The following is a 56266-nucleotide window of genomic DNA, read 5'->3' on the forward strand; positions in this document are numbered from 1 at the left end:
TCCAGAACTACCGTCTCGAACCGGTTCTGTGACCCCGGCTGTTCCGGATTCGCATCCGTCGTTGAACTGGTAATCGCGACGCGACCGTCCCTGGCCCACGCTTGCGGTCCTCTTTCGTGAGAGTGCCGATAGGTCCATCTTATGCCTCCGGCCACATCTACTGCAGTCACCACATTTTCGCGATTCACCTGAGACGTTCCGGCGGCGTATGCGATTCCGTCATTCACCGTCAAGTGACGATAGCGGTCCACGGGAAGCGACCACGAACTCGCTTCGGATTCCGACTCAGGATCGACTGCGACCAATCGCGACCCGTCTAGGCAATAGAGTTGATTATCGACGGGAACGATGTCCGAGACTGACTCAAAGTTCAGTCTCCACTGTTCGGATAGCGCGGGTCTTATTGTCGTGGTCACCTCGGTCGTGGAAGACGTCAACGAGTCAGTCGTCTCTGATTGTGCGGGAGCGTCGGTGGTAGTCCCGCTATTTTGGTTAGTTTGTAGCCTGAGGCAGCCACTGAGGCCTGCAATGCCGAGAAAGCTCGATTTTCTCAGAAGACGTCTTCGATTCATATCCACATTCCGGGCGGTTCGGCACAAATTTCTTACTGTATGATTACAGGTAGGTTTGATACTTCGGACTCGATGTATTAGAGTAGCGTCTCGCGGTCTCTGTGGCTTGGTTTCCGTTCTCCGAATCTATTACCCGATGAATTGTCATACCGTGCTGTAGTCTCCTCCGAACCGACCGGTCGGCGACGAACTTTATCCGTCAGCACGTCGTATCGCCGTCCATGAGTGGGAAAGGCGAGACGCCCGCCGAAGAGGGGGACCAGCAGGCCGAGGACGCGATAACGAAACTCAAGCTCGGCGAGTCGGTGTACGACGAGGACGGCGACCGACTCGGCAAGATTCGGGGGTTCGAGGAGGGCGGCTTCTTCGTGACGACCCGCGACGGCGTCGAGGGCATGAGCGTCGAGCACGCCCGGTCGGGCCACGACTTCGGCGAGGCCGAACTGATGTGGCGCTGCACCAACTGCGGGGAGATGGGCGAAATCGACGACGGCATCCCCGACGAGTGCCCGAACTGCGGCGAACCCAAGGAGGCGCTGATGTACTGGACCGAGGATTAGCTCCCGAGGCGGTCCCGGACTGGCCGGAGCGGGAACCCCTGACCAGCGTCGGCCTCGCTACTCGACGGTTCCGAGTTCGATGCCGAGGTCGTCGGGTTCGTAGCGGCCGGCGTCGGCCTCGCTGGCGAACTGGTTGCGGGCCGCCCGATCGCTCGTGGCGGGAATGAACGTCCAGATGACGGTATCGCCGCCGGCGTCGTCGGGGATCGTCGCGGAAACCGTCACGGTGCCGGACCCGCTGCCGGACATCTGGGCGAGCCCGTAGAGGTCGCCGGACGGCGTTCCGACCGCGCCGTAGACGATGTTGCCGCCGGCGCTCGAAATTTCGGCGGTAATCTCGCCGGTGACCGAGACGGTCTCGCCGGCGCGAACCTCGTCCGGCGCGTCGGTCACGGTGGCGGTCTGGAAGACGTCGCCGTCGTCGTTCTCTCGGGCAATCTGGCCGGCATCGCTCGGCGTCTCGGTCTCCGTCGCGGCTTCGCTGGCGGCGACGGTCCCGAGTTCGATGCCGAGGTCGGCGGGCTCGTAGCGGCCGGCGTCGGCCTCGTCGGTGAACTGATTTCGCGCCGCCCGGTCGCTCGTCGCTGGAATGAACGTCCACATGACGGCGTTACCGCCGGCGTCGGCGGGAACATCCGCCCGCACGGTGACCGTGCCGGACCCGCTACCCGACATTCGAGCGAGACCGTACAGCTCTCCGGTCGGCGTCCCGACCGCGCCGTAAACGACGTTGCCGCCCGCGCTGGAAATCTCCGCGTTGACCGCTCCCGTCACGCTGACGGTCTCGCCGGCGCGAATCTCGTCGGGCGCGTCGGTGACGGTGGCGGTCTGGAAGACGTCGCCGTCGTCGTTCTTCCGCGCGATGCGGTCGGGGTCGCTCGGCGTCTCGGTTTCGGTCTCCTGGTCGGTTCCGGCGACGGTCCCGAGTTCGATGCCGAGGTCGTCGGGGTCGTAGCGGCCGGCGTCGGCCTCGCTGGCGAACTGGTTGCGGGCCGCCCGGTCACTCGTCGCTGGAATGAACGTCCAGATGAGGTCGCCGCCGGCGGCATCGTCGGGAAGCTCCGCCGAGACGGTCACGGTGCCGGACCCGCTGCCGGACATCTGGGTGAGCCCGAATAGCTCCCCGCCGGGAGTCCCGACCGCGCCATAGACGATGTTGCCGCCGGCGCTCGAAATTTCGGCGGTGACCTCGCCGGTGACCGAGACGCTTTCCCCGGCACGAATCTCGTCGGGCGCGTCGGTCACCGTGGCGGTCTGGAACACCTCCCCACCGTCGTTCTCCCGGGCGATGCGGTCGGGGTCGCTCGGCGTCTCGGTCTTGGTCTCGGTCTCGGTTTCGGTTTCAGCTTCGGTCTCGGTCTCCGACGTCGTCGCTCCCTGAGCGTCGGCGGTCGTTTCGGCGGTCGTCGTTCCCGCGGGCGTCTCCGTTTCGCTGCCCGACGTCGGTTCCGTCGACGTCGCGTCGTCGAACTCCACCACGTTGCCCGAACACCCGGCGAGCGAAATCGCCGCCCCCGTGGTTAGGACCTCTAGTAGATTCCTCCGTTTCATCTACTCCCATGTTACTCAACCCCTCGATAAAACTACCGCTCGACATCCCGCGTCGGTCGACGCCGACGCGCCGACCCGTCGCCGTCAGGCCTATACTCCTCCCCAACGCCGTTTCGGGTGTGGATTCCGACATACTGATTAGTGCAGGCGGCCACCTCCGCGTATGAACGGCGCGCAGTTGCGGACCACGATTCTCGGGTTCCTCGGAACCTTCGCAATACTCGGTCTGCTCCTGCACTTCGTCGGCGTCGACGGGCTCGTCGGGGAACTCCAGCAGGCCGACGCCCCCACGGTCGGACTCGTCGTTCTGGTCACGCTCGGCTGGCTCGCGGCGTGGGGATTCGGCCTCCGCACGGTGCTGGGCGTCCTCGGCGTCGAGGTTTCGGCCGTGAAGTCGTTTTTCATCCTCAACGGCGCGATGTTCTCGAACAACGTCACGCCGTTCGGACAGGCGGGTGGCGAACCCATCACCGCCTTGCTCATCTCGAAGATGACCGACACCGAGTACGAGCGCGGGCTGGCGGCCATCGCCAGCGTGGACTCGCTCAACTTCGTCCCCTCCATCACGCTCGCGCTCGGCGGCGCGGCCTTCTACGCGACCCAGACCTCGTTCGGCCGTCGCCTCCAGCTCGCGACGGCGGCCATCGTCGCGCTCTCGCTCGCCGTGCCGATTCTGGGGTTCGTCGGCTGGCGCAAGCGCCGAACCATCCGAAACGCCGTCGGTCGGTTCCTCGCGCCCGCGCTCCAGCGCGTCGCGCGGGTCGTCCCGATAGACGCGTCGCTGAGCCGTGAGAACGTCGAGAAGCGCATCGGCGAGTTCTTCGACTCGATAGAGCGCGTGGCGACCGACCGACGTGGACTGGCGCTCACGCTCACCGCCTCGACCGTCGGCTGGACGTTCCAGATGGTCGCGCTGTGGCTGGCGTTCGTCGCCATCGGGTCGCCCGTGCCGTTCTCCGTCCTGCTGTTCGCCATCCCGGTCGGTGCCATCGCGGGGGCGACGCCGCTCCCCGGCGGCGCGGGCGGCATCGAAATCGTACTCGTGGGCGTGTTGTCGGCCGTTCCCGGCGTCGCCGTCGGGAGCGAGACTGCCCTCGCCGCCGTGGTCATCTTCCGGGGCGCTATCTACTGGGTCCCGGTAATCATCGGCGGCGGAGTCGTGAGTATCGTCGGCGTCGACTCGATGTGAGTCGTTCGCGCGCGGTCAGTCGATGTAGCCGAGGTCCTGCAACCGGTCTTTGGCGTCGTCGCTCATCTCGTCCAGCACGTCGCCGTCCTCGACTTCCTTCCACTCGCCGCCGACGCGCTGCTCGAACGCCGAGAGCGTGGCTTCGAGTTCGACCTCCTCGTCGGTGCCCTCGCCGCGAGCGTCGTCGGTCTCGCCGGGGTCGTCGTCGAGGTGATAGAACTCGTCGGCGATGCGCTCGTTGCGGACGTACTTGGCGTCAGGACGGCGGGCGGCCCGCATTCGGGAGTAGAACCGCGAGTCCTGGTCGAGCGTGATGCCCGCGTCGCTGGCCTTCTGCTCTAACTGCTTCAACTCCACCACGGGGCGGTAGTACTCCACGAAGGCGTAGTCGCCGCCGGTCGGGTCGTCGCCGCCCTCCGCGACCTCGCGGTAGTCGGCGTCGAGCAGCGACCGCGTGCGGTCGAGCGGTACTCTCGTCGCCGCCGATTCGGTGGTCTCCGTCGATTCGGTCGCGTCGGTCGCCTCGACGCCGGCGTGGTCGAGCACCGTGTGGTAGAGGTCGAGCAGTTCGACCTGCCCGTCCTCGCGCGCGCCGGCCTCCAACTCGGGGTGCTTGACCATCAGCGGGACGTTGACCAGCGGGTCGTAGATGCAGAACTCGTGACCGTAGAGGTCGTGTTCGCCGTGGAGTTCGCCGTGGTCGGCACAGACGACGACCATCGTGTCCTCCCACTCGCCGTTGTCCTGCAGCCACGAAAAGAGACGCTGGAGTTCGACGTCGATGTGGCGAATCTCGGCGTCGTACAGCCCCTCGATGGCCTCCCACTCGTCGTCGTCGATGTCGCGGGCCCCGCAGTTGTACTCCTTGGAGTTCTGGCAGACCTCGGTGGAGTCGACGCCGGGCGCGAACTCCTGCTTGTACTTTTCGGGCGGGTGGTAGGGCAGGTGGGCGTCCATCAGGTTGACGAACGCGAAGTAGTCGTCGTCGGCGTCGTCGATGAACTCGATGGTGCGGTCGACCACCTGCGGGGTCTTCGAGTCCGCGCCGCCGCCCGACGCGGTGTACTCGTGGACCTTGTTGCCGAGGCTCACGAGGTAGTCGGCGACCCTCCGGAGGGTCGGGTTGTCGTTCATCGTCTTCCACGCCGTCGCCAGCGGTCCCGACAGGAAGTCGCCGGGCATCACCTCGAAGAAGTTGTCCTGGTCGTCGAAGCCGTCGGTGAGGTGGGTGTACGGCGTTATCCACGCGTTCGATGAGTAGCAGGCCGTCTCGTAGCCCGCGCCCGACAGCGTCTCCGCCAGCGTGGTCGCGCCCTCGAGGTACGGGTTCTCCTGACTCGCCCCGTGCTCGCTGGGGTACATGCCCGTGAACAGCGAGGCGTGTACCGGGAGGGTCCACGGAGCGGGAGCGACCGCCTGCTCGAAGACGGTCGCCTCGTCGGCGAACCGCTCCAGCCCGGGCGTCGTGGGCCGGTCGTAGCCATAGACCGAGAGGTGGCTCTTGCGAACCGTGTCCATGACCACGAACACGACGTTCCCCGCGTCGTCGTCGTTGGTCATACGGCCCCGTCCGACGTGCGAGGGGATAAATACCCTGATGTTATTCGGCGTCGTCCGGACGAATCGGACGGTTTCGATCGCGAAATCCGAACCTAGAAGGGAGCCTGCGGGCCTTCGTCGTCGTCGCCGTCGTCGCTGGTCTCGCCGGGGAACGACGGGCTCATGCCGCCGCCCATGCCGCCGTCGCCGCCCATGCCGGTGTCGGCGTTGACCTGCTCGATCTCGGGAATCTCCTTGACCATCCGGCTCTTGATGGCCTGAATCGTCATCGGGGAGATGCCACAGCCGCTGCACGCGCCGCCGAGCTGGATGCTGACCTCGCCGGTCTCGCGGTCGATGTTCTGGATGGCGGCGCTGCCGCCGTGCATCTGAATCTGGGGGAAGTTGCGCCGCAGGAAGTTGCTGACGCGCTCTTCGAGGTCGTCCCCGTCCTGAGTCTCGGTGCTCATGAATACGAGTTGGGAACGTGCGGTCTTAGGCCTTGTCCCTGACGCCGCTTCGAAGCCGGGCGCGGTGCTGCTGGAGCGACCAGTCGGAGCTGTGGCGGCCGAATCGACGGTCCACTCCGGCGCTCGGAACGAGGCTCGGCAGCACGGACACGACGCCCACGGCTGCTGTCACGGTGTCGGACGCCAGCGACGGGAGACTCCGACAGCGAACTGCCCACTGCACCGCCGCCCAGCGCTCCCCGGTCGGTACTCCGGGACCTTTGCACCTACGCCGCCGAGACCGACTGCGCGTCCCAAAGCTGTCTGTCCGAACGCGGCAGCGGGGCCACCACCTGGATTCTATATAGCGGGATGTGATTTATGCCGGCATCGCCCGCCCGACTACCGGTCCTCGCTATCGAGCGAGAACGCGCCCGAATCGTCGATTCAGTCGTCGAGACCCGCCATCGCGGACTCGACGAGTTTCGCTTCACCCTTCTGGAGATGGGTCGTCACGGTTGTCGGCGCACACTCCAACTCCGCCGCGATGTCGGCGTGGGTCGCCTCGCGCGGCCGCTCGTAGTAGCCCATCCGGAGCGCCGTTTCGAGAACTTCGCGCTGGCGGTCGCTCAGTCGACTCGACGGGGCGTCCGCGTCGGACGGGAATCGACCGATTCGCTCGATTTGCACGTCGATTCCGTCCGGCGTCTCGTCGATTACGTCCTGGAGCGGGCCGGGGTCGCCGACCACGTGCCCGTGCGAGCGCCCGTCGCGGTACACGAGCGGTTTGCGGACGACTACTCCCGCCCGCGCGGTCACCGACACGAACGCGCTGAAAAACGGGATTGCGGCGGGACGGGCACCGAGCAGGGCGTACGAGACCGGCCGCTCGACGTTCGAGAGCGTGAGGTCGACGACTCCGTCGGTGTCCCGGGCGGCGTCGCGAAAGACCTCGCTTTCGCCGTCGATCGCGTACAGCAGCGTCGCGACGTCGTCGGCCGCCACGTTCCAGTCGAGGACGCGCAGCTCCGAGACGGCCGACGATTCGGAGACGACCGAGTAGAGGGTCGGAAGCAGACGGTCCTCGATGCTCGCCGCGACCTGAACGTGTTTCATCGGCGCTCCCGTTCCGGACAGAGGGGGCCGCCGTCGATTTAAACCCCCTGACTATACGTCACGGAACGCTCTCGGTCCTCTCGGCCCTCGTGTGCGCTATGCCCGACGCTACAGCCGACGTAGTCGTTCACGACGCGCTCGTGCTGACGGTCGACGCCGACAACCGGCTCTTCGAACGCGGGACGGTCGTCGTGGCGGACGACCGAATTACGGAGGTTCGACCCACCCGCGAGGGCGACGCGGACGTGGCCGGGGCCCACGTCATCGACGGCGAGGGGTCGCTCGTGATGCCGGGGCTGGTCAACGCCCACACCCACCTCGAAATGACGCCGCTCATCGGGGCGTTCAGCGACCTCGACTTCCGGGAGTTGCTGGCGAACATGACCGCGCTGTTCGCTCGACTCGGCGACGAGGAGTTCGCGTTCTTCCGGAAGGCGGGGTACGAACTCGCCGCGCTGAACTTCCTGACCGGCGGCGTCACGACCGTCAACTCGATGGACGTCCGGCCGGCGGCGGGCGCGGAAGTCTTCGGCGAAGCCGGGCTGCGCGGCTTTTTCGGGCCGGCGATGACCGACCTCTACTGGGACGTCGACGTCGACGAGCAGTTCGCCCGGTTCCGCCGGTTCGCCGACGAGTACCACGACACCTACGAGGGCCGAATCAGGGCGACCATCTGCCCGCACGACGACTGGTCGTGTTCGCGCGACCTGTGGGAGCGGACTGCGGCGCTCGCCGACGAGTACCCCGACCTGCTCGTCCACACCCACCTGTTGGAACTCGAAGCGAGCAACACGCTGGCGCGGTCGAACGGGGCCGAGGATTCGGTCGGCCTCCTCGACGAGGTCGGACTGCTCGACGAGCGACTGGTGGCCGCGCACTTCCGTCTCGCCGACGAGGACGACGTTCGACGGACCGCCGCCGCCGACGCGTCGGTGGCACACTGCCCGTCGATATTCGCCTACTGGAACCCCGGTCCGGACGTGCAGTGGACGCCGGTGCCGGAACTGCGGGACGCGGGCGTCGACGTGGGGCTGGGCATCGACGACCACTACTGGCACGATTCGTACGACCTGTTCGGGGAGGCCCGGCAGGCTCGACTCGCGGCCAACCTCAAACGAACCGCCGGGCAGTACGACTCGATGGAACTGGTCCGGATGCTCACCATCGAGGGCGCGCGTGCGCTCGGGATGGCGGACGAGATCGGGAGCCTCGAACCGGGCAAACGGGCCGACCTCGTCCTGCTCGACGTCGACCAGCCGAAGTTCACGCCGCTCGCCAACCTGCCCGCACACGTCGTGAACAACGCCACGCCCGCCGACGTGTCGACGGTCCTCGTCGACGGAAACGTCGTGATGAAGGACGGCTCGGTCGAGACGATGGACCCCGAGGCGGTCGAAGAACACGCCGAGACGGCCATCGAGTGGTTCCAAACCCGGACCGACTGGGACGTGACGCTCGGCGGTAGCGAACCGCCGAGTACGATGGACAACCTCCGCGAGATGCCCACGCGCGGTCCCGCTCGACTCCTCGGACGGCTCGCGCTCCAGTCCGGGAGAGACGCCTACGAGAAACTCCGCAGGTGAACTTGGATGCGCCGCCGGTCGAGGCCCCGCATCCGAGCGCGACCCTCGCTTTCACGCTACTCGGCGAACCCGAAGATGCGCTGTAACTCCGCCTCTATCTGCTCGACGTACGCCTCCAGCACGCCCTCGACCTTCTCGTCGCCGGCGATGACGCCCTGCACGCGGTCGGTCGGGTTCTCGGGCAACTCCACCCGGAACTGGCCGTCGCCCTCGTAGAAGGGTTCGCTCTCGCTGAGCACCTGCTGGTCGATGGCGTGGACGAGCTCGGAGTCGTACCGCTCGTTGACCCGGTTGAACGCGTCCTTGTACGCGCGCTGGAGCTCGTTGAAGTAGTGGACGTACTTGTCCTCGAACTTCTCGGGGTCGAAGTCGGCCATGCGCCGAGGTTGGACGAGCGCGGACAAAAGTCGGACGATGTGGCCTACCGGTCGCGGCGACAGTTCCGACGAGCGTCGCCCTTTCATCGCTCACCGTCACGTTTGACGTGGAACTAACGACCGGGCGGGAGTATCGATGTCCGAATCGACCCGCGCACGCACGATGGCCGCGGACCGGCTGCTGCCGGCCGACCTCCGGTCCGAGGGCGACGCGACCGAGGCCCAACTCCGCCGCCAGCGCGACTCGCTCACCGAAACAGCCGACCACGGCGAGGCGGTTCGGGACGCGACCGCCGAACAGGCCGACCGCATCGACGGCCAGCTCTCGCAGGTCCGGGCCGAGAGCGACGACATCGCCGACGCCACGAGCGACCGGACCGAGGCGGTCCGGCCACTCGACGAGACGGTCCAGCGAGTCGCGGACGAACTCGACGCCGGAACCTCGCGGTCGACGTGTAGCCGCTTCCACCGGCCGTTTTTCGCGGATAGCGCCTCGGACTGCCGACAGCGGCGCGTCTCGCTCCGAACACGCTATAAACTGATTATCGCTATACAAAATTCCCGAGCTCCGGTTCGACCTGTGCTTCGCCGATACCGTCGCCTGAGGGCTCGAAGGGCCGGGGTGAGAGAAACAGCAACGGTCCGAGCGCGGAATCGGCGGCTCGGACGCTTCGCGGGTCGCTCGGAAGCCGGCCATCGCCGGTCACACCACGTCGTCGGGGTCGTGACTCTCCGCCGTCCGCCGGGCTTCGGCGGCGTACTGCTCTCGCAACTCGGGGTCGTCGACCCACCCGAGGTTTCCGGGTTCAACCTCGACGGCGGCCGTGGTGTCGCGCACGTCGCCGAAGGAGGTGAGCGCGCGTTCCTTCCGGAAGTAGCGCTCGCCGTCGGTCGTGGCGTAGATGAGGATGATGAGGTTCTGTTCGTCGTCGGAGTAGGTCCGCTCGACGAGCCACGCGCGGACCGGGTCGTCGGATTCGTCCGATTGCGTCGACATGTCCGGTCGTTGGTCGCCGAGCGGATTCAACCTGTCGCGCGGTCGAGGGACGCGCTAGTCGAGCTGTTGGCCCACGAGCTCGTCGGCCCGGTCGACGAACTCCTCCTCGGTGCCGGCGGGCACCGTCGCGCCGGCCGCGACGTCGTGGCCGCCGCCGTCGCCGCCGACCGACCGCGAGGCCTCCTGCATCACCGCCGAGAGGTCGAGGCCGCGTCGCGTGAGCGAGGGCGTCCCGCGCGCGGAGACTTTCACTTCCGTCACCTCGTCGCCCTCGTCCGCGTCCTTGTCCGCGAAGGCGACGACGGGCGTCCCCCGGTCGACGCCGTCCGAGCCCATCGCCATCCCGGCGACGATGCCGACGATGGTCTCCCGGATGCGGTCGCCGGCGTGGAACCACTGGACGTTGTCCTCGCGCGTGACGCCCTCGCGCTCGACCAACTGGATGCCCTCCGAGAGGTTCCGCCGGTGGTCGGCCAGCAGGGTCCGAGCGCGGTCGAGCGCGCCGTCGCGGTTGCCCAGACACACCGCCAGCCCCACGTCCGCGCGCTCGTAGCGCGCGGTCGCGTTCAGCAGGGTGGAGAACTCGCTCACGTCCCGGAGTTCCGTGCCCTTCGGCTCCTCGACGAGCGTGTAGGTCGTGCCGACCAGCCCCTCGATTCGGTCGGCGCTGACGCCACGGGAGACCGCGCGCTGGACCAGTGCGCTCGCGACCGTCCGGCGCTCGTCGTCGGTGAGGTCGACCCAGCGCCGCCAGTCGCCGTCGCTGGTCCCCCCGGCGCTCTCGCTCCCGTCCTCGCCGACCTTCAACGCCACGTCCAGCCCGTCGAGAAACCGGAGGACGCCGCTCTCGTCGCCCGTGATGCCCGGAACGTGAACGTCGCTGGCGTACTCGAGCAGTTTGGGGAGCGGTCGGGTCTGCTTGCCGTACAGCGTCAGGTCGGTGGCCGTCTCCACGACGCCCGCCGCGACGCCCTCCTCGACGATGGACCGGTTCGCGCCCACGAGTTCGCCGTCGGTGGTCTGCATGTCGCCGACCGCGCCCACGACCGCGAGCGCGGCGAGGTCGCGGCTGTCTCGGCCTTCGGGTTCGAGTGCGCGCGCGAGGACGTAGCTCGCACCAGCGCCCGAGAGTTCCGAGGAGCCGTCGAGGCCCTCCAGCAGCGGGTTGAGGTGGTAGTCGGTGTCGGCGTAGCCGTCGACGCTCCGGACGACCTCGGGGTCACAATCCTCGGGGTCGGCCGGCCGGTGGTGGTCGGCCACGATTGGCGTGAACTCGCCCGCCGCCGCGTGCCGGCTGATGCGGTCCAACTGGCCGCTCCCGAAGTCCGTGAACAGCACCGTCTCCTGCTCGCGGGCCGCGATGGCCGCGACCTCTTCGGCGTCGAGTTGCTTGCTGAACACGGTCTCGAACGGAATGCCCGCGCGTTCGAGCGCCGAGGCCGCGATTGCGGCGCTCGTCAACCCGTCGGCGTCGATGTGGGAGGCCAACAGCACCTCGTCGGCCTCGCGCAGTCGCTGGGCGCAGGCGGCGGCGCGGTCGGCGAGGGCGGGGACTGGTCCGGCACGAGCCATTCGGGCGGGGGTTAGTCGCTATCGCTTATAAAGTTCGGCTTGTTTCGTCGGTCGTTTGTCGTCGGGGATTGCTCGGCGTAGAAACCGGTCGGAACTGACTCGGTCGGTGAGCGTCCGCTCCCGGGTCGCGGCTTCCCATACGACGGTACGTGAGAACAACCTCACGTCACTTCGATAGAACAGTTCGCTTGAGTTCCTCTACGAGGTTCGAGTCGTCGACTCCGATTGTTCTTCGTCGATTTCGTTTCGATGGGCACGTAATCGACGCTTCGTTTCGTCGTCCGATTCGGGGATGTCCGCCATACGTAATTCTCCTCGCCCTAACAGTAAAAAGTCCCGGCTAGCCGAGTGAGATGACTGTGGAGTCGGGTAGCGTTCGCGGGTCACGTTTTCCCCGCCAAACCGCTGCTATCTCGTCTCGATAGTCTATCAGATACTTTTCGGCGTCGGTAAAGGCCCTTGAAACGTCACGGTAGCTTCGTTTTCCAATCGAAACGGTCCCTCTACGCTGGCCGTGATTTTGACATTTTATATCGACGTGAAGCCCCTTCGAATCGCCTGGGTCGGTCACGTCGTGTTCGCCGTGGTCCGAGATAGCAACGTCTATAGCGAAGGGCTGCACCGTGATAGCGGGCTGGCGGTGTATCTCTTCTCGACTCAACCCTTCTATGTAGACGAGCTTGACGACGAATCTGTCGATGTTTCCCCGACGCCGCCAGTCTTGTGAACGAATCCAGTATCGTGGGTTCGATGTCGGCTCGAAGATCGTATACACCTCGCGTCCGTCGTCGCTTCTGTATGGCCCGATTCGTGGAGCCATGAGTTATCAGACGTAGCCACACTGATGGGATAAAAATTCGGATTTTATCCGAAAGTAACGTAAATAGACTATATCGACGTGAACTCTCTTGAAACCGGGTTCTCTATAGAACAGTTCACTTCGTGGTAACCGACCGTTCCTCGGTCGCCCGACTCGCGGGCGCTTCCCAGAGATGGAGCAGGGCGGCGGCGACCACGAACAGGCCGGCGAGCGCCGCGACGGCGGTAATCGGCGAGGTCGCGTCCGCGACGACGCCGCCGAGCGGTTGGAGCGGAATCCGGAACAGCGCGAACAGCAGCGAGACGGCGCTCAGCACCGTCGCCCGTCCGACGGTCCCGACCCGGTCGTTGACGTAGCCGCTCATGATGGGGTAGAGCAGCTCTCGGCCGCCCTTCATCAGGAAGAACGCCGGGAGCGCGACGACCGGGAACAGCGTCGGGACGAGCAGGGCGAGGCTCACCACCAGCGGCACGGCCACGACGACGCCCCGGGTCGACAGCGCGTCCTCGATTCGAGCGGCGTGCTGGCTGGCGACGGCGGCCACGACCGCGAACCCTGCGTAGACGACCCCGAGCGACGACTCGGACAGGCCGACCTCGCCGACGACGATGGGTTGGATGAAGTTGTCGACGACCGCGATCACGCCGAACAGCACCGCGAAGTAGAGCACGAACGACCGCAGGGGCGGGCGACTCAACTGCGACCGGACGACCGAAATCGCGTCCGAGACGCCGTAGTCGCCGTCGCGCCCTGCGCCGTCGTCGATTCCGTCCTCGCTTTCGTCGTCTTCGCTCCCGCCGTCGTCCGCGTAGCGTTCGGTCTTCGGAATCGCGAGCAGGACGGGGATTCCGAGCGCGTTCAGGCTCGCTCCGGCCACGAACGGGAGAACCGGGTCGACGGCGTACAGCCCGCCGGCGGTCAGCATGGTCGCCGCGCTGAACCACTGGTTCGCGGAGGTGCCCCGACCGCGGACCCTCGTGTACTCGTCGGCGTCGAGGCGCTCCCGGAGCGTCTCGTACAGCCACGCGTCGGCGCTCCCCGACCGGAACGTGTTCGCGAACGACCAGAGTATCCAGAGGGCGGTGAATTCGAGGAACGTGTGGGCGAACGCGAACCCGCCCACCGAGGCCACGAACAGCGCCGAACTGGCGAGCATGCTGTTCCGGTGGCCGATGCGGTCGGCGACGTAGCCGGTCGGCACCTCGCCCACGACGATGACGGCGGCCGAGATGCTGTTCAGCAGCGTGATCTCCGTGTACGACAGCCCCCGGTCGAGCAGGAAGATGGTGAAGATGGGCCAGAAGAAGCCGGACACCACCGTCGTCTGGTAGAGGTAGTATTTGTAGACTATCGTCCGCTCGGACTGTGGTCGCCACATCCCTCACCCAGAATTTCAGTGATACGATACTTACGTGCTGTGGAACGTCGCCGGCGGACCCGTCGCCGGCGTTTTGCCGCCAGCTACTCGTGATACGTCGGCGCGGCCGCCTCGACGACGGCGGTCGCCAACTGCTCGAACTCCGCGACCGCCGGGACGACGTCGACCGAGATTCCCTCGCGCTCGGCCGTTTCGCGCGTCGGCTCGCCGATTGCGCCCACCACGGCGTCGTTCAACCCCGCGATGGCTTCCTCGCGCACGCCCCGCTCGTCGGCGGCGTCGAGGAAGTGTTCGACCGTCAGCGAGGAGGTAAAGAGCGCGGCGTCGAGGTCGCCCGCCGCCGCGAGCGCGGCGGACTCGCCCGACCCCTCGGGTCGGACCAATTGATATAGCACTGTCTCGTTTACGTCCGCGCCCGCGTCGGCCAACCCCTCCGTGAGGACCGGGCTGCCGTGGTCGCTCCGGGCGACCTCGACGCGCGCGCCCTCGACTTCGCCTTCGAGGGCCGCGACCAGCCCGGTCGACGAGTACTCTTCGGGCACGAGGTCGACGTCGTAGCCCGCCTCGCGGAGCGCGTCGGCCGTCGACTCGCCGATGGCACACACCGCCGCCTCGCCGGGGTCCCAGCCCGCGTCGGCCGCCAGTTCGACGCCGGTCTTGCTCGTCAACACGACGTACTCGCCGTCCCGGGGCGTCTCGCCCGTCGGCCGGACTTCGAGCATGGGGTCGGCCACGGGGTCGGCTCCGAGCGAGTCGAGCAGTGCCACCGCGTCCGCGAGGCGCTCGTCGTCGGGCCGGAACGCCGCGACCCGGACCTCGCGGTTCGTTCCGCTCATTCCTCGTCGGTCCCCCGTTCCGCGCCGTCGTGGACCGACTCGCCGCGCTCGCCCGCCGTCGAATCGTCCGCGTCGTCGGTCGCGGCCGCGACGAGTTCCGCCGCGCCCCGCTCGGCGAGTTCGGCCGCGAGGTCGGCGGCGGCGGCCGCGTGGTTCTCGACCGGCAGATCGCGGGTCGCCTCGACGACCTCCTCGCCGTCCTGGGAGAACACCTGCACGTCGACGTGGACGTGTTCGCCCTGAATCAGCGCGTGGACGCCGATGGGCGCGACGCAACCGCCGCCCAGTTCCGCGAGGACGGTACGCTCGACCGTGGTCTCGACTCGCGTTCGCGGGTGGTCCAGCACCGCGTGGAGGTCCTCGGCGAGGTCGCCGTCGAGCGCAGTCACCGCGAGCGCGCCCTGTCCCGGCGCGGGCACGAACTCGTCGGCCGGCAGCTCGGCGTATTCGAGGTGGTGGGCCAGCCCGCTGCGTTCGAGTCCGGCCTGCGCCAGCACGATGGCGTCGTACTCGGTGTCGACCTCGCGCTCGAGCGCGCGGCGCTCGATCTCGTCGAGGTCGTCGAACCACTCCTCGACGGTCCGGTCGAACTTCGCGTCGTAGTCGACGGTGTGGCCCTTCTGCTCTTTGGCCTTGTTCGACTGCTTTTCCTTCTCGGCCTCGGTGCGGGCCTCGTGTTCGCGCTGGAGCGCTGGCGCGAGCAGCTTCTCGGCGCGGGTGTCGACGTTCCCCCGGAGCGGTTCGACGTTCAGGTCCGAGCGGTGGTGGAGCAACTGGGCCTGCCGCCGGAGGCTGGACGTGCCCACGGTCGCGCCCGCCGGCAACTCGTCCAGCGACTTCCCGTCGGGGGTCACCAGCACGTCGTTGGCGCTGGCGCGTTCCGGGATGGCCGCGACCACGAGGTCGTCGGTCCCCTCGGTCGGCATGTCCTTCATCGAGTGGACCGCCGCGTCGAGGTCGCCGGCCAGCACCTTCTCGTCGAGGCTCCGGACGAACGCGCCGGTCTTCCCGAGTCGGTGGATGAGTTCGTCGCGTATCTCGTCGCCCGTGGTCTCGACTTCGACCAGTTCGACCGCGAACCGGCGGTCCTCCAGCGCGGCCTGCACCTCGGCGGCCTGCCGGAGCGCGAGGTCGGACCCCCGCGTGGCGAGCCGTACGTCCGTCCCTCGTTTGCTCATGGGTGAGCGTCGGCGTCGGAGGTTGAAACCTTGTTCGTTCTGCCGGGAGGGCCCCTGTCACTCGACCCCGCGATTTTCCCCGGACCCACGACCTCGGCGTCCTCACAGAACACGCGGTCGTCGGCTTCGAGGAAACCGGACGCGCGAAGCGACCGTACCTCGAAAACGACCACCTCGTGGTCGAGCCGATACACTGACTCCCGACGGTCCCGACCTACGGCGTCCCCACCGTCTCGTGTCGCCGGTACAGGTAGTACACCGCGAAGGGGACGCTGACCACGAAGCCTGCGATGACCGGAATCGCGGGGCTGGCTCCGAGGAGCAGCGTCGCCACCCCGACCGCGACGAGGACGACCAGTCCCAGCGCGGCCCCGAGCGCGTACCGCTGCGGATTCGGTCCCCACTGGCCGCTAGTCCGGTTCACGTAGTCGGCGTCGCGGTAGACCGCCATCGGGAAGTACACCGTGAGGAAGACGAACGGCGCGCCGAGCGCGACCAGCGAGAGTTCCACCGTGGCCCCGCCGAAGCCGAACGCCTCCCACGAGGAGGCGAGCGCGAGCCACGCGAGGCTGGCGAGCCAGAGGCAGAAGGCGGCGGGGATGGCGGCGACCCAGTACCAGTGGTGCGAGCGGCGGCGTCTCGTTCGCTCGCCGTCGGCCCGTCGACTGCTCATGTCGCCTCGGTAGGAGTCGATGCGGTAAACCGGTGTCGCCTTCACGGTCAGCGTCCCACCGAGAGTCGGCCTACAGCGCGTTCTGATACGCCGCCAGCGTCTCCTCGACGTCGTCCTCGGTGTGGGCGTAGCTGAGGAACTGCGACTCGTACTGGTTGGGCGTGAGGAAGACGCCCTGCTCGCGCATCGCGGGCCAGAACAGCCGCTCCCAGCGCTCGGTCTCGGCGGCGTCCACGTCGGCACTGTTGGCCAGTCGGGCGTCGCGGTCGCGCGTGAACACGACCTTGAACATGCTGTCGTGGCCCGTCACGGTGTACTCGGGCGCGCGGTCTTCGAGGACGTCGGCGAGTCCCGACCGCAACTGGTCGCCGAGGTCCGCGAGGTGGTCGTACACGTCGTTCTCGGCGGCGTATCGGAGCATCTCCAGCCCGGCGGTCAGCGACAGCGGGTGGCCCGAGTAGGTGCCGGCGTGGAACACCTCACCCGTGGGCGCGAGCGACTCCATGATTCGGGCCGGGCCGCCGACCGCGCCGACCGGGAAGCCGCCGCCGATGACCTTCGCGAGGGTGGTGAGGTCGGGTTCGACGCCGAACTTCCCCTGCGCGCACTGGAGGCCGCCGACCCGGAAGCCGGTCATCACCTCGTCGAATATCAACAGCGCGCCGTGGTCGTCGGTGACCTCCCGGAGCGTTTCGAGGTAGCCCTCGACCGGGCCCACCGACGCGCAGTTGCCCAGAATCGGCTCGGTCAGCACCGCCGCGATCTCGTCGCCGCGCTCCTCGAACACCTCCCGAATCGCTCCCTCGTCGTTGAACGGCACGGTGATGGTCTCCTCGGCGAAGGCCTCGGGGATGCCGTCGGAACTGGGCGACCCCACGCCGCCCGATTTCCCTTCCACGAGCGTCGACTCCTGGGCACCGTGGTAGCCGCCCTGCATCACGACCAGTTTGTCCCGGTCGGTGTAGCCGCGAGCCAGTCGCACGGCGGTCGTGGTCGCCTCGGTCCCGCTGTTGACGAACCGCACCATCTCGATGCTGGTGACGTGGCGCGCGATGAACTCCGCGAGTTCGACCTCGACCTCGGTGGGCGCGCCGTACATCGGCCCGTCCGCGAGTCGGGACTGAACCCGGGACTCGACCTCCTGGGGCAGGTCGTGTCCGAGCAACAGCGGGCCGTACCCCATCGCGTAGTCGAGGTACTTGTTGCCGTCGGCGTCGACGACGTGCGCGCCGTCGCCGCGCTCGACGAAGAAGGGATAGGGTCGGACCGCCCGGACCGGCGAGTTGACCCCGCCGGGCAGGACCGACAGCGCCCGGTCGTACAGTTCGCGCGAGCGTTCGTCGTGCATACCCGACCCTTTCGGTTCCTGCGACAAGTCGATTTCTGTCTCGGCGGCCCCGGTCGGGCGACCGGGCCACCGCAGCGTTCAACACTGTTATATCCCGACCGCGTCTGGGTCCGTCTAACGACATGGTCGACGCCCCGAAGGAGCCACAAGAGAATCTCGAGGAGGAGCTAGACGACATCTCCGACGACCTGGCGGACGTGAACGCCGACGTCAAGGGTCTCATCGACCACCTCCGCGACCGGACCAACGCGCCGCTCCGCCTCGCGGTCCGGTTCAGCGGCGACGAGTCGGACGTGCTGTTCGTCCGGGAGGACGTGCGCGAGCGCTACACCGACGACGAACTCGAGGAGCGCATCGAGACCATCGTGATGAAGGGGCTGGGCGACCCGCCCCGCGAGCGACCGCTGTTCGACTTCGGCACGCTCGACGCCACAGTCCGGTGGTACGAGAACGTCCAGGTCGCCCACTTCCCGTACCGCGAGTGGTCCGGTCTCGCCTTCGTGTTCGACCGGCGCGAGTCGCCGATCGTGGACCTGGCGAAAGAGCACCTTCAGGACGAGTGACGTAGCGTTCCGGTTCAGAACCGGGTCCACGACTGCGGGCCGAACGTCCCGCCCCTGACGCGCAACTGCTCGCCGTCGTCCGTCTCGCGGACCTCCACCAGCGCGTCGAACACCTGCATCAGCTGGTCGGCCGCTCGCCGGTCGTCCCGGACCGTGTCGAGGGTGAAGACGCCCGCGAACCCGGAACTGGCGATGCGGCCGGTGACGACGTGGAGGAACTGGTAGACCCGCCGCAGGTCCGCGTACATCAACACCGGCGACAGCGAGTCGAACCCGAGCGTCGCGCGCTCGACGTCCTCACGGTGGTAGAACTCCCGCATGAATCCCGACAGCTCGATGCCCATCCCCGTCAGGTCGCCGGGGTCGGACACGTACCGCATCGTCTCGGTCTCGCGCACGGACTCGACCGACCGACTCTTGCTCACGCAGTCGAGGAATCGGAGCTCCCACGCCTCGGCGGCGTACCGGCGGGCGAACGCCTGCCGGAGCCGGTCCGTGGTCCACTTGGTCGTGGCCAGAATCGCGCCGCTGTCGGGCGTGTCCAGCAGCTCCAGCAGCACCTCCCGCTTTCTGGTGAACGGCTCCCCGGCGACGAGCACGTTGGTTCCGTCCTCGACCGCCTCGGGCGACAGGGGGTCCACTTCACCTACCTCCGCGTCGGACACTGTTACCGGAAAAGTATCGACACGAGCTTATAAAGGTGTCACGTCCGGCCCGGGGCCCGGTCGGCCTCATAGCTCGGCCCGGAGGTAGGCTCCGATCGCCCCGCCGAGCGCGCCCGCGACGACGAGGTAGCCCGCGACGAGGAAGAACAGCGTCAGGGCGAACAGGCTCGACAGCGCGAAGAACGGGTCGCCGCCGAGCAGGAAGACGCCGACGACGAGCCACACGAGGAAAAACGCCGGAATCGAGGCGACAGCCCCCGAGAGCGCGCCGACCTTCGCGCCCGTCGCGAGGTCGCGCTGCTGGAGGTAGCCCGCCACGCCGCCGCCGAAGACGGCCGAGAACGGGAGCAGCGGCACGGTCACGACGGTCGCCGCGGCCCCGGCGACCACGTTCAGCAGCGTGTTCGGCTGCTCGTCGGGAATCTGGCGGTCCCGCGACCGGGTGACCGTCCGTTCCTCTTCCATACCCGTCGTTGTCGGCACGTCGGGATATACTTTGGCCGTCGGTCGCGCGGATGCCAAAAATAGCGTCCGGCCGGTCGCGCTCGCCTACACCGCGTCGGTTCCGCGCGTGCCCGTCCGGACCTGCACCGCGTCCTCGACCGGCAGCACGAATATCTTGCCGTCGCCCGGCTCGCCCGTGTCGGCGGCCTCGCGGATGGCCTCGACCACTTCGTCGGCGGGCACGTCGGCGACGACGCACTCTATCTTGACCTTCTGGTGGAGGTCGACCGTGTACTCCTCGCCGCGCCACTGGCCGGTCTTGGCGGGCTGGCTCCCGCGACCCGAGACGTTCGTGACCGTGACGGAGGGCGCGCCGACCTGCGCCAGGGCGGTCTTGACCTCCGCGAGCCTGTCGGGCCGGATGACGGCCATGACCATCTTTATCTCGCCGTCGTTCGGGAGCGCTTCGTCGTCGCTCGCCCCGGATTCGACTTCGCCGCCGTCGGTCCGGAGTTCGCCGCCGTCCGTGCGAATCTCGCCGCCGTCGGTCTTGACCTCGCCGCCGTCGGCAGCAGTCGGGCTGCGCTCGGACGCGGAGTCGCCGACGAACTCGGGGTACACCGTGACGCCGTGCTCGCCGCGGTCGAGCCCGAGGTCCTCCTCCTCGTCGCTGACCCGCAGGCCGAACAGCGCGTCGGCCACCTTCAGGACCGCTGCCGACGCGACGATGGTCCACAGGGCGATGATGGCCACGCCGACGACCTGCATCACGAGCTGGTCGACGCCGCCGAACGCCCACGCGTCGCCGAGGATGGCCACGCCGGCCGAGTCGGCCGCGAACACCGGAATCAGTATCGTGCCTATCGCGCCCGCGCCGCCGTGGACCGCGAAGACGCCACAGACGTCGTCGATCTTCAGCGAGTCGACCACCCAGCGGAACGTCGGCAGCACCAGCGCGCCGGCGAGGCCGCCGATGAGGAGGCCGCCCCACCACGTGACGTGCGGGACCGCGCCGGTCACGCCCACCAGGCCCGCGAGCAGCCCGTTGGCCATCCAGAGCGGGTCGGGCTTGCCCTGCTGGAGCGCCGAGACGGCCATCGCGGCGACCGCCCCCGCGCCCATGCCGAGGGTCGTCACGAGCACGACGCGGCCGAGTTCTGCGCCCATGAACGCGACGCTGCCGTCCTCGGCGACCGACAGCACCGTCGCCTGCGTGCCGACGTTGAAGCCGTACCAGCCGAACGCGAGGATGAGCGTCCCCAGCACCGCCAGCAGCATCGAGTGGCCGGGGATGGGCTGGCTGTTGCCGTTCGCGTCGAACCGGCCCTTGCGCGGGCCGACCATCTTCGCGGCGACGAGACCGGCGATGCCGCCGCACATGTGGACCACGGTCGCGCCCGCGAAGTCCAGGTAGCCCACGCCGAGTACGTCGGCGATGTACCCGTTGTTAACGGGCTCCTCGGCCAGCGCCAGCAGGCCGCCGCCCCACGTCAGCCCCTGCACGACCGGGTAGATGAGGCCGGTCATCATCGCCGCGAACAGGACGTACGCCCGGAAGTCCATCCGCTCGGCGACCGCGCCGGAGACGATGGTCGCCGCCGTCATCGCGAAGACCGCGCCGAACACCCAGTTTATCCAGCCGGTCGAGCCGGGGTCGCCGATGTACGCGAACGCTTCCATCAGGTCGAACGACGCGCCGGAGGTCAGCATGCCGACGACGCTGGCGATGCCGGCCCCGACCACGAAGTACACCAGCACGCCCAGCGCCCAGTCGGTCATGTTCTTGGTCAGCACGTTCCCCACGTTCTTCGCGCGGACCTGCCCGGCCTCCAGCAGCGCGAATCCGGGCTGCATGAAGAAGATGAGGAACGAGACCACCAGCACCCACACGAAGTTGATGGAGTCCGCCACCGCCGCGGCGTCGAGTTGCATCGGTGCCTCTAGCATCCCGACCCCTCCGGCGGAACTTCCACCAGGTCGTCTGGACGACTGTTCAGGAATACCTCGAATTCAACCGGGTTCGTATTTCGAGTCACGGGTTATCGTGACGAGAAGATAGTACATAAGGGTAAGCGTTGATTATTTCCATAATACAAGGTGGAGAGTAGACGAGCGTCAGGTTTAAAATCGGATAAGGTGTGTTTAAGGTTGTATTTCGTCCAGAAATCGGGCATTCGGGCGGCCGATTTTCGGGCGTTCGTGGGGTGGAGTCGCGGGGGCGACGCGGTCCGGAGAATCGGCGGTGCGCGCGAGAATCGGGAGTCCTGCGGCTCCTCGTCCAGGGTCCAGTGCTCTCCGGGACCGTCGCTCGACCGGCTCGAAATCACACGCACGCCCCGCATATCCCGCGGAACCGAGGGTGGTTCGCGTCCGCACCGGGACGTTTGATAGATATATTTCAGGAACCGATTGCGGCGTTCGTCCACGACGGCAGCGTCTACGCCGGTGGTGCGCCCGCCTCCGCCGCCTCGTGGAACGAGGATACCGACCACGCGCTGTTCGAGTGTCACGACGGCGATACTCTCGCCCCCGTGTCTTCACCTACCCCTGAAGAAGTTGTCGTCGGGTGGTGCGTGAGCGAGGGCGTGGTGGCAACGACCCATCGGAGTATTCTCCAGCGGCGCTCTGATGGGTGGCAATCAATCGCGACGGTTCCGACGTCGGGGCGCGGCCCGGTTCGGTACCTCCCGGCGACGTGGTACGCACCCTGATTATAGCAGCTCCGCGACGTCCTCGGCGAAGTAGGTCAGAATCAGGTCCGCGCCGGCGCGCTTGATGGACAACAGCGACTCCAGCGCGACCGCCTCCAGGTCCAGCCACCCCTTCTCGCTGGCGGCGTGAAGCATCGCGTACTCCCCGGAGACGTTGTAGGCCGCGACCGGGTGGTCGAACGCCTCGCGGACGTCGCGTATCACGTCTAGATACGGGAGCGCGGGCTTGACCATCAGCACGTCCGCGCCCTGCTCGACGTCCCGGCGGACCTCCCGGACGGCCTCCCGGCGATTCGCGGGGTCCATCTGGTAGTGTCGCCGGTCGCCGAACGCGGGCGCGCCGTCGGCGGCGTCCCGGAAGGGGCCGTAGAACGCCGACTCGTACTTGGCGGCGTAGCTCATGACGGGCACGTCCGAAAAGCCCTCGGCGTCCAGCGACTTGCGGATGCCCCCGACCATCCCGTCCATCGACGCCGACGGGGCCACCATGTCCGCGCCCGCCTCGGCGTGGGAGGCCGCAATCTTCCCGAGCAGGTCGAGCGTCTCGTCGTTGCGGACGGTGAGGTCGGGGTCGGACTCGGCGGTCGATTCGACGACTCCGCAGTGGCCGTGGTCGGTGTACTCGCAGAGGCAGACGTCCGTGAGGACGTAGGCGTCGGTCTCGGCCGCGATGCGGCGCGTCGCCTCCTGGACCACGCCGTCGTCGGCCCACGCGCGGGAGCCGCGGGCGTCTTTCGACTCCGGGATACCGAACAGCATGACGGCCTCGACGCCGGTTTCGAGTACCTCCTTGACCCGGGCGACGGCCTGCTCGACCGGGACGCGCTCGTGGCCGGGCATCGACTCGATGGGCACCCGCTCGTCGGTCGTGGCGTCGACGAAGACCGGCGCTATCAGGTCCGAGGCGTCGAGGCTGGTCTCGCTGACCATCTCGCGGACGCCGTCCCGCCGGAGGCGACGGGGTCGGTGCGTGAGGTCCATGTCGGCCCTTGCGGGCCGGACGCCAAAACCGCGTCGCTCCGGTCGACGGCGGGACGGGGCTTCGACCGCGGGTCCCGCCCGCTCCGGGTCAAAACGCATTTGGTCGACGGGACTGACGTGCTACGCGATGGACCTGTCCCCGCTCGCACTGGTCGCGGACGTGCCGCTCGCTCCCGGCGTCGCCGTGGTGTTCGCCGGGCTAGTGCTGTCGAACGCCACGAGCGCCGGCAGGGTCCGTGAGTTCCTCGCCGACAACGGCGTGCTCTTGCTCGCGGTCGGGATGGTGCTCGCCGCCGTGGTGGGCGTCGGCCTCTTCTTCCTCGGCAACGAGGGGCTCGCGCGGGCGTGGCTCGACCAGTACGGCCTGCTCGCGCTCTTTTCCATCCTGATTCTGGAGGGCGCGATGTTGCTGTACTTCGCGCCGAGCGAGAGCCTCGTCCCCATCGGCGTCTCCCTGCTCGCGGGCCCCGACGACTACTTCGGCATCGCCACGGTCATCGGCGTCGCGGTGGTCGGCGCGACCATCGGCCAGTACGCGCTGTTCTCGCTCGCCAAGCGCGGCGGCCGGGAGTACCTGCTGAGCAAGTCGTGGTTCCGCGTCGAGGAGCGCCAACTCGACCGCTTCGACGGCTGGTTCCAGCGGTGGGGCCGCGTCGTCGTCCCGGTGAGCAACGCCTTGCTGTTCACGCGCGGGATGTTGACCGTGCCGGCCGGGTTCGCCGATATGCGCGACTGGGAGTTCGTCGTCCTGTCGGCGCTGGGCACGCTGATATTCCAGTCGTGGCTCGCGGCGGCCGCGCTGTACGTCATCGACCTCGGCCTGCTGGACTTCCTCTGAACTGCCCGATAGAACCGTCCCGAGCGCGGGCGGCTCACCCCGATACCGTCGTGCGGTTCGGACTCGAAGGCGTCAGACCTAAACCAGTCCCGCCCCGTACGACTAGGTGCGCCCGCGTGCCGACTTCATCGCGTGCCATGCTATGAACTCCACGCGGGCGCACTTCCGCCGCGCCGGGGCGGCGGTCGCTTTTGGACTACGCGTCCGACTCCCTGAAGTTCACGTAGTCGAGGCCGTCGACGCGTTCGAAGTGGCCGTCGGCGGCGACTAACGTCTCGCCGCGCTGTCTCGCAGCGGCGGCGATCAACGTATCTGATATCTTGATCTTGTGCCCTTTCGATTCGAGTTCGGATTCGAGACGTGCCGCTTCGACCGCGTCGTCCATCGAGAACGCCACGAAGTCCACCCAGTCAAGGTCCCGACGCAGTTCGTCCAACGCATCGCCCCGGCCACGGTCGACGAGACCGCCGAGGAGTTCGAAACCGACGACCGTGGACGTGCTGTACTCCTCGAACTGATGTCGCTCGTAGAACTGTACCGCGTCCTCGCTCCCGCGCCCGAGCCCGATCAGGAAACTGCTATCGACGAACATCCTCGCGCTCCGCTCGGAACTCGCGGTCCAGCCGCTCGGTCACGTTCTCGACGCCCGCTTCCAGGTCCACGTCGTCGTACTTCCCGATGAACCGGCGCACGTCGGCGTCGCGGTCGGTCAGCCGCATGATGACGTCCGTGAAGCTCTCGCCCTCCCGTTTTCGGGATTCGAGTCGCTCTTTGGCGTCCTCGGAGATTCGGATGTGGTCGGTCGCCATGTTCACGTCTCCGTTAACGGTCACTGGTGTTAGACGTTTCGCCGGAGAGAATCGAATCCGTCACGAGTCGGTCCGCCGGGTCAGTCCGACTTCGGCGCTTCCGACAGTTCGGCGTACGGCGTGAACCCGTCGTCCGGCGTCACGACGCCCGACTGGAGCGCGCACGCCGCAGCCCCCAGCCCGCGCGAGGACAGCGGTCCCCGGCGAACGCACCGGAAGGCGATGTTCTTGGCGGCGTTGTAGTCGTCGTGGGCCGACGCGCCGCACTTCAGGCACTCGAACTGGTGGTCCTCGACGTCGCGGTTCTGGGGATGGGTGAACCCACACTCCATGCAGCGCTGGCTGGTGTACTCGGGGTTCACCTCCACGACCGCGATTCCGCGCTCGGCGGCGCGGTACTCCACGAACGAGACCAGCCGGTCGAACAGCCACTCGTGGAACGGGCTCGCCTCCGGGAGCAGGTCGGCGACCTCGGCGAGGTCGCCGACCGCGACGAGTTCGCAGTCGTAGGCTTCGGCCTCGTCGACGATGCCGTTGGCGACCTCGTGGAGGCGCTGGCGCACGACGCGGTCGAGTCGGTCGCCCGCCTGCCGGAGGGTCCGGCTCGCGCTCCGCGTGCCGGTGGCGTCGAGCGACGCGCGCACGCGTTCGAACTCCTCGCGCCGGTGGGCGAGCTCGCCGCCCGAGAAAAAGCGGGCGGTGCTGGTCACCGCGAGGTTCTCGACGCCGAGGTCGACGCCCAGCACCGTCGCGCCCTCGGTCGGGGCGTCGACCTCGGGCCGGGGCGTCCGGAAGCCGAGGTGGAAGGCGAACGCCCCGTCGCGGTAGTGGAGCGCGCTCTTGGCCGGCTCCCAGTCCTCGTCGTCGAGATACCGCGACTGGTAGCCACCCCCGGTCGGGAGCTTCAGGTCGCACCGCACCCGCTCGTCGGTCGTGGTCAGGCTCACCGTCCGGTCGTCGAACACCGTCATCGTGCGGGTGTCGAACGCCACGGTCGGGCTGGTGAACTCGGGCTTCGCGCCGCTTCGGTCCTCGGCGCGCTTGATGGCCTCGGCCGCCCGGTGGGTCGCCAGCACCGCGTGCTGGCTGCCGAGGTCGGTCTCCTCGCGGAGCCGGTCGTAGGCGAGCTGCTGGACCTCGCTTCTCGTGTGACAGACACCCCACGCCTCGTTGACGGCGAGCTGACAGCCCCGCTTCCACTCGGCGATCAGCTCCCGGAGCCGCGTGGCGTCCGTCGGCGCGACCGAGAGTCCGGTGACCGCCGTGCGTCTCGAGTAGTCGGTGTCTGCCACGTTGTACGTCAGTGTCTCGGGGGGCCTCTTGAATACTTTGGGATGGCCGCAAGAGCTAAGTCGGGCGGGTCGCCGAAGCGACGACTACGCCCGCGACCAATCAGTTAAGGGTCTGCCACCGGAACGAACGGGTATGCGAAGCTTCACGGTGGGTCGGGCGTTCGGAATCCCGATAAAGCTCGACCTGACGTTCCTGCTCGTCCTGCCGGTGTTCGCGTGGCTCATCGGCTCGCAGGTGGGAGACCTCGCCGTCGTCCTCGACGCGCTCCCGATGAACGACATCGCGACCGAGTCGCTCCAGGAGGGTGCCGTGCCGTGGATTCTGGGCGCGGTCACGGCCGTCGGCCTGTTCGCCGGCGTGGTCCTCCACGAACTCGGCCACTCGGTCGTGGCGATGCGCTTTGGCTTCCCCATCGACTCCATCACGCTCTGGCTGTTCGGCGGCATCGCCCGACTCACCGACCAGCCCGAGGACTGGAAGCAGGAGTTCCTCATCGCCGTCGCCGGGCCGGCGGTCAGCGTCGCGCTCGGCGTCGTCTCGTGGGTCGCGCTGCTCGCCGTCCCGGCGGGGCTGCCGACGGTCCAGTTCGTGCTGGCGTACCTCGCGGTGATGAACCTCGCGCTCGCGGCGTTCAATCTCCTGCCCGGCTTCCCGATGGACGGCGGCCGGGTGCTCCGGGCGCTGCTCGCGCGCAATCGACCGTTCGCCAGTGCGACCCAGACCGCCGCCGAGGTCGGCAAGACGTTCGCGGTCCTGCTCGGGCTGCTCGGGCTGTTCGTCGGCAACATCATCTACATCGGCATCGCCTTCTTCATCTACATCGGCGCGACCAGCGAGGCCCAACAGACCGTGATGAACGCGGCGTTCCGCGACGTTCGCGTCCGGGACGTGATGACCGTGGCCGAGGACCTCGACACCGTCGCGCCCGACGAGTCGGTCGCGGACCTGATGGAGACGATGTTCCGCGAGCGCCACACCGGCTACCCGGTCGTCGACCGGGGCGAGCTCGTGGGGATGGTCACGCTCGGCGACGCCCAGCAGGTGTCGGAGGTCGAGCGCGACGCCTACACCGTCCGGGACGTGATGAGCACCGAGCTCGAGACCATCTCGGCCGACGCCGACGCCATGACCGCGTTCGAGCACATCCAGCAACACGGCATCGGTCGTCTCCCCGTCGTCGACGCCGAGGGGGAGCTGGTCGGCATCGTCTCCCGGACCGACCTGATGACCGCCTTCGAGATCATCCAGAAGACCGGCCGGGCCGACCGCGTCACGTCGCCCGACGAACCGATGCGCGAGCGCGAGCGGCCGTTGCGATAGCATGTGCGGACGCCTCTCGCTGTTCGCGGACCCCGCGCTCGTCGCCGAGCGATTCGACGCCGAGCCGACGCGACCGCTCGACCCCCGGTACAACGTCGCGCCGAGCCAGCGCCATCCGGTCGTCCGCAACGACGACCCCGACGCCGTTCGGTTTCCGACGTGGGGACTCGTCCCGAAGTGGGCCGACGGCTCGGGGTCGGGCCACGTCAACGCCCGCGCCGAGACGCTGGCCGACAAGCCCAGCTTCCGCGAGGCGTACGCTCAGCGCCGGTGTCTCGTGCTCGCGGACGGCTTCTACGACTGGACGGACACGCCCACGGGCAAACAGCCCTACCGGTTCGAGCGCGAGGACCGCGACCCCTTCGCGCTCGCCGGGCTGTGGGAACCGCCGGGCGACGACTGCCCGGCGACGTTTACCGTCGTGACCACCGAGGCGAACGCCGTGGTCGAGCCCGTCCACCACCGGATGCCGGTCGTGCTGTCGTCCGAGCGAGCCCGGCGGCGGTGGCTCCGAGGCGATTCCGACCGGGCCGTGCGTGGCGGGGCCGAGGAAGCGAGCGACGACGCGGCCGCGTCGTCGCTCGCGGACCTGCTCGACCCGAGGCCCACGCCGGAACTGCACGCGTACCCCGTCTCGTCGGCGCTGAACGACCCCGCGAACGACTCGGCGGCGCTCGTCGAGGCGGTCCCGGCCGAGGAGGACGTCCAGACGGGGCTCGACGAGTTCTGAGGCGTCGGCCGCGAAAACGGAAAGGGAGTAGCGAGCCGTCGCGACCCCCGGTACGAGAACTTTCGTGGGAGGCTTGGTGACACGTCGGCGGGAGGCCAGCCCGCCACCAGCGCCCCCGGCACCGCCGGGACGGTCGCTCGCTTGCACGCTCTGCGCCCGAGCCGCCGGGCGCACCAGTACGTGACGGCGGGTTCGGACTTTGTTATGGGGCGTGTTCTGGGCCGTAGGAGGTGGCTGTCGGGCGGGCTCCCGGCGGTAGGCGGGGACAACCGGAGCGGCGGCCCCGGGTCTCGACGCCTACGACTGCTCGCGGCCGGGGTCGTGGTCCTCGAACCACTCGGTTATCGCCTCTAGCCGGTGGATCGCCCGGTCGGGAGCGCCGATGTCGTGGTGCTCGTCGGGGTACACCACGAGCTTGGCGTCGACGCCCTGCTTTTTCGCGCTGACGTAGAGCTGTTCGGCCTGCGAGGGCGGACATCGCCAGTCCTCGCCGCCGGCGGTCACGAGCAACGGGGCGTCGAGGTCGCCGACCCGGGGGAGGCTCGACACCTTCCGGTACTCCTCCTCGTTCTCCCACGGGACCCCGAGCTCGGCCTCGTGCCACGGGTGGCTGTCGCTCGTCCCGAACACCGAGTAGAAGTCGTAGATGCCGTGCTCGGCCGCTCCCGCCGCGAACGCGTCGGTCCGCGTGAGTAGCTGGGCGGTCGTGATGCCGCCGTACGAGAAGCCGGTGGCGAACAGCCGGTCGGGGTCGCCCCAACCGCGCTCGACCAGCGACTCGACGCCGCTGACCACGTCGTCGACCTCCCGGGGTCCCCAGTCGCTCGCGATGGACTCGGCGAAGTCGCGACCGTAGGAGGTGCTGCCACGGTAGTTGGTCCGCAACACCACGTAGCCCCGGCTCGTCCAGTAGACGTAATCGAATTTGAACTCCGGGGCGTCGTAGGACATCGGGCCGCCGTGGATGGACGCGATCACCGGGCGGGGCTCGGGGTCGTCGGGGTCGAGGTCCGGCGGGAGGTACGCCACGCCCTCGATCTCGACGCCGTCGTCGTTCTCGAACGTGACCCGCCTGCACGTCGGCGGCTCCACTCCGTCGAGCAGGCCGTCGTTCGGCTCCGAGACCCGGACCAGCGGGTCGGCGTCGGGCCCGGCGTCGAGGTCCGCGACGTCGACCGCGTACACGTCGGCCGGCGCGTCGGGCGCGGACAGACAGAGGGCGACGGTGCCGCCGGCGACGTCGAACTGCGCTATCTCCCGATAGGACCCCTGCGCGTCGAATAGCCGCTCGGGGTCGTCCCGGTCGGCGTCGAACCGGGCCAGCCGGGTCCGTCCCTCGTCGGCTATCGCGCCGACCAGTTCGTCGTCGCCGACCCACTCGGGGGTGGCCTGGGCCGCCACCGTGCGGTCGAGCGACCCCGAGACCGAGTCGTAGCGCCCGGTCGACGGGTCGGCCACGTACGTCTCCGAGGGCGCGTACCAGTTCTCGGGGTCGCCCGCGACGAACGAGAGCCGTCGACCTTCGGGGCTCCAGCGGGGACTGTTCGCCTGCAGTTCGGACTCCGTGAGCACGTCGAGGTTCGACCCGTCGGGGTCGACGACGCAGACGTCCATCGCGTGCGTGTCGTCGGGGCGCTCGGCCCGCGAGGAGACGAACGCGATTCGGTCGGTCGGTCCCCAGCGCGGCTGGAGGCCCATCAGGGGCGCGAGCGAGCCCGCGGCGTACGCCTCGTCGAGGCGGGTCGCCTCGCGGGTCTCGCAGTCGACGACGAACAGGTAGGTCCGCACGTCGTCGAGCCACCCAGCGCCGTCGCGCTTGTGCTGGAGCCGGGTGGTCTCGATGGGGCCGCCCTCCTCGCGGCGGTCGAGGTACTCGCGCTGGTCGTCGGTCGGGTCGCGCGCGGCGACGACGACGCGCTCGCCGTCGGGCGACCAGTCGAACTCCTCGACGCCCTCCTCGAAGTCGGTCACCTGCCGGGCGTCGCCGCCCCGGTCGAGGTCGAACGTCCAGACCTGCGGCCTGGGCTCCTCGTCGGGCGAGTCGTCGTCCTCGTCGCCGTCGTCGGGCCGGCCGAGTCGGAGCGTGCGGTCCTCCCTCGCGGCGACGAACCCGAGCCGTCGACCGTCGGGGCTCCACGCCGGAGCGCCCGCGTCCGAGACCCGGGTGAGTCGGTGGGGCGACTCCGTCCCGTCGGTCGGCGCGACGTAGAGGCCGTGGCACCGCTCGTCCTCGACGCCGTCGTACTCCTCGACGAGGTACGCCACTCGGTCGCCCGACGGCGACACCGCCACGTCGGTCGCGATTCGCTGGTCGTAGTACGCTTCCGCCTGAAGTTCGGTGTGTCCTGTCATCTGTGTCGGTCGCAATCGCGTCGATTATTCGAAGTGATTCGAGCGCTGGAGGTGGTCGAGACAGACCAGCCCCGCACGGGCCTGGATGGCAACGAGCCGCCGGATGGGGATGGCCCGGTAGTCGAGGTCCTCGAGCAGGTCGGCGTTGACGTCGTGGAAGCGCCGCTCGACTGCCGCCTTGACGGCCTCGAGTTCCTCGACGTCGGTCGAGGCCTCGTCGGCGCTCATCGCGGCGTGGTCGAGCACCCGCAGGAACGTCCCGAACGACAGCATCCGGTAGAACGGCCGGACGGTCAGCGCGTCGACCGTCTGGGCGACCGTGGCCGGCTCGTCGAGGTCCGGCTCGGTCTCGGCCCACGTGCGCTTGGCCTCGAGCCGGTCGGCCGACTTCTCGACGGTCTCCTCGACGGCGCGCTTCAGCCGGGAGTCGGGCAGGTCGTCGGCCACCCGGTCGTACTGCTCGGCGAGGAACGCGACGAGGCGCTCGGCCCGGTCGACGCCGTCGAGGACGACCTCGCGCCGGGACCGGTCGGTGGTCTCGTCGGACGCTATCTGGGGGTCGTAGAAGTACGGCAGTTCGGTCACCAGTTCGACGACGTCGGGGTTGTGTTTCCGCGCGAAGTCGAGGCTGCCGGCACCGCTGTCGAGCATCTCGGCCGGGTCCCGGTCGGTGTTGTCCGCGAGGTAGTCGTACTGCCGGGTCGCCGAGGGCATCCGGAACACCGCGTCGCCGAACGCCTCCATCCACGGGGCCTCCGGTTCGCCGAGGTCGAGCGGGACGTCGTGGTCGCGGGCGATGGACCGGAGCTCCTCGAACACGGGGAGTTCGCGGCTGACGTAGTAGTAACAGCCGCCGAACCCGGCGTTGTGGAGGCTGTAGACGAAGTCGGGTTCGTGCTCGGCGATGGCCTCCATCAGCATCTCCGTCTCGGGGAGCGGGTCGTCGAACTCGTACCCCTCGTATTCTAGGGGGAACGTCCACTCGACCTGCTCGTCGCTCGCCGGCCGGTAGAAGTTCTGGGCGTAGTTCGAGGTCGTGAACGGACCGTCGAACCACCCCTGATTGAGCAGGGTCCCGTCGACGTCGGCGGTCTTCACGAAGACGAACTCGTAGTCGAACGACCGCCGCAGGTCGTCGTCCTCGGCGAGTCGCCGCGACAGGAAGTCGATGGTCATGCTCCCGATGGGTTCGTTGGGATGCGGGGCCGCGAACATGAACGCGGTATGGGGCCCCTCCCCGACCCGCGTCGACCAGATTTCGTTTCCGTCGCTGCTCTCGCCGAGCACCTCGAACGACACGTGGTCGTGGTCCGCGGCGAGGCGCTCGTCGCGTCGCCTGTGCTCGGCGACGCTGAAGAACGACTCGTAGCGGGGAATCTCCGACGCGAGGTCGTCGAACGACCGGTACGGGTCCCCCGAGGCATGCCCTGCCATGCCTCATGCAGGTCATTACCCAAATATGGTAGTTTTGATATCAACCGAGAATATCGACATATATTCGACAAGACGACTATTTCTTTGAACGATATAAATTATATACGGCATGTAGAGAAAAAGTCCGGTAGGAAAAACTACTTCTTGGGTGCCTACTCAGGGGTGGTATATCGATGCAAAGAGACGACCTATCGAACCTCGATAGACGGACGTTGACGAAGCTCCTCGGCTCGGCGTCCATCACGGCGCTGGCCGGCTGTACCGGCGACGGCGACGACGGCGCGGCGACGACGACCGACGACGGGTCGGCCGGCGGCGAGACGACCGACGGCGAGCCGGCCGAGACCGAGACCCCGACGGACCCGAGCGAGATCGACACCGGCGGGGAGCTGACGTTCTTCTCGTCGGAGATCGCGCCCAGCCTCGACCCCCACGACACGATGGGGTACGGTGCGGCCGAGCAGTACATCCCGTACGACCAGTTGCTCTCGTACGACCAGAACCTCGAGTGGCAGCCCGAACTGGCGACCGACGTCGAGATTCCGGACAACCAGACCTACGTCTTCCCCCTCCGGGAGGGCGTCACCTTCCACGACGGCAGCGAGTGGAACGCCGAGGTCGCGAAGTGGAACTTCGACCGCCTGCTGTCGGACTACTCGCCCGAGGCGGCCAACTTCAGCTACGTCGACGAGGTCGAGGCCAGCGGCGACATGGAGCTGACCATCCACCTCTCGGAGCCGTTCGCCCCGTTCCTCGACAACCTCAACTCCTCGGCGTACTTCGTCTCGCGGGCCGCGCTCGAAGGCGAGGAAGACGAGTGGATGAAGCAGAACCCGGTCGGGACCGGCCCGTTCGAGTTCGAGTCGTGGGACACCCAGAACGACGTGCTGGTGTACACGCGCAACGACGACTACTGGAAGGAGGACGAGGCGGGCAACCAGCTCCCCTACCTCGAACGGTGGGAGTTCCGGGCGCTCCCCGAGGACACGACCCGGCTCAACGCCTACCAGGACGAGGGGAACTACCTCCACGGCGTCCCGCCCGAGAGCGTCTCTGACCTGCGCGAGGACGACGCCCACGAGTTGGTCAGCATGCTGGGCCAGTCGAACACCATCGACTTCCTGACGATGAACACCCAGCAGGGGCCGTTCGCGGACCCGCTCGTCCGGGAGGCCGCCTTCTACGCCATCGACAACCAGCAGCTCCGCGAGTTCACCACCGACATCGACGAGCTCGTGGGGCCGCTGCCCGAGTCCAACTGGGGGTCCAACTCCGACCTCGAAGCCGCCTACGACCCCGAACAGGCCCGGTCGCTGCTGTCCGAGGCCGGGATGGGCGACGGGTTCGACGTGACCCTCAAGACGTACAACAACAACCCCCGGCGACGCGAGGTGTGTACGGTCGCCCAGCAGATGCTCGGCGAGGTCGGCATCGAGGTCGAACTCGAGACCTTGGAGTCACAGACGCTCATCCAGCAGATGAGCAACAACGAGTGGGAGCTGGCCAGCCTCAACTGGGGCGGGGGCGGCCACCTCGACCCCTACGGGAACCTCCACACGCTGTTCCACACGGAGGGCCAGTACAACTGGATCGCCAACTACCAGAACGAGGACCTCGACGAACTGCTCGACGAGGCGCTCACCATAACGGACCGCGAGGAGCGGGCCGACCTCTACCGGGAGGCCGAGCGCATGGTCTTCGAGGACCACCCGATGATCTGGTTCGGCCGCTTCGAGACCTACGTCTCCCACTACGACGAGGTGAACAACGTCAAGCCCATCCGGCCGACCGGCTTCTTCCCCGAGTATCGCACGGTCTGGGTCGACCAGGACGAGTAACGCCCTCTCGCCCCCTCCATGGAGTGTTAACACATGGCCTCTAGCCTGCAGCGATACGCCATCAAGCGGCTGTTACACCTGTTTCCGGTGCTGTTCGGCGTGAGCATCATCACCTTCCTGTTCATCCACATCGCGCCGGGCGGGCCGGCGTACGCCATGCTGGGCGTCGAAGCCACCCCCGAGAAGGTGGCCCAGATTCGCGCCCAGTACGGGCTCGACCAGCCCCTCCCGGTGCAGTACGTCACGTGGCTCGCCAACGTCGTCCAGCTCGAACTGGGCGAGAGCATCATCGAGGGCGTCCCGGTGTCGGAACTCATCGTGACCCGGCTCCCGGTGAGCCTCTCGGTGGCCATCGCGGCGATGACGGTGAGCCTCGCCATCAGCATCCCCGCCGGCATCGTGAGCGCGGTCGAGAAGGACGAGTGGCCCGACACGCTCGCGCGGGTGTTCGCGTTCTGGGGCGTCTCGATGCCGAACTTCTGGCTCGGCATCCTGCTCATCCTGTTCGTCAGCGTCCGGCTCGGGTGGCTCCCGATATACGGCTACGTGAGCCCGACCGAGTCGGTCGTCCAGTGGATTCGACACCTGATACTCCCCGCGATCACGCTGGGGACGGCGCTGGCGGCCATCGTCACCCGCATCATGCGGTCGTCGATGCTGGAGACGCTCAACGAGGACTACCTCAAGACCGCCCGAGCGAAGGGCGTCGACGAGCGAACCATCGTGACCAAGCACGCGCTCCGGAACGCGCTCATCCCGGTCACGACCATCGTCGGACTCCAGCTCGGCTCCCTGCTCGGCGGGAGCGTCCTCGTCGAGGTCGTGTTCGCGCTCCCGGGCATGGGACAGCTGGTGGTTGACTCGATATTCAGCCGCGACTTCCCGGTCGTACAGGGAGCGGTCCTGGTGTACGCGCTCATCTTCGTGCTGGTGAACCTGGGCGTCGACCTCCTGTACGCGTACATCGACCCACGCATCAAGTACTAACATGTCTACTGAACAACAACCACGAGGCGACCAGACGCGCCACGACAGTTCGGACGCGGGAGCAGCCCCCGCGTCGCCCGCCGACCCGAAGCGCCGAGCGGTCAGGACCATCCTCCGAAATCGCGGCGGCCTCTTCGGCACGGCCATCATCGCGCTGGTGGTCGGCGTCGCCGCGTTCGCGGCCGTCGACAACTTCCTGCTCGACAGGGCCGTCATCTCGGCGCTGTACCACGACCCGAGGGCGCTCGACGCGACCGCGCGGCTCTCGGGCCCCAGCGCGGCCCACCCGCTGGGCACAGACAACCTCGGCCGGGACGTCCTCTCGCGCATCGTCTACGGCACGCGGGTCAGCCTGCAAGTCGGCCTGCTCGCGGTCTCGATCAGCGTGGTCGTGGGGACGGCGTTCGGCATCGTCGCGGGCTACTTCGGCGGCGTCGTCGACGACGCCATCATGCGGTTCGTCGACGTGCTGCTGGCGTTCCCGGGCATCATCCTCGCCATCGCGGTCGCGGGCGCGCTCGGCCCGAGCATCCGGAACGTCATCATCGCGCTCGCCATCCAGGGCTGGGTGACCTACGCCCGGCTCATCCGGGGTGAGGTGCTCTCGGTCCGCGAGCGCGAGTACGTCAAGGCGGCCAGGTCCATCGGGGCGAGCGACCGACAGATAATCGTGGGCGACATCCTGCCCAACACGATATACCCGGTCATCGTCCAGGCGACGCTGAGCCTGGGCGGCATCATCATCGCCGAGGCGGGGCTGTCGTTCCTCGGACTCGGCCCCCAGCCCCCGACCGCCTCGTGGGGGATGATGCTGTCGACCGGCCGGTCGTACATCCAGTCGGCGTGGTGGCTCTCGCTGTTCCCCGGCGTCGCCATCTTCATCACCGTCATGGGGTTCAACCTGTTCGGCGACGTGCTCCGCGACGTCCTCGACCCCCGCGAGAGCACCAGTCAGGGAGGGTCGATGTAGATGAACGACAGCGAGTCGAGCGGCCGGTCGGCGGCCGACTCCGGGGCGGACCCGCTGGTGTCCGTCGAGGACCTCGAAGTCCGGTTCTTCACCGAGGACGGGGCAGTCAGGGCGGTCAACGGCGTGTCGTTCGACGTCATGCCCGGCGAGACGGTCGGCATCGTCGGCGAGTCGGGCGCCGGCAAGTCGGTCACCGCCCAGGCGCTGCTCCGGTTGATAGACGACCCGGGCCGGGTGACCGACGGCCGGATACGGTTCCGCGACAAGGACGTCCTCTCGTACTCCGACTCGGAACTGCAGTCGTATCGCGGCGGCTCGGTCTCGATGATATTCCAGGACCCCCAGACCTACCTGAACCCGGTGTACACCGTCGGCGAGCAGATAGCCGAGGCCGTCCGCATCCACCAGGACGCCGACCGTCAGGCCGCCCGCGAGGAGGCCGTCGAGATGCTCGACAAGGTGGGCATCGCCGACCCCGAGGGCCGGTACGACGACTACCCTCACGAGTTCTCGGGCGGGATGAAACAGCGCGCGCTCATCGCCATCGCGCTGTCGTGCGACCCGGACCTCCTGATCGCCGACGAGCCCACGACCGCGCTCGACGTCACCACCGAGGCCCAGATACTCCGGCTCATCTCGGAGCTGTCCGAGGAGTTCGACACGTCGGTCGTGTTCATCACCCACGACCTGAGCGTCGTCGCGGAGCTGTGCGACCGCGCCATCGTGATGTACGCGGGCGAGGTCGCGGAGGACTCCCCCGTCGAGGCCCTGTTCGACGACCCGCTCCACCCGTACACGGAGGGGCTGCTCGACAGCATTCCCGCCCGGGTGGGTCCCGGCGAACGCATCGACCCGATTCCGGGCCAGATGCCGAACTCGCGAAACCTCCCGTCGGGCTGTCGATTCCATCCCCGGTGCCCGTACGCGGTCGAGGAGTGTCGCCGCCACGAGCCGCCCCTCGTCGACGTCGACGGGCGGCGCGCGGCCTGCTATCGGTTCGTCGACGGCGTGGAGGTGGACGAATGAGCGACGACGCCATCCTCCGGGTCCGGGACCTGCGGAAGTACTACGGGACCGACTCGGGCGCGGTGGCGCGGGCGCTCGACCGCCTCCTCGGCGACGACGGCGGCACTCCGGCCAAGGCCGTCGACGGGATATCGTTCGACGTCGGCGAGGCCGAGACGTTCGGTCTCGTCGGCGAGTCGGGCTGTGGGAAGTCGACGGTGGCACAGACGCTGCTCAACTTGCTGCCGGCCACCGGCGGGAGCGCCGAGTACCGGACCGACGACGGCTGGGTCGACATCGTGGACCCGGACGTCGACGAGTCGGTGGTCCGCGAGGACATCCAGATGGTGTTCCAGGACCCGGAGTCGTCGCTCAACCCCCGGCGGACGGTCGGGGAGGCGATACGCCGCCCGCTGGCCATCCACGACATCGGCACCGAGGACGAACAGCGGTCGCGAGTCGTCGACCTGCTCGAACGGGTCGGCCTGTCGGCGTCCCACTACGACCGGTACCCCCACGAGTTCTCGGGCGGGCAACAGCAGCGCATCGCCATCGCCAGAGCGCTGGCGGTCGACCCGTCGTTCATCGTCCTCGACGAACCCACCAGCGCGCTCGACGTCTCGATACAGGGCCAGATACTGAACCTGCTGGAGGACCTGCAGGACGAGTTCGGGGTGTCGTACCTCTTTATCTCTCACGACCTGAGCGTCATCCAGTACGTGGCCGACCGCATCGGCGTGATGTACCTCGGCGAGATGGTCGAGACCGGGCCGACGGAGGCCGTCTTCGAGCGCCCGAGCCACCCCTACACGATATCGCTGCTGTCGTCGATTCCCAAGCCCGACCCCCACGCCGACGCCCGGAAGATAAACCTGACCGGGGACGTCCCCTCGCCGGAGGACCCGCCGTCGGGGTGCAAGTTCCACACGCGCTGTCCCGTGGCCATCGAGGACGAGTGCCGGGCGATGAACCCCGAACTCGAACGGGTGCCGAGCGACGAGGACGGCTCCCACCTCGGGGCCTGTCACCTGATGGACCGGGACTTCGACATGGAGACGTTCGAAATCTGACCGCGATGGCTCCACCGCACGACTCCGACGACCCGAGGGCTTCGGACGCCGACCAGCCCACCGTCCGGGACTGGGCGTCGCAACTGGCGGCCCGGTTTCTGCCGCCCGGCGTCCGGGCGCGGGCGGTCGACGTCGACATCACCGCGCCGTCCGAGGTCGAACGGGACCAGTCGGTAGCGTTCGACGTCACGCTTCGCAACCGGCTCCCGGTGCCGGTCGAACTCGACACCGGGCTCCGGCCGTGGTACTGGCACGTCGACGGCGTCCACGACGCCGACCGGGCCGAACCCGACCCCGACGGGCAGTTGCTCGGCGAGTCGGGGACGCTGGCGTTCGGGCCGCGCGAGGCCAAGGAGCTGTCGCTGTCGTGGGACGGTCGAGTGCGCGCCGACGAGGACGGTCCGTTCCTCCCGCTCGACCCCGGCGAACACGAACTCGGCGTCGAGGTCACGGCGACGAACGCGGCCCGTCCGCGTGCGGTCCACCGCTTCCGGGTCGTGTAGTTCCGGGGCCGTCCCGCGAGCGACCCGGCGTCGCCACTCGCGGTCGGACTCGTCGGGAGAAGGTCCAGGTGCGAGAATCGAACCCGCGTCTCAGCCTCCACAAGGCTGAAGGATGGTCCACTACCCCAACCCGGACACGCAGGTAGACGTAGTGGCTCGCGAATTAAAATACGTTACGACTCCGCGCGATACCGCGACGCGAAGCGACGACACCCTTTTGAGCGCTACCGCCCTACGGGTCGGCAAGCGTGGCCATCACGGACAAGATATACGTCAAGAACCACCGCCAGATCGGCTCCCAGCTGGAGACCAACATCCCGAAGGGGGCGTTCAAGGGCGCGACGCTCGACATGCTGTTCCAGGGCCAGAACCTCGCCCAGCTCGACGACACCACCCAGGAGCGCGTGCTCGACTTCGCCGAGGACTTCCTGGATTGTGACTGCCAGAGCAACCCCTACTGTGGGTGTGCCGAGCGGAAGTTCATGCGGTACCTGCTCGAACTCCGCGAGCAGGGGCTGGGCCCCGAGGCCATCGTCGACGTGATGACCGACGACTACATGGTGTACGCCTACCCGGGCGACGTGCTCTCGTTTCTCGACGACTCGGTCCGCACCCTCGAAGCCGTCGAGGAACTCGCCGACGTGGAGGGCGACGACGAGGCCGCGACGACGGCCCGCGAGAAGAAACGCACCCTCTCCGGGTAGGCGGTCGCCGAGCGCAGTTCGGCCGACGTTTCCCGTCCGCGGTCGCTTCGTTCTCCGCGCGTCTCACTCGTCGCGGTCGTCCGCCGGCTCCTCCTCGGGCGAGGTCTCGCGGACGGTGACCGCCGAGATTCGCGCGCCTTCGACCCGCTCGACGTCGAACCGGTAGTCGTCGACGGCCACGCGGTCGCCGACCGCCGGGGCGCGCCCGAGTCGGTCGAGCACGAGTCCGCCGACCGTCTCGACGCCCTCGACCGCGAAGTCCGCGTCGACCGCCTCGTTGACCTCCGAGACGGCGACGCCGCCGTCGACCGCGTACGTGCCGTCCTCCCGGCGCTGTATCGACGGTTCGGCCTCGTCGGGGTCGAAGTCGTCGCGGAGGTCGCCGACGATTTCCTCGACGACGTCCTCGACCGTGACGATGCCCTCGAACGACCCCCACTCGTCGATTATCGCGGCCATCTGGCGCTGCTCGTCCTGAAACGTCGCCAAGAGGTCGTCGATGCGGCCCGTCTCCGGCACGACCGGCAGCTCGCGGGCGAGGTCGCCCGCGGTCGTCGGTGCCGCGTCGGCGTCGACCCCCTCACCGGCTCGCCGGGCCTCGGTCGCTCGGATGACGTCTTTCACGTCGACGAAGCCGACGACCTGCTCGCCGTCGCCCTCCTCGAGGACCGGGTATCGCGTGTGGCCCTCGTCGACGACCAGCGTCCGGAGGGCCGCCAGCGGCAGGTCCGCGGGGACGCTCACCACGTCGGGTCGCGGAATCATGACCTCGCGGACGGTGGTGTCGTCGAGCTCGAAGACGCGCTCTATCATCTCGACTTCGGCCTTGTCCACGTTGCCCTCCCGACCCGACCGGGACAGCACCATCCGGAGCTCCTCCTCTTCGAGGGTCTCGTCGGTCTCGGACGCCGGCGGGATGCCGATGAGTCGCGTGAAGGCGTTGGCGGTGCCGTTGAACACGACCAGTCCGGGGTAGAACACGTAGTAGAAGAACTTCATCGGCGCGGCCACGAACAGCGCGATGCGCTCGGCCTGCGCGATGGCGATGGTCTTGGGCGCGAGCTCGCCGAAGACGACGTGGAGGAAGGTGATGATGGAGAACCCGATGGCCAACGACACGAGGTGAATCAGCCCCGAGGGCAAGACGGGTTCGAGCACCGGCTCGACCAGCGCGGCCACGGCGGGCTCGCCGACCCACCCGAGGCCGAGCGACGCGATGGTGATGCCCAGTTGCGTGACCGCCAGGTAGTCGTCGAGGTTCGCCATCGCGTCCTGGAGCATCGCCGCGCCCGAGCGGCCCTCCTCGACGAGGCTCTCGACCGTGGTCGCCCGAATCCGGACGTAGGCGAACTCGGCGGCCACGAAGAAGCCGTTGAGGACCACGAGGACGAGCGCGAGCAACACCTGCCCGACCGAGAGCGCGACGTCTACCATCCGTCCCTCCGTGTCGGCCTCGCGGCGGGGCGTTCGCGGACGGCGATACGCGACGACGCCGAGGGGAGCGGCGCGTCGTCCGGGGGGAGAACGCGGGTCATGGCGGCCGTTACGCCCCGCCGTCACAAAACGATGGCGAGTCGGCCTCTGCTACCCGATGCGGTACGTGTCGTCGGCGTCGAGTTCGTCGTCGAGCTCGTCGAGGTCGACGACCTCCTCCGCGTCGCTCTGGGCGTCGACCTGTTGCTTGAGGCGGTCGACGTACTGCTTGTACTCGTCTAGTTGCTCGCGGAGGTGGTCGGCTTCGAGTTCGAGGCGCTCGTGCTCGCGCACGAAGCTCTTGGGCACTTCGACCGTGGGCGGGAACTCCCGCCCGTCGGTCTCCTCGCCGATCTCGCTCTCGGGGACGACCTTCACCCGTCCGTCGTGGGCCACCAGCGCGTCCACGTAGTCGCGGAACACCGCCGACAGCGAGAGGTCCCGCCGTTCGGCGATCTCCCGGAGCGTCTCGAAGGAGTCCTCGTTGACCCGGAACGAGATCGTCTTGTTCTTGTTGCCCATATCGTCGATACGTTCCGCGCGACGATACTTAAGGATTGGTGGGCGGAGGGGTCGTGTACGGCCCCAACTCGAACTCGTTCCGGGGAGCGAGACAAGGCTCGTGGGAGCGTGTCTCCCACGGCGCGACCCGTCAGTGGTCGCGCCCAAGCGCGCGAGGGAGGCGAGCGCGTTCAGGCGCTCGCCGAGGCTGGGGCGGCGTGAGGCTCCCGCTGTGCGGAGCGGTGTGGCTGCGGTCACCTTGGCGGACTGAACGGGCGAGCGTGCCGAGGGCGTTCGAGGCTGTGTTTGCGGTTCTGCTGTTCGAGAGCGCGCCGAGGGCTTCCGAAGACTTATCGGCGTCACTCGTCTGTCCCAACCCGTATGACGCGTGGAATCGGGGGGTTCGACCTCGCCTCGGGGATTCCGGCGGTCGGGACCGCCGTGGCGGGCGCGCTCACCCAGCTCGGGGACGCGTGGTTTCTGGTGGTCGCGGCCGGCGCGCTGTTCGTCCTCGGGCGACGGCGGCGCTCGGTCACGGCCGCCCCGAGACGGGACGCTACCTTCCTGCTCGCGCTGGTCGTCGTCGCGTACGCGGTCACCACGGTCCTCAAGTACGCGTTCGGACTCCCGCGCCCGCCCGGTGCCGGAACGACGACGCCCCCGTCGTGGGTGCCCGCGCTCGTCCACGGGGTCTACGAGTCGTTCGTGACCGCCGACAGCTACGGCTTCCCCAGCGGGCACGCGGTGACGACGACGGTCTTCTACGGCGGCGCGGCGGTCGTGTTGGACGTCTGGACCCGGACTCGCCGGCTCGTCGCCGCGGGGACGGTCGTCGTGCTGGTCGCGACGTCGCGGGTCGTGCTGGGCGTCCACTACGTGGTCGACGTGGTGGCGGGCGTCGGGGTCGGCGTCGTCGTCCTGGCGGCGACGCTGTGGCTCACCGACCGGAGTCCGACGCGGGCGCTGGCGCTCTCGGCGGGACTCGCGGCGCTGTCGTTCGCCGTCTCCGGCAGCTACGAGGCCGGTCTCGGGTTCGTGGCCACCGTTGCCGGACTGGTCGCGTGGGTCGCGGTCGGCCGGTCGGCGAGCCCGCGGACCCGAGCCGAGCAGTGACGCTCGACCGCCCGGTGGGACGCTCGGGCGTCGCTACCGCGCCGCCCGGTGACAGCCGTCGAGACAGCGGGCGTCGGCGTCGGCCGTCGCGTCGCCGGACTCCGGGGCGACCAGCGGGAGGCCACACTCGCAGGTCCCGACCACCTCGCGGTCGGGGAGGCCGACGCTGGTCCCACAGTCGGGATAGTTCTCGCAGCCGAGGAACAGCGAGCGCTCGCGCAACACTCGGAGGTCCCCGCCGCAGTCGGGACACGACCACTCGCGGTCGAACCGCTCGCGGACCGACGCGTCGAGGCCCTCGCAGTCGCGGTCCACGCAGAGTTCGAACCGCGCGCCGCGCTCGACCGCCATCCGGGGCAGGCCACAGTCGCAGGTCGAGTCGAGTACGGCGGCGTCCCGGGGCAGCCCGTACTCGGCCGGGCAACCGAGGCAGGTGACGGACCCGCGAGCGCGGACGAGACGCCCCGTGCAGTCCGGGCAGTGGCCCACCGGGACGCCGGCCGGGGTCGCGTCGTGGCACGCGTGGTCGGCGTCGCCGTGGCTCTCGACCCGGAGGCGCTCGCCGTCCTTGACCGCGACCAGCCCGAACCCGCCCTCGGGGCCCCGCTCGCGGTGGACCGCGTTCGCCCGGGTCAGCCACGCGACTGGCTGGTAGCCCGCCGCGTCGTGGACCAGCACGGTCCCGTCTGGCTTGTGGACGACCACGACCCGGCCGCGCTGGCGCTGCGGGTCGGCGTCGGCTCGATACGTAGTGGTACACTCGCCGGCGTAGACGTGGACAGGTTCGGTCACGGGCCGGTTTGGTCCCGTCCTCGGATTTAAACTCTAGCGTGGGGCGGCGCTCCTCACTCCTCGACGGCGACGCCCGTGATCTCGAAGCGGGCACCACCGTCGCTGCCCTCCGCCACGCTCACCTCCCAGCCGTGCGCGCTCGCGATCCGCCGCACGATCGAGAGGCCGAACCCGGTCCCGGCCTCGCTGTTCGAGTACCCGACCTCGAACACCTCGTCGCGCTGCTCGGCGGGGATGCCAGGCCCGTCGTCCTCGACGTAGAACCCGTCGTCGAGCTCGCCGACGCGGACGGTCACGTTCGCGCCGCCGGGGTTCGCGGCGTCGTCGGAGCCGGTCGGGGTGCCCGCCGAGCCGTGCTCGACGGCGTTCCGGAACAGGTTCTCCAGCAACTGCTGCAGTCGCTCCGGGTCGGCCCGCACGGTGGGGTCGGCCTCGACGTCGAGGGTCCCACCGCCCCCGGCCACGCTCGACCAGCACCGTTCGGCCGTCGCCGCCAGGTCGACCGGCCGCGTCTCGATGGCGGTCTCCCCCTCCCGCGCCAGCGCGAGGAGGTCGTCTATCAACCGCAACATCCGGTCGTGGGCGCGCGCCACGTCGTCGAAGTGCTCGTCCGCGCCGGTCTCGCGAGCCAGTTCGAGTTTGCCCTGCGCCACGTTCAGCGGGTTCCGGAGGTCGTGGGAGACCACGTGGGCGAACTCGTCGAGGCGCTCGTTGCGCTCGCGGAGTTCGCACTCCTTCTCGAGTTGGTCGAGCGCCCGCTCGGCGTGGGAGACGAGTAGCTCGGCCAGTTCCCGGTCGTCCTCGTCGAACGTCCCCGTGCGCTCGCTGACGGCCTGGAAGACGCCGTGGTCGCCGACCGGGACGCTGAGCGCCGCCCGGTAGGGCCCTTGCGGGTTCGCCTCCTCGACGTCCTGCGCGTCGGCGAAGCGGAACGACTCGCCGGTCCGGTAGGTCTTGCCGGCGATGCCCTCCTCGACCGACATCGGCGTGACCCCCTCCGACGGGAGCTCCTCGGAGACCGCCGCGATGGGGAGCATGCCGTCATCTTCGAGGTTCATCACGCACTGGTCGAAGTCGAGGATGGTCTCGGCCGCCGTTATCGTCCGCTCGCAGATGGCTTCGGGCGTCTCGAACGCGGTGACGTCGGTCGCGATACCGTGGAGTTCCTTGAGCGTCTCCTCGTACTTGGTCCGCCGCCGGTTGGTGAGCAGTCGGAGCGTCTGGTCGGCGACCTCCCCGGTGAACCGGCGCTCGTCGTCGGTCCACTCGCGGGGCTCGCCGACGTGCTCGTGACAGACGACGCCGACGACCTCGCCAGCCGAGCGGATGGTCGCGTCGAGGAGGGAGGTGACCCCGTTGGATTCGAGGTACTCCCTGAGCGCAGCGGTGCGCGAATCGGTCCGCGCGTCGTGGGCGTCGAGCGCGCGATGCTCGGTGAGTGCGTCGAAGTAGTCGGGATACTCGTCGGCCGACAGCTCGGCCCCCGACTCGTGGGCGTCGGTCGACCGCTCGTACAGGTCCACGCATCGGAGCACGGTCCCGTCGTCCTCGAAGAGCCAGATGCCGACCCGGTCGACGTCGAGCGCGCCCGCTGCCGTCTCCGTTATCGTCCGCGCGCCCCGGTCGAGGTCACCCGCCGTGATGGCCTCGTCGACCGACAGGTCGATGACGGCCTTCCGCTGTTCGCGCTGGCGCTCCCGGGCGCGGTACTCCTCGGTGACGTCCCGGAAGACGACGACGACGCCGACGGTCTCCCCGTCCTCGTTCTCGATGGGCGAGGCGCTGTCCGCGATGAACCGCTCGGACCCGTCCCGCCGGACGAGCCTCGTCCCGTTGGCCAGCCCGACGACTCGCCCCTCCTCTAAGACCGTCCGTGCGGGGTCGTCTTCGGGCTCGCCGGTCTCGTGATTGTATACCTCGAAGACGTCCGGCAGCGGCCGTCCGACGGCGTCGTCGGCGTCCCATCCCGTGAGGTCCTCGGCGACCGGGTTCAGCCGGGTGATACGCCCGTCGACGTCGGTGGTGATGACCGCGTCGCCGATGGATTCGAGGGTGACTCGCAGGTTCTCCTCGCGGTTCCGGAGGCGTCGCTGGACCCGGTCGTGTTCGACCTCCTGCTCGATGGCCCGAACGAGCACGTCGTACTGCGAGGTGGGGTCGCCGCCCTTCTGGATGTAGCGGTCCGCGCCGAGGTTCAGCGCCTCGACGGCAACCTCCTCGCGGCCCTGCCCCGTGAACATCACGAACGGCGTGCCGTCGTCGCGGTCCTCGCGCAGCCGCTTCAGCACCGCCAGCCCGTCCATCTCTGTCATCTGGTAGTCGCAGATCACGACGTCGAACTCCCGGTCGTCCAGCAGCTCCAGCCCCCGTCGCGGCGACGCGGTGGTCTCGACGTCGACGTGGGGCGCTCGCGTCTCCAGAAAGTCCTGGGTGAGCTCCAGCAGTCCCCGGTCGTCGTCGATGTACAGGGCCGATATATCGCTCCCGATTTCGGCTCCGTTCACTTTCAAAGCCTTTTCGAACAGGAGGACAAAAATATTGTCTATAATTACATTTAAACATCACACGAAAGGCGAGTGATTGGCTCGGCGCGGCGGGTTCCGAGAGAGAAACGCCTTTGCCGCCCCGACCCCGTGAGACGAACGATGGAAGTCGCCGAGGCCGTCCCCGACCCCGAGTTCGCCGCGGTGTTCCCGTTCGAGGAGTTCAACCCGATGCAGCGGGAGGTCGTCGACGCGCTGGTCGGGAGCGACGAGAACGTGGTGGCGAGCGCACCCACCGCCAGCGGCAAGACGGCGCTCGCGGAGCTGGCCATCTGTCGGACGCTGGAGGCCGGGGGAACCGCGCTGTTCGTCGCGCCGATGCGCGCGCTGACCAACGAGAAAGAGAGCGAGTGGGAGCGGTTCGAGGACCTGGGCTACTCGGTGTACGTCGTCACGGGCGAGCGCGACCTGAATCCACGCAGGGCCGAGCGCGCCGACATCCTCGTGATGACCCCCGAGAAGGCCGATTCGGCCACCCGGAAGCACGACTCGCGCCGATACGCGTTCATCCGCGCGGTCGACTGCTGCGTGGTCGACGAGGTCCACCTCCTCGACTCCGAGAAGCGCGGCAGCGTCCTCGAAGTCACCGTCTCGCGGCTCCGCCGGCTCTGTGACCCGCGAATCGTCGCGCTGTCGGCCACCATGCCCAACGTCGGCGACGTGGCCGACTGGCTCGACGCGCCGCCCGAGACCACCTTCGAGTTCGGCGACGACTACCGCCCGGTCGACCTCCACCTCGGGGTCGAGACGTACACCCACGGCGACAACTCCTTCGCCGACAAGTACCGCCGGCTCTACCGCGCGCTCGACCTCGCGGAGCCGCACATCCGCGACGGCGGACAGGCCCTCGTGTTCGTCTCCTCCCGGCAGGACACCGTGCAGGCCGCCGAGAAGGCCCGCGACGAGGTGGCCGAGCGCGACGTGCCGATGGGAGCGCGGGGCGACTACGACTTCCACAACGAGGCCGACGACCTCGACAACGACACGCTCCGCAAGTCGGTGCTCGACGGCGTCGCCTTCCACCACGCGGGCCTCTCGAAGGCCGACAAGGACCGCGTCGAGGCGTGGTTCAAGCAGGGGAAGATAGACCTCCTCTTTTCGACCTCGACGCTGGCGTGGGGCGTCAACCTGCCCGCCCGGTGCGTCGTGCTTCGGGACACCAAGCTCCACGACCCGCTGGAGGGCGAGGTCGACATGAGCCCGCTCGACATCCTCCAGATGCTCGGCCGGGCGGGCCGCCCGGAGTACGACGACGTGGGCTACGGCTGGGTGGTCAGCGACGCCGCCGAGGCCGACAAGTACCGCCGCCTGCTTCGGGAGGGCAAGGAGATAGAGTCCCGGCTCGCCGACGGGGTGGACGTCCACCTCAACGCCGAGATAGCGATGGGAACCATCCGGGACCTCGGCGACGTGATGGACTGGCTCGAGACCACCTACTACTACGTCCGGGCTCGCTCGGAGCCGGAGGCGTACGGCCTCGACGACGTGCGCGCGGACCTCCGCGAGCGCGTCCGAAGCGCGCTCGAACGGCTGGCCGACCGGGGCTTCGTCGAGGTCGGCGACGATCTGGGCGTCTCGGCCACGGCGCTGGGCCGGCTCGCGTCGAAGTTCTACCTCCGGCTCGACACCGCCGAGGCGTTCGCCCGCCTCGCCGACCGCGAGACGGTCGACGCCGACGCCGTCCTCCGCACGGTCGCGGCCGCCGCCGAGTTCGACAGCGTGAGCGCCCGCCAGTCCGAGCGCGAGGCGGTGAGCTCCGTGCTGGCCGGTCGGGACGCCGGCGACCTCGGACCCGGCGCGCGGAAGGTGCTGGCCATTCTCCACGCCACGACGTCGGGCTCGACCCCCGCCGAACTCCGGAGCGACTCGTGGGTCATCACGCAGAACGCGCTCCGACTGCTCGCGGCGCTCCGGACCTTCCTCGACCAGTTCGACCGGCCGCGCGCGGCCAACCTCGCCCGGCGGGTCGAGGCCCGCGTCGACCACGGCGTGAGTTCCGACGCGGTCGGCCTCACCGCCATCGACGGCGTGGGGTCCGGCCGGGCGAGCAAGCTCGCGGCGGAGGGCATCGCCACGCCCGGCGACGTGCGCGCGGCCGGCGAGAGCGGGCTGGTCGACGCCGGCCTGTCTGCGGGCGTCGCCGAGGCGGTCGTCGAGAGCGCCCGCGAGTTGCCACGCGTCGCGGTCGAGTGGGGCGCGTTCCCCGACTCGGTTCCTCGGGGGGAGAACGACTTGCGCGAGGTGACGGTCCGCAACGACGGCGCGGGCGCGCAGGCCGCCGTCCGGGTGACGGTCAACGGCGTCGAGATGACGGCGACGACAACCTACCTCGACGGCGAGGAGACCGTCCCAGTGGGCGTGTTCGGCGGGACCGACCCGGAGATGGAGTACGCCGTGGAAGTGACGTTTCCGGAACTCCCCTTGCTCCCGGTCACGGACTCGCGGACGGTCCGGGTCGCGTAGTCGCCCGAGCCGCTCAGTCGGCGCTCGCGCCCGCCTGTTCGGCCGCCCGCTGGAGCATGCCGTTGTTCGTCGTGTAGTAGTAGTACAGCCCTGCCCCGACCACGCCGACGACGTTCGAGAGCGTGACGGCCCAGAACACCGCGTGGACGCCGTAGTCGAGCCACAGCGCACCGACGGCGGCGATGGGGAGTCGGACGACCCAGTACTTGAACAGGCCGGCCAGCATGGTCACCTTCGTCCGGCGCGCGCCGTTGAACCCGGCCTCGAACACGTACATCGCGCCGATGGCCCAGTAGCCGAGGACGAGAATCTGGAGGTAGTCGACCGCCAGCGCCACGCCCGCCTCGGACATGTCGGGTACGAAGGTGGTGACGATGAACTCCGGAGCCACCCACTGGAACGCGCCCACGGCGGTCAGACCGACCGCTGCGATGGCCGCCCCGACCCACGTCGTCTGTCTCGCGCGGTCCGGTCGGTCGGCTCCGAGGTTCTGACCGACGACGCTCTGGGCCGCGTTGGAGAGGCCGCCCGCCGGAACGAACGCCACCGTAGATATCTGCGCGCCGATGTTGTAGGCAGCCAGCCCCGCTGCGCCGCCGACCGCCGAAACCAGACCGATGATGACGACCCGGACGGTCTGCTGTGCCGCCCGCTGGGTGCCGCGCGGCAGCCCGATGTCGACGATTTCGCGGTACTCGCTCGGGTCGAATCCGACCGCCTCGCGGGTGAACCGGAGGTCGTCGCGTCCCCGGAGATACATCGCCGCCATGAGGAGGAAGCCGGTGGTGTAGCCGGCACCCGACGCCAGGGCTGCCCCTTGGATCTCCAGCCGCGGGAACGGCCCCCAGCCGAGGATGAGGAAGGGGTCGAGCACGACGTTGACCACGACCGCCGAGACGTTTGCGTACATCGAGCCCTGCGAGTCGCCCCACCCGATGAAACCGCCTTCCAGGGTGTCGCTCATGCTCGCAAACGGGAACAGCAGGAAGTACCACAGGAGGTACGTGGACGCGAGCGGAATCACGTCCCCGTCGGAGAGAAGCACGGAGATGATGGCGTCGCCCCCGACGACCACGACGGTAGTGATGAGAATCCCGGTCGCCACAGCGAACGTCACGCCGTGGAATACGGCTCGGCGGGCACCCGCCAGGTCGTCAGCGCCGACGCGCTGGGAGACCAGCACCTGCGTCCCGGTGAACAGCATCGTCGTCACGCTGAACAACACCGCGGTCACGGGGAACACCGCGCCGACGGCGGCGACCGCGTTCTCGCCGAGGCGACCGACCCAGAACGTGTCGACGACCTGTTGGGCCGCCAGTACGAGGTTCTGGACGACGAGTGGGACTGCGAGAACTAACAGAGAGCGGACGATTGACCCCTCTGTAATTTCCTCCCGCGACACATCAAGCATATTATTCTACTCAGGGGAGGTATCTCGCCCGTTCACTTATGTATTTCTATATTCTCGCAGGTAGCTAAAATAGGGACGAGAACTACATTTAGATACCAGCTCGTAGGATTAATACCGTCGGTATAGACGAGAAGGCACGTACTCCGGCACCGGCGACCCTCGCGGAGGCCCGTAACGGTCACAAAAGCGGACGTCTCGTTCAATAGGTTAATGCAAACGCGCGTCTAATCCCAGAACCATGCTCGGAGCGGAACGTCGTGCCGTCGCCACGCGCGCCTCGGAGCTGAAAGCACTCACGCCCGGCCGGACGGGCAACCTGAGCGTTCGGCGGGACGACCGGTTCGCCATCACGCCGACCGGCGTCGCCTACGACCGCATCGAGGCCCCGGACGTACCGGTGGTCTCGCTCGGCGTCTCGGGGACCGACGAGGGCGGAGACGCGACGGACGGGCCCGGCGCGTCCGTCGGCGAGCAGGTCGCGGGCGAGACCGCGCCGTCGAGCGAGACGCCGATGCACACCGCCATCTACCGGGAGTTCGAGGCGGGGGCCATCGTCCACACCCACTCGCCGTGGGCGTCGACGCTGGCCGTCCTCCACGAACCCATCCCGCCGGTCCACTACATGCTCGCGCTGGCGGGCACCACGGTACCCGTGGCGGAGTACGCCACCTACGGCACGGCGGACCTCGCCGAGAACGCGGTGGCCGCGATGCGGGCGGCCGACGCCGAGGCGTGTCTGCTCGCCAACCACGGCCTGCTGGTCACGGGCGAGGACGCCGACAGCGCGCTGGAGACCGCGGTCAACGTGGAGTACACGGCCCGAATCTACTGCCAGGCCAAGGCGCTGGGCGACCCCGTCGAGTTGAGCGCCGAGGAGATGGGCGACGTGGCCGAGAAGTTCGAGGGCTACGGGCAGGACGACTAAGCTGGGGCTTTCGTATCGGGTCGACCCCCCGTCGCACGACGCGAGGTTCGCAGTCGCGGTGCTGTGTCTCCGCGGCCTCGGCAGGAGCTAGCTTCGGGGCGTCGTTCTGCGTTATTCGAGTCGTTCATTTGAGCTAGCTCCTGCCGAGGCCTATGAGAGACCACAACCCCACCGCAACCGCGACAGCAGGCCTCAGGCCTCCCCAGCCTCCTCGTTCGCTTCGCTCACTCGTCCCTCGCGCGTTTCTCGCGCGCCACGGTTCGACTGGACGGACTACGGGCGGATTCTACTGGACGGACTACGGAGAAGCGCTCGCGACGCTCACGACTCGGTGTTTTCGGTCCCGGCGTCGCTCCGGTCGGTCGTCGTCTCGGCACGCGTGGCGTCGCGCCGCCGGCGCTCGCGGGTCGCCCGCCGGCTCGCCCGCGCCATCTTGGAGGCGGTGTACAGCAGGTAGACGCCCGCCATGCCCACGAGGACGTAGATGGCGTCCTCGACGGTCTCGGCCGGACCGGGCTGGAAGATGGGTTCGAGCACCGTCTCGACGACGTTGACCGGCGGTCCGTTCAGCAGCCCCGTCACGCCGAGGACGCCCCACGCCACCGCACCCACGACGACGAGCAGGACCGCGAGCCAGTCGAGTCCGTTGGTCTTCATGGTCGGGGGTAGGCCGTCGACGGGCTTTGTTATTCGGCGCTTATGCGTGGGGAACGCGGGCGTACTCGGTTGCGATTCGTTGCACGGGGGTTTCGTATCGGAATCGGAAGGCGGGGCGGGTCGAGAACTTACATCCTGTCGCGTTCTGTCCTATCCCTCGTAGCGCTTGAGTCGAGACTCATCTAATCGCTCCGGCCTATCGACGACACGCGGTCGAATTCGCTAGCTACTGCTTGAACCTGTGAGAAACCGCAACCGCACAGCACGCCGACCGCACCTCGTCCTTCCCAACCGCCTGCGTCGTCTGCGAACGCGGCTCGCAGATCAGCGGGACGCCGGAGGCGTCCCGCAAGCCTCGCTACCCCGAAGTGTCCCGATTCGCCGGGCACGAACGAGTTCCTGCCGGCGAACATCCGACGCCCGGCGACGGAACTCTCCGATCGCCCGCCATCTTGCCCGAATACCCCACGCTTTTGACCCACCGCGACCAACCAACCGTCAATGAGTCGCCGCCGGAAACCCGACTGGCTGAAGATGCAGCCACCGTCGGGCCAGGAGTTCACGGGCATCAAGCAGACGCTCCGGGACCACGACCTCCACACGGTCTGCGAGGAGGCCAACTGCCCGAATCTCGGGGAGTGCTGGAGCGGGAAGAACTCCGAGTCGGGCGGCACCGCGACGTTCATGCTGATGGGCGACCAGTGCACCCGCAACTGCGGCTTTTGCGACGTCGACACCGGCGGCGGCCAGCCCCTCGACCCCGACGAGCCGGCGAACGTCGCCAGCGCCGTCGCCGAAATCGGGCTCGACTACGTCGTCCTCACCTCCGTCGACCGCGACGACCTCGACGGGCAGGGCGCGGCCCACTTCGCCGAGACCATCCGGGAGATAAAGCGGCGCGACGACTCCATCCTCGTGGAGGTGCTGATTCCGGACTTTCAGGGCGAAGAAGAACTGGTCCGCGAGATTATCGACGCCGAACCGGACGTCATCGCGCACAACGTCGAGACGGTCGAGCGCCTCCAGCGACCCGTCCGGGACCCCCGCGCGGGCTACGAGCAGAGCCTCGCCGTCCTCGAACAGGTCGACCGCGAGTCCGACGTCTACACCAAGACCTCCATCATGCTCGGCGTCGGCGAATACGACCACGAGGTGTACCAGACGCTGAGCGACCTCCGCGAGATAGACGTCGACGTCGTCACGCTCGGCCAGTACCTCCAGCCCTCGCGGACTCACCTCGACGTCTCCTCGTACGTCCATCCCGCGAAGTTCGACACGTGGCGGCGCGTCGCCGAGGACGAACTCGGCTTCCTCTACTGCGCCAGCGGCCCGATGGTCCGGTCGTCGTACAAGGCCGGCGAACTGTTCGTCGACGCCGTCCTCCGGGACGGGAAGTCTGTCGAGCAGGCGAGGCGCGAGGCCCGGACGGCGTCGGTCTGAGCGCGCGGGACCCGCACGCGGAGGAGGCGTGCGAGGCGGCCGCCGCGGACTGACCGACTCGGACTCCGTGGTCCCGCGGTCGGGCTCGCGGGGCGCGAACCGGATGCGTACTGTTACCACGTACCTTCTGGTTCCCGCAATACTTGCTGTTCGTCCACTCACCCCCGTCGAAATTCCACTACTCTGGAACGAACCCCGGTCTCCCCCGGAAAAAGTTTAGAAATGCGTATTTACTCGGGTGAAAGTGGGTCTTTCGACGGCTATTGCCGGGTAGAATCGTATCTATTGAATGTTGGTTACGAAAACCCTATAACGCGCGCGGGTGACTTACTCGATATGTCAGGACGGGTTCGACCGTGAGCATCGTACACCGCGATCCCGAGGACCGGGTACGGGTCCTCGACGAGGACGGACAGGTAGTAGAGGGCGCGGACGTCCCCGACATCTCCGAAGAGGAGATGCTGGACATGTACCGCGAGATGAAGCTGGTGCGCCACTTCGACGAGCGCGCGGTCTCGCTCAACCGGCAGGGTCGGATGGGCACGTACCCGCCGCTGTCGGGCCAGGAGGCCGCCCAGATCGGAAGCGCACACGCGCTCGCCGAGGACGACTGGCTGTTCCCCAGCTACCGCGAGCACGGCGCGGCGCTGGTGCGGGGCCTCTCGCTGGAGCAGACGCTGCTGTACTGGATGGGCCACGAGGACGGCAATGCCGTCCCCGGCGAGACCAACGTGTTCACCGTCGCGGTGCCGATCGCGACCCAGATTCCCCACGCCACGGGGGCGGCGTGGGCCTCGCGCCTGCAGGGCGAGGAGAAGGCGTTCCTCTGTTACTTCGGCGACGGCGCGACCAGCGAGGGCGACTTCCACGAGGGGCTGAACTTCGCCGGCGTGTTCGACGCGCCCGCCGTCTTCTTCTGTAACAACAATCAGTGGGCCATCTCGGTCCCGCGGGAGCGCCAGACGGCCGCCGACACCCTCGCCCAGAAGGCCACCGCCTACGGCTTCGAGGGCGTGCAGGTCGACGGGATGGACCCGCTCGCGGTGTACAAGGTGACCCAGGACGCGGTCGAGAAGGCCAAGGACCCCGAGGAAGACGAGCTCCGGCCCACGCTCATCGAGGCGGTCCAGTACCGCTTCGGCGCCCACACCACGGCCGACGACCCGTCGGTCTACCGTGGCGAGGAGGAGGTCGAGGAGTGGAAGCGAAAAGACCCCATCCCGCGACTGGAGTCGTTCCTGCGCGACCGGGACGTCCTCGACGACGAGACGGTCGCCGAGATCGAGGACGAGGTCGAAGAGACGGTCGCGGACGCCATCGACGCCGCCGAGGCGGTCGCGCGTCCCGACCCCGAGGAGATGTTCGCGCACGTCTACGCCGACGCGCCCGAGCGACTCCGCGAGCAGCACGACTGGTTCGAGCGCATCCGTGACGAACACGGCGACGACGCACTACTGGAGGACTGACAGATGAGCCAAGCAACCCAAGACCAAGAGACCGAGAACCTCACGCTGGTACAGGCGGTCCGGGACGGCCTGTACACCGAGATGCAACGGGACGACGACGTGCTCGTGATGGGCGAGGACGTCGGCAAGAACGGCGGCGTGTTCCGCGCCACCGAGGGCCTCTACGAGGAGTTCGGCGGGGACCGAGTCGTCGACACGCCGCTGGCCGAGTCGGGCATCATCGGCACCGCCATCGGGATGGCGGCATACGGGCTCAAGCCCGTGCCCGAGATACAGTTCCTCGGGTTCATCTACCCCGGCTTCGACCAGATCGTGAGCCACGCCGCGCGCCTGCGCACCCGGAGTCGCGGCCGGTTCACCTGCCCGATGGTCATCCGCGCGCCCTACGGCGGCGGCATCCGCGCGCCCGAACACCACTCCGAGTCGACCGAGGCCTTCTTCGCCCACCAGCCGGGCCTGAAGGTCGTCATCCCCAGCACGCCCTACGACACCAAGGGGCTGCTCACGTCGGCCATCCGCGACCCCGACCCGGTGATGTTCCTCGAACCCAAACTCATCTACCGGGCGTTCCGTGGCGACGTGCCGACCGACTCCTACGAGGTGCCCATCGGCGAGGCCGCAGTCCGCCGCGAGGGCAGCGACATCTCGGTGTTCACGTGGGGCGCGATGACCCGACCGACCCTCGAAGCCGCCGAGCAACTGGAGGGCGAAATCGACGTGGAGGTCGTCGACCTCCGGACCGTCTCGCCGCTCGACGAGGAGACCATCGTGGAGTCGTTCAAGAAGACCGGCCGCGCGGCCGTCGTCCACGAGGCCCCCAAGTCCGGCGGCCTCGCGGGCGAGATCGCCGCCACGATTCAGGAGGAGGCGCTGCTGTATCAGGAGGCACCGGTCGAGCGCATCACCGGCTTCGACACGCCGTTCCCGCTGTACGCGCTCGAAGACTACTACCTGCCCGAGCCCGCCCGCATCACGGAGGGCATCCGGGACGCAGTGGGCTTCTAACATGGTCCGAGAGTTCAAACTCCCCGACGTGGGCGAGGGCATCAACGAGGGCGAAATCGTCAACTGGCTGGTCGAGGAGGGCGACGCGGTCACCGAGGACCAGCCGGTCGCGGAGGTCGAGACCGACAAGGCCATCGTGGAGGTGCCCTCGCCGGTCGACGGCACGGTGCGCGAAATCATCCCCGACGAGGGCGAGATGGTGAAAGTCGGCTCGGTCATCATCACCTTCGACGTGGAGGGCGAACCCGTCGAGGACCAGACCGAGGGCGAAGCCGAACGTGCGGGCGAGTCGGCCGCCGAGAGCGGCGCGGACGCCGAGGCGGCGGCGTCCGGAGCCGAGGCCCCCGATGCCGGCGGCCCTGAGGAGGTCTCGACCGGCGAGGGCCGGGTGTTCGCCGCGCCGAGCGCGCGCCGACTCGCCCGCGAACTCGGCGTCGATATCGCCACCGTGGAGGGGTCGGGACCCAGCGGTCGCGTGACCGAACGGGACGTGCGAGCCGCCTCCGAGGACGGCGGCACGACCGACGACGAATCGAGCGACGAGGACGAAGAGTCCGCGTCGGGCGGCACGGGCGGGCCGGATTCGAGTTCGGGCGACGACTCGTCGCCGGACGCGGTCGCGGGCGGTTCGGTGGCGGAGTCGGTAGGCAGCGGCTCGACCCCCGAGTCGGCCGACCGCGAGCGCACGCTGGCCGCGCCCGCGACCCGCCGCCTCGCCGACGAGCAGGGCGTCGACATAAACGCCGTCCCGGAGGTCGAACGGCGCGACGGCGAGGCGTTCGTCACCGAGCAAGCGGTGACCCAGTACGCCGACGCCCAACGGCAGGCCCAGCAGGCCCAGGCCGAGACGGCCGCTGGGGAGTCGGCGGGCGAGCGCGTCGAGCGCATCCAATACAAGGGCGTCCGCAAGACCATCGGCGAGGCGATGTCGAACTCCAAGTTCACGGCACCGCACGTCACCCACCACGATACGGCGGTGGTCGAGGACCTCGTCGACACGCGCGAACGGCTCAAGCCCGAGGCCGACGACCGGGGCATCAACCTGACCTACATGCCGTTCGTGATGAAGGCGGTCGTGGCCGCGCTCAAACAGCACCCCAAGCTGAACGCCGAACTCGACGAGGAGGCCGGCGAGATTCTGCGCAAGAACTACTACAACGTCGGCGTGGCGGCCGCGACCGACGCCGGACTCATGGTGCCGGTCGTCGACGCCGTCGACGAGAAAGGCCTGCTCCAGATTTCGAGCGAGGTCAACGAAGTGGTCCAGAAGGCCCGCGACCGCTCCATCTCCCGCGAGGAGTTGCAGGGCTCGACGTTCACCGTGACCAACTTCGGCGCGGTCGGCGGCGAGTACGCCACGCCCATCCTCAACTACCCCGAGGTGGGGATTCTGGGCATCGGCGAACTGAAACAGCGCCCGGTCGTGGAAGACGGCGAGGTCGTGGCGAAACACACCCTGCCCATCTCGCTGTCCATCGACCACCGCATCGTGGACGGCGCGGACGCCGCGCGGTTCGCCAAC

General features: G+C 68.4%; 51 protein-coding genes and 1 tRNA gene (2 of these 52 cut by a window edge). 21 read left to right on the forward strand and 31 right to left on the reverse strand.

The features are described 5' to 3' along the window. Nucleotides 1–170 carry the start of an outer membrane protein assembly factor BamB family protein gene (locus tag EPL03_RS00290; protein ID WP_168216151.1) on the reverse strand. The gene continues 619 nt to the left of window position 1, outside the view, so 170 of the gene's 789 nt are visible here — the first part of the coding sequence; its start codon is at nucleotides 168–170; its stop codon lies off the left edge, out of view. A 623-nt stretch (nucleotides 171–793) separates the two neighbouring features. Between EPL03_RS00290 and EPL03_RS00295 the strand changes: the two genes are divergently transcribed. After that, entirely contained in the window at nucleotides 794–1132 is a 339-nt protein-coding gene (locus EPL03_RS00295) for a DUF7130 family rubredoxin-like protein (RefSeq protein WP_135827341.1), read from the forward strand. A gap of 57 nt (nucleotides 1133–1189) precedes the next feature. On the opposite strand, the gene EPL03_RS00300 is transcribed toward EPL03_RS00295, so the two are convergent. Beyond that, nucleotides 1190–2683: a hypothetical protein gene (locus EPL03_RS00300; protein WP_135827342.1), complete on the reverse strand. Its 1494-nt coding sequence runs from the start codon at nucleotides 2681–2683 to the stop codon at nucleotides 1190–1192. A gap of 163 nt (nucleotides 2684–2846) precedes the next feature. Here EPL03_RS00300 and EPL03_RS00305 point away from each other — a divergent pair, with 163 nt between their 5' ends. Next, nucleotides 2847–3872 carry a lysylphosphatidylglycerol synthase transmembrane domain-containing protein gene (locus EPL03_RS00305; RefSeq protein ID WP_135827343.1) on the forward strand — a complete coding sequence of 342 codons (1026 nt, stop codon included), beginning with the start codon at nucleotides 2847–2849 and terminating at the stop codon, nucleotides 3870–3872. 15 nt (nucleotides 3873–3887) lie between these two features. On the opposite strand, the gene EPL03_RS00310 is transcribed toward EPL03_RS00305, so the two are convergent. The 3 genes from EPL03_RS00310 to EPL03_RS00320 all read right to left on the reverse strand — a co-directional run bounded on the left by EPL03_RS00310 (nucleotide 3888) and on the right by EPL03_RS00320 (nucleotide 6976). Further along, a complete protein-coding gene (locus EPL03_RS00310; RefSeq protein WP_135827344.1) occupies nucleotides 3888–5432 on the reverse strand; it encodes a sulfatase in 1545 nt (514 codons plus the stop codon). Between the two features lie 92 nt (nucleotides 5433–5524). Continuing rightward, nucleotides 5525–5881: a NifU family protein gene (locus EPL03_RS00315; protein WP_135827345.1), complete on the reverse strand. Its 357-nt coding sequence runs from the start codon at nucleotides 5879–5881 to the stop codon at nucleotides 5525–5527. 426 nt (nucleotides 5882–6307) lie between these two features. Then, nucleotides 6308–6976 carry a helix-turn-helix domain-containing protein gene (locus EPL03_RS00320; protein WP_135827346.1) on the reverse strand — a complete coding sequence of 223 codons (669 nt, stop codon included), beginning with the start codon at nucleotides 6974–6976 and terminating at the stop codon, nucleotides 6308–6310. A 98-nt stretch (nucleotides 6977–7074) separates the two neighbouring features. Between EPL03_RS00320 and EPL03_RS00325 the strand changes: the two genes are divergently transcribed. Then, nucleotides 7075–8559 (forward strand): amidohydrolase family protein, encoded by a 1485-nt coding sequence (locus EPL03_RS00325; protein ID WP_135827347.1) that lies wholly within the window; start codon nucleotides 7075–7077, stop codon nucleotides 8557–8559. A 56-nt stretch (nucleotides 8560–8615) separates the two neighbouring features. Here EPL03_RS00325 and EPL03_RS00330 read toward each other — a convergent pair whose 3' ends face one another. The 10 genes from EPL03_RS00330 to hemL all read right to left on the reverse strand — a co-directional run bounded on the left by EPL03_RS00330 (nucleotide 8616) and on the right by hemL (nucleotide 17738). After that, complete coding sequence (locus tag EPL03_RS00330; RefSeq protein WP_135827348.1) at nucleotides 8616–8936, reverse strand: DUF5783 family protein; 321 nt, start codon at nucleotides 8934–8936, stop codon at nucleotides 8616–8618. A gap of 703 nt (nucleotides 8937–9639) precedes the next feature. Further along, nucleotides 9640–9933, reverse strand: a complete 294-nt coding sequence (locus EPL03_RS00335) for a hypothetical protein (protein ID WP_135827349.1) — start codon at nucleotides 9931–9933, stop codon at nucleotides 9640–9642. A gap of 54 nt (nucleotides 9934–9987) precedes the next feature. Next, nucleotides 9988–11505 (reverse strand): single-stranded-DNA-specific exonuclease RecJ, encoded by a 1518-nt coding sequence (locus tag EPL03_RS00340; protein WP_135827350.1) that lies wholly within the window; start codon nucleotides 11503–11505, stop codon nucleotides 9988–9990. Between the two features lie 340 nt (nucleotides 11506–11845). Continuing rightward, nucleotides 11846–12325 carry a hypothetical protein gene (locus EPL03_RS00345; RefSeq protein WP_135827351.1) on the reverse strand — a complete coding sequence of 160 codons (480 nt, stop codon included), beginning with the start codon at nucleotides 12323–12325 and terminating at the stop codon, nucleotides 11846–11848. Nucleotides 12326–12440: 115 nt separating this feature from the next. After that, nucleotides 12441–13703: an MFS transporter gene (locus EPL03_RS00350; protein WP_135827352.1), complete on the reverse strand. Its 1263-nt coding sequence runs from the start codon at nucleotides 13701–13703 to the stop codon at nucleotides 12441–12443. An 83-nt stretch (nucleotides 13704–13786) separates the two neighbouring features. Beyond that, a complete protein-coding gene (locus EPL03_RS00355) occupies nucleotides 13787–14539 on the reverse strand; it encodes a uroporphyrinogen-III synthase (protein WP_135827353.1) in 753 nt (250 codons plus the stop codon). Further along, nucleotides 14536–15717, reverse strand: coding sequence for a hydroxymethylbilane synthase (gene hemC, locus EPL03_RS00360; protein ID WP_135827354.1), 1182 nt, complete (start codon nucleotides 15715–15717; stop codon nucleotides 14536–14538). Before hemC ends, EPL03_RS00355 begins: the two co-directional genes overlap by 4 nt. Continuing rightward, nucleotides 15714–15911: a hypothetical protein gene (locus EPL03_RS00365; protein WP_135827355.1), complete on the reverse strand. Its 198-nt coding sequence runs from the start codon at nucleotides 15909–15911 to the stop codon at nucleotides 15714–15716. The genes hemC and EPL03_RS00365 overlap by 4 nt, the downstream gene beginning before the upstream one ends. A gap of 20 nt (nucleotides 15912–15931) precedes the next feature. Next, nucleotides 15932–16390: a hypothetical protein gene (locus EPL03_RS00370; RefSeq protein WP_135827356.1), complete on the reverse strand. Its 459-nt coding sequence runs from the start codon at nucleotides 16388–16390 to the stop codon at nucleotides 15932–15934. A 70-nt stretch (nucleotides 16391–16460) separates the two neighbouring features. Continuing rightward, the gene (gene hemL / locus EPL03_RS00375; RefSeq protein WP_135827357.1) at nucleotides 16461–17738 is read right to left on the reverse strand and encodes a glutamate-1-semialdehyde 2,1-aminomutase; all 1278 of its coding nucleotides are present in this window, start codon (nucleotides 17736–17738) and stop codon (nucleotides 16461–16463) included. 122 nt (nucleotides 17739–17860) lie between these two features. Here hemL and EPL03_RS00380 point away from each other — a divergent pair, with 122 nt between their 5' ends. Further along, the gene (locus EPL03_RS00380; RefSeq protein WP_135827358.1) at nucleotides 17861–18301 is read left to right on the forward strand and encodes a hypothetical protein; all 441 of its coding nucleotides are present in this window, start codon (nucleotides 17861–17863) and stop codon (nucleotides 18299–18301) included. Nucleotides 18302–18315: 14 nt separating this feature from the next. On the opposite strand, the gene EPL03_RS00385 is transcribed toward EPL03_RS00380, so the two are convergent. From EPL03_RS00385 to hemB, 4 genes are all read right to left on the reverse strand, one after another. After that, complete coding sequence (locus tag EPL03_RS00385) at nucleotides 18316–18966, reverse strand: DUF7504 family protein (protein WP_135827359.1); 651 nt, start codon at nucleotides 18964–18966, stop codon at nucleotides 18316–18318. A 66-nt stretch (nucleotides 18967–19032) separates the two neighbouring features. Further along, nucleotides 19033–19431, reverse strand: coding sequence for a DUF5518 domain-containing protein (locus EPL03_RS00390; RefSeq protein WP_135827360.1), 399 nt, complete (start codon nucleotides 19429–19431; stop codon nucleotides 19033–19035). Nucleotides 19432–19515: 84 nt separating this feature from the next. Continuing rightward, on the reverse strand, nucleotides 19516–21357 hold the full coding sequence (locus EPL03_RS20575) for an ammonium transporter (protein WP_135827361.1): 1842 nt from the start codon (nucleotides 21355–21357) through the stop codon (nucleotides 19516–19518). A gap of 764 nt (nucleotides 21358–22121) precedes the next feature. Then, entirely contained in the window at nucleotides 22122–23102 is a 981-nt protein-coding gene (gene hemB, locus EPL03_RS00400) for a porphobilinogen synthase (protein ID WP_135827362.1), read from the reverse strand. 295 nt (nucleotides 23103–23397) lie between these two features. Here hemB and EPL03_RS00405 point away from each other — a divergent pair, with 295 nt between their 5' ends. Continuing rightward, nucleotides 23398–23940 carry a DedA family protein gene (locus EPL03_RS00405; protein WP_394346938.1) on the forward strand — a complete coding sequence of 181 codons (543 nt, stop codon included), beginning with the start codon at nucleotides 23398–23400 and terminating at the stop codon, nucleotides 23938–23940. Nucleotides 23941–24136: 196 nt separating this feature from the next. Here the strand turns inward: EPL03_RS00405 and EPL03_RS00410 are convergent, their stop codons facing one another. From EPL03_RS00410 to EPL03_RS00420, 3 genes are read right to left on the reverse strand one after another with little or no spacing between them, the layout of a single operon-like run. Then, a complete protein-coding gene (locus EPL03_RS00410) occupies nucleotides 24137–24532 on the reverse strand; it encodes a PIN domain-containing protein (RefSeq protein WP_135827363.1) in 396 nt (131 codons plus the stop codon). Then, a complete protein-coding gene (locus EPL03_RS00415) occupies nucleotides 24519–24773 on the reverse strand; it encodes an antitoxin VapB family protein (RefSeq protein ID WP_135827364.1) in 255 nt (84 codons plus the stop codon). Before EPL03_RS00415 ends, EPL03_RS00410 begins: the two co-directional genes overlap by 14 nt. 56 nt (nucleotides 24774–24829) lie before the next feature. Further along, nucleotides 24830–26041 (reverse strand): RNA-guided endonuclease InsQ/TnpB family protein, encoded by a 1212-nt coding sequence (locus EPL03_RS00420; protein WP_135827365.1) that lies wholly within the window; start codon nucleotides 26039–26041, stop codon nucleotides 24830–24832. A 133-nt stretch (nucleotides 26042–26174) separates the two neighbouring features. On the opposite strand from EPL03_RS00420, the gene EPL03_RS00425 reads away from it, so the two are divergent. Continuing rightward, nucleotides 26175–27362 (forward strand): CBS domain-containing protein, encoded by a 1188-nt coding sequence (locus EPL03_RS00425; protein WP_135827366.1) that lies wholly within the window; start codon nucleotides 26175–26177, stop codon nucleotides 27360–27362. A gap of 1 nt (nucleotide 27363) precedes the next feature. Next, nucleotides 27364–28092 carry an SOS response-associated peptidase gene (locus tag EPL03_RS00430; protein WP_135827367.1) on the forward strand — a complete coding sequence of 243 codons (729 nt, stop codon included), beginning with the start codon at nucleotides 27364–27366 and terminating at the stop codon, nucleotides 28090–28092. A 297-nt stretch (nucleotides 28093–28389) separates the two neighbouring features. On the opposite strand, the gene EPL03_RS00435 is transcribed toward EPL03_RS00430, so the two are convergent. Both EPL03_RS00435 and EPL03_RS00440 read right to left on the reverse strand, forming a co-directional pair. Further along, entirely contained in the window at nucleotides 28390–30444 is a 2055-nt protein-coding gene (locus EPL03_RS00435; RefSeq protein WP_135827368.1) for a S9 family peptidase, read from the reverse strand. A 24-nt stretch (nucleotides 30445–30468) separates the two neighbouring features. Continuing rightward, nucleotides 30469–31878, reverse strand: coding sequence for a M14 family metallopeptidase (locus tag EPL03_RS00440; protein ID WP_135827369.1), 1410 nt, complete (start codon nucleotides 31876–31878; stop codon nucleotides 30469–30471). 173 nt (nucleotides 31879–32051) lie between these two features. On the opposite strand from EPL03_RS00440, the gene EPL03_RS00445 reads away from it, so the two are divergent. From EPL03_RS00445 to EPL03_RS00470, 6 genes are read left to right on the forward strand one after another with little or no spacing between them, the layout of a single operon-like run. Further along, nucleotides 32052–33716 carry an ABC transporter substrate-binding protein gene (locus EPL03_RS00445; RefSeq protein WP_135827370.1) on the forward strand — a complete coding sequence of 555 codons (1665 nt, stop codon included), beginning with the start codon at nucleotides 32052–32054 and terminating at the stop codon, nucleotides 33714–33716. A 33-nt stretch (nucleotides 33717–33749) separates the two neighbouring features. Continuing rightward, nucleotides 33750–34703 (forward strand): nickel ABC transporter permease, encoded by a 954-nt coding sequence (nikB, locus tag EPL03_RS00450; protein WP_210424876.1) that lies wholly within the window; start codon nucleotides 33750–33752, stop codon nucleotides 34701–34703. A gap of 1 nt (nucleotide 34704) precedes the next feature. Further along, complete coding sequence (gene nikC / locus EPL03_RS00455; RefSeq protein WP_135827371.1) at nucleotides 34705–35673, forward strand: nickel transporter permease; 969 nt, start codon at nucleotides 34705–34707, stop codon at nucleotides 35671–35673. Continuing rightward, complete coding sequence (locus EPL03_RS00460) at nucleotides 35674–36699, forward strand: ABC transporter ATP-binding protein (RefSeq protein WP_135827372.1); 1026 nt, start codon at nucleotides 35674–35676, stop codon at nucleotides 36697–36699. Then, entirely contained in the window at nucleotides 36696–37748 is a 1053-nt protein-coding gene (locus EPL03_RS00465) for an ABC transporter ATP-binding protein (RefSeq protein WP_135827373.1), read from the forward strand. The genes EPL03_RS00460 and EPL03_RS00465 overlap by 4 nt, the downstream gene beginning before the upstream one ends. A 5-nt stretch (nucleotides 37749–37753) precedes the next feature. Further along, on the forward strand, nucleotides 37754–38251 hold the full coding sequence (locus tag EPL03_RS00470; RefSeq protein WP_135827374.1) for a hypothetical protein: 498 nt from the start codon (nucleotides 37754–37756) through the stop codon (nucleotides 38249–38251). Nucleotides 38252–38313: 62 nt separating this feature from the next. Here EPL03_RS00470 and EPL03_RS00475 read toward each other — a convergent pair. Further along, nucleotides 38314–38386, reverse strand: a tRNA-His gene (locus tag EPL03_RS00475). Nucleotides 38387–38499: 113 nt separating this feature from the next. Here EPL03_RS00475 and EPL03_RS00480 point away from each other — a divergent pair. Further along, nucleotides 38500–38955, forward strand: coding sequence for a DUF5814 domain-containing protein (locus tag EPL03_RS00480; RefSeq protein ID WP_135827375.1), 456 nt, complete (start codon nucleotides 38500–38502; stop codon nucleotides 38953–38955). 63 nt (nucleotides 38956–39018) lie between these two features. Here the strand turns inward: EPL03_RS00480 and EPL03_RS00485 are convergent, their stop codons facing one another. Together EPL03_RS00485 and EPL03_RS00490 are read right to left on the reverse strand one after the other, a co-directional pair. Continuing rightward, a complete protein-coding gene (locus EPL03_RS00485) occupies nucleotides 39019–40389 on the reverse strand; it encodes a hemolysin family protein (protein ID WP_135827376.1) in 1371 nt (456 codons plus the stop codon). 150 nt (nucleotides 40390–40539) lie between these two features. After that, nucleotides 40540–40950: a ribbon-helix-helix protein, CopG family gene (locus EPL03_RS00490; protein WP_135827377.1), complete on the reverse strand. Its 411-nt coding sequence runs from the start codon at nucleotides 40948–40950 to the stop codon at nucleotides 40540–40542. A 360-nt stretch (nucleotides 40951–41310) separates the two neighbouring features. Between EPL03_RS00490 and EPL03_RS00495 the strand changes: the two genes are divergently transcribed. After that, on the forward strand, nucleotides 41311–42042 hold the full coding sequence (locus tag EPL03_RS00495) for a phosphatase PAP2 family protein (protein WP_135827378.1): 732 nt from the start codon (nucleotides 41311–41313) through the stop codon (nucleotides 42040–42042). Between the two features lie 33 nt (nucleotides 42043–42075). Here the strand turns inward: EPL03_RS00495 and EPL03_RS00500 are convergent, their stop codons facing one another. Next, nucleotides 42076–42834, reverse strand: coding sequence for a topoisomerase DNA-binding C4 zinc finger domain-containing protein (locus EPL03_RS00500; protein ID WP_135827379.1), 759 nt, complete (start codon nucleotides 42832–42834; stop codon nucleotides 42076–42078). Nucleotides 42835–42887: 53 nt separating this feature from the next. Beyond that, nucleotides 42888–45338 (reverse strand): GAF domain-containing protein, encoded by a 2451-nt coding sequence (locus EPL03_RS00505; RefSeq protein WP_135827380.1) that lies wholly within the window; start codon nucleotides 45336–45338, stop codon nucleotides 42888–42890. 141 nt (nucleotides 45339–45479) lie between these two features. Between EPL03_RS00505 and EPL03_RS00510 the strand changes: the two genes are divergently transcribed. Further along, entirely contained in the window at nucleotides 45480–47840 is a 2361-nt protein-coding gene (locus EPL03_RS00510) for a DEAD/DEAH box helicase (RefSeq protein WP_135827381.1), read from the forward strand. Between the two features lie 13 nt (nucleotides 47841–47853). Here EPL03_RS00510 and EPL03_RS00515 read toward each other — a convergent pair whose 3' ends face one another. After that, nucleotides 47854–49251, reverse strand: coding sequence for an MATE family efflux transporter (locus EPL03_RS00515; protein WP_135827382.1), 1398 nt, complete (start codon nucleotides 49249–49251; stop codon nucleotides 47854–47856). A gap of 238 nt (nucleotides 49252–49489) precedes the next feature. On the opposite strand from EPL03_RS00515, the gene EPL03_RS00520 reads away from it, so the two are divergent. Then, on the forward strand, nucleotides 49490–50176 hold the full coding sequence (locus EPL03_RS00520) for a class II aldolase/adducin family protein (protein ID WP_135827383.1): 687 nt from the start codon (nucleotides 49490–49492) through the stop codon (nucleotides 50174–50176). Between the two features lie 321 nt (nucleotides 50177–50497). On the opposite strand, the gene EPL03_RS00525 is transcribed toward EPL03_RS00520, so the two are convergent. After that, nucleotides 50498–50833 carry a DUF378 domain-containing protein gene (locus tag EPL03_RS00525; RefSeq protein WP_135827384.1) on the reverse strand — a complete coding sequence of 112 codons (336 nt, stop codon included), beginning with the start codon at nucleotides 50831–50833 and terminating at the stop codon, nucleotides 50498–50500. Between the two features lie 501 nt (nucleotides 50834–51334). On the opposite strand from EPL03_RS00525, the gene lipA reads away from it, so the two are divergent. The 4 genes from lipA to EPL03_RS00545 all read left to right on the forward strand — a co-directional run. Further along, nucleotides 51335–52273 (forward strand): lipoyl synthase, encoded by a 939-nt coding sequence (gene lipA, locus EPL03_RS00530; RefSeq protein WP_135827385.1) that lies wholly within the window; start codon nucleotides 51335–51337, stop codon nucleotides 52271–52273. A gap of 356 nt (nucleotides 52274–52629) precedes the next feature. Next, on the forward strand, nucleotides 52630–53739 hold the full coding sequence (pdhA, locus tag EPL03_RS00535; RefSeq protein WP_135827386.1) for a pyruvate dehydrogenase (acetyl-transferring) E1 component subunit alpha: 1110 nt from the start codon (nucleotides 52630–52632) through the stop codon (nucleotides 53737–53739). A 3-nt stretch (nucleotides 53740–53742) separates the two neighbouring features. After that, nucleotides 53743–54744 carry an alpha-ketoacid dehydrogenase subunit beta gene (locus EPL03_RS00540; protein WP_135827387.1) on the forward strand — a complete coding sequence of 334 codons (1002 nt, stop codon included), beginning with the start codon at nucleotides 53743–53745 and terminating at the stop codon, nucleotides 54742–54744. A 1-nt stretch (nucleotide 54745) separates the two neighbouring features. Next, nucleotides 54746–56266, forward strand: the 5' portion of a protein-coding gene (locus tag EPL03_RS00545; protein WP_135827388.1) for a dihydrolipoamide acetyltransferase family protein. The gene runs 48 nt beyond the window's last position; only the first 1521 of its 1569 coding nucleotides appear in the window; the start codon lies at nucleotides 54746–54748; the stop codon falls past the right edge of the window.

It is taken from the genome of Halorussus halobius (assembly GCF_004765805.1).
GTDB classification, from domain to species: domain Archaea; phylum Halobacteriota; class Halobacteria; order Halobacteriales; family Haladaptataceae; genus Halorussus; species Halorussus halobius.

What these genes read in the sequence shown, in the direction of transcription:
- EPL03_RS00295 (WP_135827341.1), top strand. Translation starts at nt 794, where the DNA reads ATGAGTGGGAAAGGCGAGACGCCCGCCGAAGAGGGGGACCAGCAGGCC.
- EPL03_RS00300 (WP_135827342.1), bottom strand. Translation starts at nt 2,683, where the DNA reads ATGAAACGGAGGAATCTACTAGAGGTCCTAACCACGGGGGCGGCGATT.
- EPL03_RS00305 (WP_135827343.1), top strand. Translation starts at nt 2,847, where the DNA reads ATGAACGGCGCGCAGTTGCGGACCACGATTCTCGGGTTCCTCGGAACC.
- EPL03_RS00310 (WP_135827344.1), bottom strand. Translation starts at nt 5,432, where the DNA reads ATGACCAACGACGACGACGCGGGGAACGTCGTGTTCGTGGTCATGGAC.
- EPL03_RS00315 (WP_135827345.1), bottom strand. Translation starts at nt 5,881, where the DNA reads ATGAGCACCGAGACTCAGGACGGGGACGACCTCGAAGAGCGCGTCAGC.
- EPL03_RS00320 (WP_135827346.1), bottom strand. Translation starts at nt 6,976, where the DNA reads ATGAAACACGTTCAGGTCGCGGCGAGCATCGAGGACCGTCTGCTTCCG.
- EPL03_RS00325 (WP_135827347.1), top strand. Translation starts at nt 7,075, where the DNA reads ATGCCCGACGCTACAGCCGACGTAGTCGTTCACGACGCGCTCGTGCTG.
- EPL03_RS00330 (WP_135827348.1), bottom strand. Translation starts at nt 8,936, where the DNA reads ATGGCCGACTTCGACCCCGAGAAGTTCGAGGACAAGTACGTCCACTAC.
- EPL03_RS00335 (WP_135827349.1), bottom strand. Translation starts at nt 9,933, where the DNA reads ATGTCGACGCAATCGGACGAATCCGACGACCCGGTCCGCGCGTGGCTC.
- EPL03_RS00340 (WP_135827350.1), bottom strand. Translation starts at nt 11,505, where the DNA reads ATGGCTCGTGCCGGACCAGTCCCCGCCCTCGCCGACCGCGCCGCCGCC.
- EPL03_RS00345 (WP_135827351.1), bottom strand. Translation starts at nt 12,325, where the DNA reads ATGGCTCCACGAATCGGGCCATACAGAAGCGACGACGGACGCGAGGTG.
- EPL03_RS00350 (WP_135827352.1), bottom strand. Translation starts at nt 13,703, where the DNA reads ATGTGGCGACCACAGTCCGAGCGGACGATAGTCTACAAATACTACCTC.
- EPL03_RS00355 (WP_135827353.1), bottom strand. Translation starts at nt 14,539, where the DNA reads ATGAGCGGAACGAACCGCGAGGTCCGGGTCGCGGCGTTCCGGCCCGAC.
- hemC (WP_135827354.1), bottom strand. Translation starts at nt 15,717, where the DNA reads ATGAGCAAACGAGGGACGGACGTACGGCTCGCCACGCGGGGGTCCGAC.
- EPL03_RS00370 (WP_135827356.1), bottom strand. Translation starts at nt 16,390, where the DNA reads ATGAGCAGTCGACGGGCCGACGGCGAGCGAACGAGACGCCGCCGCTCG.
- hemL (WP_135827357.1), bottom strand. Translation starts at nt 17,738, where the DNA reads ATGCACGACGAACGCTCGCGCGAACTGTACGACCGGGCGCTGTCGGTC.
- EPL03_RS00380 (WP_135827358.1), top strand. Translation starts at nt 17,861, where the DNA reads ATGGTCGACGCCCCGAAGGAGCCACAAGAGAATCTCGAGGAGGAGCTA.
- EPL03_RS00390 (WP_135827360.1), bottom strand. Translation starts at nt 19,431, where the DNA reads ATGGAAGAGGAACGGACGGTCACCCGGTCGCGGGACCGCCAGATTCCC.
- EPL03_RS20575 (WP_135827361.1), bottom strand. Translation starts at nt 21,357, where the DNA reads ATGCTAGAGGCACCGATGCAACTCGACGCCGCGGCGGTGGCGGACTCC.
- hemB (WP_135827362.1), bottom strand. Translation starts at nt 23,102, where the DNA reads ATGGACCTCACGCACCGACCCCGTCGCCTCCGGCGGGACGGCGTCCGC.
- EPL03_RS00410 (WP_135827363.1), bottom strand. Translation starts at nt 24,532, where the DNA reads ATGTTCGTCGATAGCAGTTTCCTGATCGGGCTCGGGCGCGGGAGCGAG.
- EPL03_RS00425 (WP_135827366.1), top strand. Translation starts at nt 26,175, where the DNA reads ATGCGAAGCTTCACGGTGGGTCGGGCGTTCGGAATCCCGATAAAGCTC.
- EPL03_RS00430 (WP_135827367.1), top strand. Translation starts at nt 27,364, where the DNA reads ATGTGCGGACGCCTCTCGCTGTTCGCGGACCCCGCGCTCGTCGCCGAG.
- EPL03_RS00435 (WP_135827368.1), bottom strand. Translation starts at nt 30,444, where the DNA reads ATGACAGGACACACCGAACTTCAGGCGGAAGCGTACTACGACCAGCGA.
- EPL03_RS00440 (WP_135827369.1), bottom strand. Translation starts at nt 31,878, where the DNA reads ATGGCAGGGCATGCCTCGGGGGACCCGTACCGGTCGTTCGACGACCTC.
- EPL03_RS00445 (WP_135827370.1), top strand. Translation starts at nt 32,052, where the DNA reads ATGCAAAGAGACGACCTATCGAACCTCGATAGACGGACGTTGACGAAG.
- nikB (WP_210424876.1), top strand. Translation starts at nt 33,750, where the DNA reads ATGGCCTCTAGCCTGCAGCGATACGCCATCAAGCGGCTGTTACACCTG.
- nikC (WP_135827371.1), top strand. Translation starts at nt 34,705, where the DNA reads ATGTCTACTGAACAACAACCACGAGGCGACCAGACGCGCCACGACAGT.
- EPL03_RS00460 (WP_135827372.1), top strand. Translation starts at nt 35,674, where the DNA reads ATGAACGACAGCGAGTCGAGCGGCCGGTCGGCGGCCGACTCCGGGGCG.
- EPL03_RS00465 (WP_135827373.1), top strand. Translation starts at nt 36,696, where the DNA reads ATGAGCGACGACGCCATCCTCCGGGTCCGGGACCTGCGGAAGTACTAC.
- EPL03_RS00470 (WP_135827374.1), top strand. Translation starts at nt 37,754, where the DNA reads ATGGCTCCACCGCACGACTCCGACGACCCGAGGGCTTCGGACGCCGAC.
- EPL03_RS00485 (WP_135827376.1), bottom strand. Translation starts at nt 40,389, where the DNA reads ATGGTAGACGTCGCGCTCTCGGTCGGGCAGGTGTTGCTCGCGCTCGTC.
- EPL03_RS00490 (WP_135827377.1), bottom strand. Translation starts at nt 40,950, where the DNA reads ATGGGCAACAAGAACAAGACGATCTCGTTCCGGGTCAACGAGGACTCC.
- EPL03_RS00495 (WP_135827378.1), top strand. Translation starts at nt 41,311, where the DNA reads ATGACGCGTGGAATCGGGGGGTTCGACCTCGCCTCGGGGATTCCGGCG.
- EPL03_RS00510 (WP_135827381.1), top strand. Translation starts at nt 45,480, where the DNA reads ATGGAAGTCGCCGAGGCCGTCCCCGACCCCGAGTTCGCCGCGGTGTTC.
- EPL03_RS00515 (WP_135827382.1), bottom strand. Translation starts at nt 49,251, where the DNA reads ATGCTTGATGTGTCGCGGGAGGAAATTACAGAGGGGTCAATCGTCCGC.
- EPL03_RS00520 (WP_135827383.1), top strand. Translation starts at nt 49,490, where the DNA reads ATGCTCGGAGCGGAACGTCGTGCCGTCGCCACGCGCGCCTCGGAGCTG.
- EPL03_RS00525 (WP_135827384.1), bottom strand. Translation starts at nt 50,833, where the DNA reads ATGAAGACCAACGGACTCGACTGGCTCGCGGTCCTGCTCGTCGTCGTG.
- lipA (WP_135827385.1), top strand. Translation starts at nt 51,335, where the DNA reads ATGAGTCGCCGCCGGAAACCCGACTGGCTGAAGATGCAGCCACCGTCG.
- EPL03_RS00540 (WP_135827387.1), top strand. Translation starts at nt 53,743, where the DNA reads ATGAGCCAAGCAACCCAAGACCAAGAGACCGAGAACCTCACGCTGGTA.